The organism is Brevibacterium sediminis (assembly GCF_024895295.1).
GTDB classification, from domain to species: Bacteria; Actinomycetota; Actinomycetes; order Actinomycetales; family Brevibacteriaceae; genus Brevibacterium; species Brevibacterium sediminis.
The window spans coordinates 56,012-113,682 of the sequence record NZ_JAHQRN010000006.1; the positions used below are offsets into that span (position 1 = coordinate 56,012).

The following is a 57,671-nucleotide window of genomic DNA, read 5'->3' on the forward strand; positions in this document are numbered from 1 at the left end:
GATGGTCATGGCGATGATGAGACCGAGCGTGTATGGGAGCAGAAGGGTTCGGGCGTTGGCGGGCGATGACGTCTGCGGAGCTGTAGTCATGTTGGTACTGTACCTACGGTTCACTGCCTGGCACAAGGGTCGATCCCGCACGATCATTCGGGTGGGTTCCACCTGTGTGACAATGGCACTGTGAGGATGAGAGTCAGGCACCGGCGCGCTCTGCGCGGCACTCTCGCCGCAGCGTTCGCGACCTTTGTCGCGCTGACGTCGCACATCCTCGGCGGTGGATCGTTTCCGACTGCGATGGGCGTCATCGTGCCGCTGGCGCTGTCGACCCTCGTCTGCGTTCTCTTGGCCGGGCGCCAAATGTCGCTGCCTCGGCTGACGGTCTCCGTCGGAATCAGCCAGACCCTCTTTCACCTCCTCTTCTCCCTCTTCACTCCGCACGGTTCCGCATCGTCGAACACGATGGCGCGCTCCGACAACGGACTTGCCGCGCTCCTCGGCTCGCACTCTCACCACTCGCCGGCGCATGGAGCCCATCACGCGTCGATGCACTCGACGCCCGGCGGCGCGATGCAAATGGCCCATGACTCCACGGTCATGCCTGCCATGGACGGTTCAGTGGGCGCAGTAGCCCAGATGCATTCGCACTCGTCACCGGGGATGCTGCTGGCCCACTGCGTTGCCGGGATCGTGACGATCGCGATGATCTATTGGGCCGAGCGACTTCCGGTCATGCTCGGCGAGTTCGCCCGCCTCATCATCCGAGCGGTCATCCCGCGCCTCGTCCTCCTGCGGGCGCAGATCGAGAAGCCGCGGTCACTGATCGGCTTCAAACCCGAACTGCCGCGCAGCCTCGGAGTGTGCCGATCCCCGGTGCTGCGGCGAGGGCCACCCCAGCCTGCTTTCTGACACTCATCACATCCGCGCATCGGCTCTCGTGAGCCGGTGCGATCACTGCTGACCCCATCCGGTCGTCGGCCGCGACTGCGTGTCGTGCGCAACCACTGCCGACCGCAACTGCCCGTCGACCGCTTCTGCTCGTCGAGGGCATCGGGCCGACCCGATCCGGCTCAGCGCATCTGAGAGAAAGCATCATCATGACCACACCTTCATCAACCGTGCCCGAAAGTTCGGGTCCGGAACCGACCAGCCACCGTAACCACCCCGACCACCCCGACCGTCCTATTCCGTGGCTCGGTCCGCTTCTGCGCCGTCTCCACTTCTACGCGGGCATCCTCGTCGGCCCGTTCATCCTCATCGCCGCGCTCACCGGGGCGGCCTATGCGATCAGCCCGACGCTCGAGAAGCTGGTCTATGCCGACCAGCTCAGCGTCCCCGCCACCGACGATCCGCTGTCACTGGCGGACCAGATCGACGCCGCGAACACTGTCATCGCAGGCAGCGATTCGACGCTGTCCGCCGTGCGGCCGGCCCCCGAGCCGGGCGATACCACGCGAGTGATGTATTCCGATCCCAGCCTCGGCGAGAGCGAATCCCGGGCGATCTTCGTCGATCCCGCCACCGCTGAGGTGGTCGGAGACCTCACCGTCTACGGAACCTCGGGTGCCCTGCCGCTGCGGACGTGGATCGATCAGATGCACCGGAGCCTCCACCTCGGCGACGTCGGACGGATCTACAGCGAACTCGCCGCCTCATGGCTGGGAATCGTCGCCGCCGCGGGTCTCGTCCTCTGGATCCTCCGCGCTCGCAAAACGAAGAAGCCCGCCGCGATGCTGCGACCGAACCGGAAGCACAAGGGGCTGAGACGCACGTTCTCCTGGCACGCTTCGGTCGGTGTCTGGGCGGCGATCGGCATGCTCTTCCTCTCGGCTACCGGGATCACGTGGTCGCAGTTCGGCGGGGAGAACGTCACGAAGCTGCGCGCCGCGCTGAGCTGGGAAACTCCGGCGGTGTCGACGGAACTCGGCAGCGCGGCCGCCGCGCATGCTGACGGCGGGTCCGGGCACGCTGGTCACGAAGGCCACGCCGGGCACGAGGGCCACTCGGGAACCGGCGCCTCGGCAGGGTCCGATTTCGATCCGGCCGATTTCGACATGATGCTGTCGATGGCGCGCGGAGTCGGCATCGACTCCGAGTCCGTCGAGATCCTGCCGCCCGAGGAAGACGGATCCGCATGGGTGGTGCAGGAGATTCAGCGCAGCTGGCCCACTCAGGTCGACACGGTCGCCTTCGACCCCGAGACGATGAAAGCCGTCGACCGGGTCGACTTCTCCGATTACGGTGTGGCGGCCAAGCTCGCCCGCTGGGGTGTCGACCTGCACATGGGCACACTGTTCGGCTTGGCCAACCAGATCGTGCTCGTTGCACTCGCTATCGCCATCGCGTCGATGGTGATCTGGGGATATGTCATGTGGTGGCAGCGTCGGCCGAAGCGCGGTCCGGCGAGACGGTTCGGGCGCGCACCCGCGCGCGGTGTGCTCAATGGGGCTCCGTGGTGGGGTGTGGCTGCGGTCGGTGCTGCCGCAATCGTGATCGGTGTGTTCCTGCCGCTTGTTGGTATCAGCCTCGTCGGGTTCGTCGTTATCGACGTTCTGCTCGGGCTGAGGGAGTGGCGTCGCCAGCGGCAGTCCATGAGGATCTAACGCTCACAGCACCGGCCGATAAGCGGAGGTACCGCAGCAGGTACATGCCGTCATCACATTAAGTGCAATCCGCCATCACTTCTAGGGCAGGTCATCAGGACGCGAACCGATGACCTGTCCTAGAAGTGATGCGACCGGATGCATTGGCCGGCAAGGACGAAGTCGAGCGGCCTTCGCGATCGGCCGCCCGCCGCTTCACTCAAACGTCACGGAGCTCTTCGCGCGAGTGTCGACTCGCAGCTCAAAAACGTCCGGCCGGGAGTAGTGGCCCACCGGGTCGAAATCGAGGTGCGAACGGGTCTTGGCGCCGAGGTCGATGTCGGCGTAGAGGATCGTCTCCTCGTCATAGACCGGTCCCGCCAGCACCTCGCCGGTGGGTGCGACGATGACGCTGCCGCCGCGGATCGCGGTCTCGCCGTAGGGGAGTTCCTCGTCGAAGGGGTGGTCGTCGGGGAACTCGCTCTTCGTGATGAACTGGCATGCCGAGAGCACGTGAGTGCGGCCCTCCAAGGCGATATGCGTCATCGTCGCCGTCCAGGTCGGACGGTCGTCGACCGTCGGCGCGCAGTAGACGGAGACGCCCTTGGCGTACATCGCCTGGCGCAGCAGTGGCATGTAGTTCTCCCAGCAGATGACGCTGCCCACTCGGCCGAAAGGTGTGTCCATCGTGTCGAGAGTCGACCCGTCTCCGAATCCCCAGATGACACGCTCGGTGCCGGTGGGCATGAGCTTCCGGTGTGCGCCGACGATCCCGAGTTTCGGGTCGATCATCACTGCTGTGCAATAGAGGGTGTTGCCGGACCGTTCGATGATGCCGATGACGACGAAGGCACCGACCTCGCGGGCCGCCTCGGCGAGCTTGGTGATTTCCGGTCCATCGACGGTGACTGCTCCGTCGAAGTACTGTTCGAATTGCGCCCGGCCCTGCCCGGTGCGCATTCCCACGGGAGCACCGAACGTGCTGCCCTTCGGGTAGCCGCCGATGAACGCTTCGGGGAACACGACGAGCCCGGCCCCCTGGCCGGCGGCCTCCCGCAGCCGGGCGATCGCCTTGTCGGTCGACGCTTCGGCATCGAATGGAACGGACCCTGCCTGGACTATTGCCACTGTGTTCATGATGCTCGACCCTCTTTTCTCTGTGGATTCTCCTGCTATCACTCTCGAACGCGAGGTGATTCAGGTCAAACAATCGGGGCGTTCGCCTCGAATGGACGAGCGCCCCGATTGATTCGAGTCATCAGCTCCAGTGCGAAGCAGACCGAGTCCGCATACTGTCGCGGAACTGTCCCGTTGACTTCTCCAACAACTCTCCGGTGCCCCAATCGAGCACGACGCCGTATTGGCGGATGACGTCGTGGACGGTGATCTCACCATCGCGGTAACGGCGGGCCACCTCGGCGGGGTCGGCTTCCAGCCAGGACGCACGTTCGGAGCGGATCCGTTCCCGCTCCGTCGCTGTCGCGGGCTCATCGATCTCGTACTCATCGAGCTCGGCATCGATCTCACGGATGACGACGCCGTAGTCTTTCGCCGCCCGGTCGATGGAGACATAGCCGTCGATGACGTCCTCGAGCACCTCGACAGTCGGCCGATCCAGCGGGTCACCGAAGCCACCGCCTCCGGCGCTTGGTCGTTCGAACGTGTCACCGGGGCTGATGGCTACATTCGAGAACGTGGCACCCAAGTAGCGCGGGTTCTCTGACGAAGGATTGAGCCAGACTCCGTGTGGGATCGACGGCAGTCCGCCATTGATGCCCCACGTCGTCGATCGCCCGCGGTCGCAGCAGTAGCTCATCACCGCACCGGTCGCATCTGTGAGGATGCCGCCTTTATTCACTCCACATCCTCCGCGGAACCTGCCCGGCCCGCCGGAGTCGATGTTGATCGAGTGCTGAGTCGTGATTACCGGGGTCAGGCGCTCCTGTCCCTCGACCGGCTGCACGGCGAGTCCGGTGCCGAATACCGGTGAAGTCGCGGAGGAGCCGTCCTTCGTCGACCGGCCGCCCCATCCGCCTGCCATCCAGTCGTACCACATGAAGTACGGGCTCGACTCGGTCCTGGCATCATGCCCACCGACGAGCAGATACTCGAGGTTGAATGCACACGCCATCGCGCGTTCGGGCATGATGTGGGACCACAGTTCGAAGATCGCGTTCATGACCTTCTCGTACGGGCCCGAACAGAACCCGGTCACTGCATGCGGCCAGCCGGCGTTGACGACGGTTCCCTCTTCGCCGATCTCTGCGGTCACCGCCTGGTAGAACCCGGAGTTGAGCGGAACCTCGGGGAAGAACGTCTTCGTGCCCGCGTAGATCGCAGAGAAGGTCGTCCCGTAGCCGGAGTTGAGGAACGTTGAGACCGCCTCGGCGGATCCCGTGAGGTCGTAGTGGATACCTGTCCCATCGAGCGTGAGCTTCACCCGGATCGGAGCCAGCCCCTCGCCCTTAGCCGGATCGCCGTCGAGGAAGTCGACCGTCTCCCACTCGCCCTTCGGCAGATCGCCGAGGCTGGCGAGCACGGTGCGGCAGACATAGTCCTGCGTCTCCTGCATCGCATCGAGGACCGTGTCCTTCGAATATTTGTCGACGAGGCGGAGCACTTCGCGTTCGCATACAGCAGTGGCCTCGGCTTGGGCGTTGAGATCGCCGAGGGCCTGATCGGGAGCACGCGTATTCGACACGAGCAGCTGAGCTACATCGTGGAGGAACCGGCCCTTGTGCCAGACCCGAAGCGGGGTGATGCGCAGACCCTCACCGAAGTGCTCACTGGCAGAGACATCGAACGAGCCCGGGACGGACCCACCGATATCGGCCCAGTGGCCTTTGTTCTGCGCGAAGCCGATGATCTCGTCATCAGCGAAGATCGGACGAATGAAGCTGACGTCGTTGAAGTGGGTACCGCCTCGATAGGGGTCGTTGATGAGGAAGACGTCACCTGGGTTGATGTCGTCGCCGAACTCCTCCATAACGGCCTTGCACTGGAAATGCAGGGTGCCGACGTGGACGGCGATGTCTGCACTTCCTTGCATGACAGTGTTGCCGTCGCGGTCACAAAGTGCCGACGAGAAGTCGCGTGAATAGATGACGAACGAATAGCAGGTCCGCAGGATCTGTTCGCTCATGAGGTCGACGCTGGTCGCGAAAGCGTTCTTGAGTACTTCGAAAGTCACCGGGTCGAGCGTGGACGTCGACTGCTCCGTTGCTGTGGTCATGGGTCTCTCCTCACAGGCCGTTCTGTGTTGAATTGTTCGCAGCTGACAGCGCAGGCTCTGTTGTCTCTGCCGTCAGTGCGATGCGGATGTTGAACCACTCATCGATCACTGCGGACGAGTTCGGCGGGATGACGGTGGTCGAGTCGATCTGGTTGAGGATCGCCGGTCCGATGAACGCAGCACCCGAGGGCAAGTTCTCCCGCTGGTAGACCGGCGTCGAATGCCACTGTCCGTCGAAGTAGACGTCGCGGACCTCGAGCGGCTCACCGGGATCTTTGCTGCTGACAGGGGTCGGTTTGAAGGTCGGCTTCGGTGTCTTCCCAAGTGCCTTGAGGTGGAGTTGGTAGATCTCGACCGGGGTGTCGTCCTGCCGGAACGCGTACTGTTTCTCGTGTTCCTCGTGGAATAGTTGGACGGCCTCGCGCAGCGCGTTCGGGCCGGAGCCCATCTTCACCTGCAGCGACCGCCACTGGCCGTGGTAACGCATCGAGATGCCACGTTCGAAGACCGAGTCTTCCTCGGCGACTTTCTCATGCCGCAGTCGATCACGACCTTCGAGTTCGAGTTCGCGGAAGTGCTGTTCGACCGTTTCTCCGTCTGCGGAGTCCGCGACGTCGGTGAACATCTGCGACAGATCGTGTTGGATGTCGACGAGGAGGCACCCCAGCGCCGAGGTGACTCCCGGGCTGGGCGGGACGATGACTGTGGGGATGTTGAGTTCGCGAGCGACGTCCGCCCCGTGCAGTGCACCGGCTCCGCCGAAGGCGATGAGTGCGAAGTCCCGGGGGTCGAGCCCGCGACGGATGGACACGAGGCGGACCGCATCTGCCATGTTCGCGTTGGCCACCTGGGCGATGGATTCGGCCGCGGAGTCGACATCGAGGCCGAGCGGATCGGCGATCTTCTCCTTGATCGCTGCCCGTGCGCTCTCCCGGTCCAGCGTCATCTCGCCGTCGGCGAGGTCGGTGCCCAGACGATTGAGGGCGAGGTTCGCATCGGTGTTCGTCGGCTGATCGCCGCCGCGGCGATAGCAGACCGGACCGGGAGCGGCACCGGCCGACTGCGGCCCGTTGCGTAAGGAGCCGGCGATGTCGATGTGGGCCAAAGAGCCGCCGCCGGCGCCGATGGTGAGTACTTCGATGCTCGGGAAGACGATGGGGTGGCCGTATTCGACTTCCCATTCGTTCGTCTCCCGCAGTTCGCCGTCGGCGATGAGTGAGATGTCCGTCGAAGTGCCGCCCATGTCGAGTCCGACGGCATTGGCATGACCGCACTGCTCGGCCACGTGCTGAGCGGCGATCGCGCCGGCGGCGATTCCTGAGGCCGCGAGTCGCACCGGGAACCGCTTGACCATCTCCGAGGTCATCGATCCACCACCCGAATGGAGGAGAAGGAGTTCTCCGGCATAGCCGTCCTCGGTGAGGTTGGAGTCGAGCTGTTCGACGTAGCCGGATACCAACGGACCAAGAACGGCATTGGCGACAGTCGTGTTGAACCGGTTGTGTTCGAAGATCTCCGGCAGCACCTCGGCCGAGGTGGAGATGCTGGCTCCGGGAAGCTCCTCTGAGAGGATCTCGCGCATCCGGATCTCGTTCGCGGCGTTCGCATAGGAGTTGACGAAGCAGACGGCCACGGTGTCGGCACCGCGCTTCTTAAGCAGGCGGCCGAGCTTCCTGGCCTCGTCTTCGTCGAGCTCGGTGACGATGTTGCCCGCGTAGTCGACGCGTTCCGTGACCTCAAAACGGTCACGGCGACGAATATAGGGGCCGGATACATCGGAATAGGCGTCCCACAGATCGTCCTTCGTGCCATCGCGGATCTCAATGACATCGCGGAAACCCTTGGAGGTCACCATCGCTGATTTGGGAAATCTGCGAGTGATGAGCGCGTTGGTGGCAACAGTCGTGCCATGTGAGAAGAGCTCGACCTGGCTGAGGTCGATGTTCGCCCGCTTCACTCCGTTGAGGACAGCTTCCATGGGGTTGTCCGGGGTGGACGGGACTTTCGTCACCCGCATCGTCTGGGTGGATTCGTCGAATACACAGATGTCGGTGAATGTTCCGCCGACGTCAACTGCGACGCGTAGATCTGCCACGGTCATCTCCTTTGATTGTGGTTTCCCTCATAGCCTGGGCTTCGATGATCGGGCCGGTCAATGGAGCAGATGAAGGAAAAGACGGTTAGATTTGTAAGAATCACAAAGCCGTGCCGACGGCGCGGAATGATGCAGCAGGCGAGTGGGAGCAGAGGTGAAATCCGATGGGTTCGAGCCGAGACGCCCTGGCGCGAGAGCGGATCTTCGATGAGCTCTTGAGCGCGATGAATTCTGCAGATCCGCTTGAATCGGCGCTCTCCCGGGTAGCACGGATGAGTCGGGGAGCTGGTCTCGTCATCAACGAACTCGGCGAGGTCGTCAGATCCGTCGGTTCCGCCCCGGTCCACCTCATCGCCCGGTGGACTCAGGAGGAGGTCGTCGGTCCGGCGACACCAGCGGGCTGGGCCGAGTCGACGTCCGGTGCGATCGGCCGCTGGAAGGTGCACGCTCGGACAGTGCGACTACGCAGTCGCGCCCATGTCATCGTCGTCGCCGTCCACGCCGATGACGAAGAGGCCGGTACTGCCGGCAGCGAGCGCAGAAGTGGAACTGGGGAGGGCAGAGCTGGCAGCGGCACGGGCACCACCCACCCTTCCGCTGAGGTGATCCTCGATGTTCTGTCCAAACTTCTGCGCGCCTTCGAGGGATTCGAGTCCTTTTCGATCAGCAATCGACGGGAGGAATCGTCGCGGGTTCTGCGCGACTTGGAGGCCGGTGTCTCTCCCGGTCGCGAACCGGCGCTCTGGCGGGTCCTCGAGACCTTCGGCTTTGCAGCCTACGAGCCGATTCGCGCCCTGCGCCTCCGCATCGACGCCTCCGACTCGGGGCATGGGAAACCGACCCCGAACCCGGGGCGCGGCCTGGTCATCAAGGATTCCGGGCACGTCAGTTCGATGGTCGAACGGACCGCGCTGTGTACAGCAGACTTCGATATCGAGGGTAGCCTCGACGATTTCGGCCTCATCGGAGTCGGGGTCTCCGGACTCTTCACGGCACTCAGTCAGGTGCCGGAGATGCTGCAGACGGCGGACGTGGCGCTTGCCTCGGCGGGGGAGTCGAGGTTCGCTTTCGTCGATCGCATGCGCCCGATCGAATGGGCGGCGGCCCGCATGAGTTCACGATTCGACCGCCGCCTCGTCGCTGCTTTCCTCAACCCGATAATCGCCAAGCCCGAATCTTCCACCACACTGCGCACCTACGTGGAAAGCGGCGGCAACATTTCTGAGGCTGCAGGTCGGCTGCATGTGCACGAGAACACTGTTCGTTACCGAATCGGGCAGATCGAGAAGGTATTGGGCGCACGCCTCACCGATCCACGGACGGCCGCAGAAATCGTCCTCGCACTGCAATGTCTCGATTCCGCCGAACACGCGTAGCCTGAGACCATGCCCCGTCACCTCCTGACCTCGACGCCGCCGAACCCCGACCCTCGCCGAGGGGGTCCCGCCGGTGACGACGTAAACGGCGCCGACACAGCTGCCGCGCCCAAACAGCACCCCAAGGGTCCCGTCCGCGGCCGTGGGGCACTGCTCGCACTCTTCGCCGTCCTCCTCGTCGCCTGGGTCGGCATCTCCGGTGTCGGAGGTCCGTACTTCGGCAAGATCTCCGAGGTCGCCACGAACGACCGCTCATCGTTCCTCCCCGAATCCGCGGAGTCCACTCGCGCCCAGGACCAGATCGAGAAATTCAGCGACCTCGATTACGTTCCCGCCATCGTCGTGCTCGAGAACAGCGACGGAGTCACCGACGACGACCGGTCCAGGCTCGATGAATTGACGAAGACGCTCGAAGACGACGACCTGCTGGCCGCCGACCCCTCACCGGCCATCCCGTCCGATGACGGCGAGGCCCTCCAGCTCATCCTCCCGGTCTCCTCGACGACCACCTCCGACGACGTCGAATCCATCCGAGACGCGGTCGGCAAGGTCTTCCCGACCGCGACTGCCGCCGACATGACACCGGATCAGGCCGCGGAAGCCCCGACCACCTCGGCGGACGTCCACGTCACCGGTCCGGCAGGATTCTCTGCCGACCTCTCCGAAGCCTTCGCCGGCATCGACGGCATCCTCCTGCTCGTCGCGCTCATCGCCGTCTTCGTCATCCTCATCATCGTCTACCGGTCCCCGCTGCTGCCCGTCATCGTCCTGTTCACCTCGGTTGCCGCGCTCGCCGCCTCGATCTTCATCGTCTGGCATCTCGCCGACGCCGGAATCCTCCTGATCAACGGGCAGGTCCAAGGCATTCTCTTCATCCTCGTCGTCGGCGCCACCACGGACTACTCCCTCCTCGTCGTCGCCCGGTTCCGCGACGCGCTTCTCCACGAACCCGACCGAGTCAGAGCCGGATTGAGCGCCCTCAAGGGGGTCCTCGAACCGATCGCGGCCTCCGGCGGAACCGTCATCGCCGGACTCCTCGTCCTCCTGCTCACCGACCTCGCCTCGACCAGGGCGCTCGGACCGGTCGCTGCGATCGGCATCGTCGTGGCGATGTTCGCAGCACTGACCTTCCTGCCCGCCGCGCTGATGATCATCGGCCGTGCCGTGTTCTGGCCCTTCCTTCCGCGCCCCCGGGCCGAGACGGCCAAGCCCAAGCGCGGGATCTGGGCCAGGGTCGCCGAGGCGGTCGCGCGGCATCCGCGCCGCATCTGGGTCACGCTCGTCATCCTCCTCGCCATCCCGCTGCTCGCCCTCCCGCAGTTCAAGGCCGAAGGAGTCCCACAGTCCGACTTCGTGCTCGGCGATTCCGAGGCCCGCGACGGCCAGGACATCCTGGCCGAGCATTTCCCCGGCGGCTCCGGATCCCCAGCACAGATCGTCGTGGCGGAAGACGAACTCAGCGATGCGGCACAGGCGATCGGCCGCCTCGGCGAGGTCGAGTCGATGACCGTCGTCGCCAACGATTCCCCGAGCGGGACGCTGTCCATCGGCACGGACGGAGAGATCGACCCACCGCGCGGAATGCCGAGCGGGGCCGGGCCGGACACGTCCGGTCAGTCGGGCGGGTCCGGTCAGTCGGAGACGCCGGCCCCCACCGAGGTCGACGGCAACGTCCTGTTGGAAGCGACGCTGAAGTCGGTCGCGGATTCGGACGAAGCCGAAACCGCGGTGACCGAGATCCGCAAGGCTGTGCACGATATCGACCCGGATGCCCTTGTCGGCGGGGAATCCGCGGTCGATCTCGACACGAACACCACTGCCGAGGCGGACCGGGCCTTGGCCATCCCGCTCATCCTCGTCGTGGTCACGATCGTGCTCATCCTGCTGCTGAGGTCCCTGCTGGCACCGCTGCTGCTCGTGGCGCTGACCGTCCTGTCCTTCGGCACCGCGCTGGGCGTCTCCGCTCTCGTGTTCAACGACGTCATCGGGTTCTCCGGTGCCGACCCCTCGGTACCGCTCTACGCGTTCGTCTTCCTCGTCGCGCTCGGCATCGACTACAACATCTTCCTCATGTCCAGGGTGCGGGAGGAGTCACTGCATTTGGGAACCCGTGCGGGCGTGCTCAAGGGACTCGTCTCCACGGGCGGGGTGATCACTTCGGCGGGAATCGTGCTGGCCGCGACCTTCGCTGCGCTCGCCGTCATCCCGGTGATGTTCCTCTTCCAGCTTGCCTTCATCGTCACGTTCGGCGTCCTCCTCGACGCGATCCTCGTGCGGTCGCTCGTCGTGCCGGCGCTCGTCCACGACATCGGGCGCAGCGTGTGGTGGCCGTGGCGGAAGAGGATTCCACGGGATTGAAGCGCGGATGTCTCCGGACTGGGCGGGTGGGTTCCGCAGGGCCGGAAAGCGGATGCCCTGGGTCTGAGCGGAGAGGTGGGAGGCAATACGATACCCCCGGCCGGTGATGAAGGGTCGTGGGGAGACCGCTTTCATCCGTGATCGCCGGGGGTTCGTGGGGGATACTCCGGTACTTCGACGAGGGGATCGTCGACGTGGCCCTAAAAGTCAGGGCCAGGTATACCATTGAACTACGATTTTGTTGACGGCGCAACAAATGTGCCGACCGACACGTCAGCTGGCAGTTCGTGAGGGATAGAAGGGCAGATGGAAGAGACGACTCCCGTCAGCAGCATGATCAGGCAGAACGGCCCGATCAAGATCGCGGCCTGGCGGTTGATGATGGAGAAGTATCAGGACTTCATGACGCGGTTCGAACACGAGTTCCGAACCCGTCACGGGCTCAGCGCCAACGAATTCGATGTGCTCATCAACGCGTCGACCTCGGCGCAGGTCAGGCACCGCGACCTGCTGCGCAGTCTGGTGATCAGCCGCAGTGCGCTCAGCCGCCTGCTCGGCAAACTCGAGGGGCGCGGGCTCGTGACCCAGGAGCCCGACCCGGAGGATCACCGCGGTGTGCTCGTCGCCCTCACCGAGGCGGGGCAGAAGCTCTGCGCCGAGGCGGCTGAGACGAACGGTGAGATCATCATCTCCGCCTTCTCCGGTCTCACGGACGCCGAGGCGGAGGAGATCTTCCAGCTCGTGTCCAAGATCTGCCCGGTAGGGTAGGGGAGCGATCCGCAGGGGAGAGGAGACCCCTCCCCGCCCAGTGAGAAGACGGCTAGGCTGTGGCCATGAGCAACGTTGAGACCCGTCCCGAGCAGGTCGTCTGCAAGGCCGGGGGACTGCCCGGGCCAGCTTGTGACCAGCAGGGACGTTCCCCTGTCGAAATCATCACCTCCCGCGACGTGCCGCTGGGCGGGCCCCGCGCCATGACAGTGCGGCGGACCCTGCCGCAGCGCCAGCGCTCCCTCATCGGCCCCTGGTGCTTCGTCGACCACTACGGCCCGGCCGATGTCTCCGTCACCGGCGGAATGGACGTCGCACCCCACCCACACACCGGGCTGCAGACCGTCAGCTGGCTGTTCGAAGGCGCCATCCAGCACATCGACTCCGGCGGCAACTCGGGCCTCGTCCTACCCGGCGAGGTCAACCTCATGACCGCAGGCGCCGGCATCTGCCACTCCGAAGTCTCGACCGACGACACGACGACGCTGCACGGCGTCCAACTGTGGCTGGCCCTGCCCGACGCCGCTCGCCACCAGCCCGAACGCGAATTCGAGCACTTCGAACCCGAGCCGATGTCGCTTGACGGCGGGGAGATGCTCGTCTTCCTCGGCCGCCTCGGCGAAGGTTCGTCGCCCGTGAAAACGCACTCTCCGCTGCTCGGGGCGGAGATCCGCCTCGATCCGGGCGCCACCATCGACCTGCCCGTCGATCCGCGGTTCGAGCACGGCCTCCTCGTCGACTCCGGCGATATCGCACTGGAGAACGTCGATCTGCCGGTCGCGGCGATCGGCTACACGGGCACCGGCGTCGAGGAGCTGCGCATCGCCAACCGCAGCGACGAACCCGGCCGACTCATCCTCATCGGTGGCGAGCCCTTCGGTGAAGAGATCGTCATGTGGTGGAATTTCATCGGCCGCACGCACGAGGAGATCGCCCGGTACCGCGAGGAATGGCAGGCCGAGGGCGATCGCTTCGGCGCCGTCGAGGGATACGTCGGCAAGGGCGGGCCCGGTCAGAACGCCGATGGCATGGGCAGGCTCCCCGCGCCGAGGATGCCCGACGTGACGATCAAAGCGCGGAGGAATCCGCCCCCGCAGGTCCAGAGATAAGGAGCGTCAACCATGTCGAAGACATTCGAAGACAAGACCGGGGCCGAGGTCACGGTCTCGTTGAACGAATCAACACAGGCCTACGAAGTCGCCGTGGCCGACGGGACAGTCGCCGGGAGCGCATTCTTCCTGCCCGGACCCGATGCGGAGACCGAACGCATCTTCTATCACACTGTCGTCGACGAGCAGTTCGGCGGCCGCGGACTGTCGAAGTTCCTCGTCGCCGAGGCGCTCGATGACTCCCGTGTGCGTTGTGTGACCGTCGTGCCCGTCTGCCCGCTCTTCGTCAAGAAGCTGCAGGAGACCGGCGACGACTACATCGCTCAAGGCGGAAAGTTCCGCAATGCGACGGGTGCGGATATCGACATCGTCAAGCGGCAGGCGTGAGTGAGGGCATGAGCAACGCGAGTCGACCATTCATCGACAAGATCCACCCCGAGAACTACAAAGCGCTGGCCCAGGCGGCCGCGAGTTCCCGGAAGGCGTCGCGCGAGGCGGGTCTCGACGATGCGCTCATCGAGCTCGTGAACACGCGGGTCTCGCAGATCAACGGCTGCCGCACCTGCCTGAGCATCCATGCCCCGGCGGCCAGGAAGGCTGGCGTCTCCCAGCTCAAGCTCGATGTGCTGCCGAGTTGGCATGAGGCCGAGATCTTCTCCGATCAGGAGTTCGCGGCGTTGACTCTGGCCGAGTCGTTGACTGTGTTGGACAAAACGGAGGATCGGGATGCGATCGCCGCTGAGGTGGCGCAATTCCTGACGACCGAGCAGATCTCTGCGATCGAATGGTCGACGATCCTCATCAACGCGTTCAACCGCATCTCGATCGCTTCCGATCACCCGGTGTTCGGAGCCCAGCAGGACTGAGCCCACGCGGGCGCACGGAGCAGCGCCGTGCCGCCTCGGCGGTGTCAGTTGATGATCTCTTTGTCATCGTCCTCGCGGATGGCGGCGAGGCGTTCGCGCCACATCTGTAGGTCCTGCTCGCTCAGGCGCTTCCAGTCGGTGACCTCGCGGACGATGCGCAGGGGTTCGGTGCTGCGAAAGGAGCGAGTGGGGTTGCCGGGGAACTTCTTGTCCGTGACGTTCGGGTCGTCGACGTAGTCGCCGAGGGGCTCGACCTCGTAGACGTGCGGTTGTCCGCCGTTGAGGGCGGCCACCTCGGCGGCTAATCCTGCGCCGTCGGGCAGGGCCGTGAAGTAGATGTGGTTCATCGTCACTTCGGGTCGGTAGTTCGAGGCGAAGCCTGCGGTCAGCAGGTCGCCGGGAGCGAGTTCGGCGCGGGTGCCGTGGAAGAAGGGTCCCTCATCGAGTGCGTCAGCCATGGCGTCGAATATACGCTCGAAGACTGCGAATCGGCCTCGGATTCGGCGACTAGAATGGGCCTTGAGCGGTTGACGCGGAGCGTTGCGGAACGGATTGAGGTAGCGGCGTTTCCCGGGTGGTGAGACTTTCGTCCCGGAATGTGACGACCTCGGCCATACTCTCCTGAGCGAACGATGCCCGTGCGAACGATTCCGGCGGCGTCGACGAACCCACGTGAAGGAGCCCACCCCGCCAATGTCCGCCGAAACGACATCGCAGACGAAGAACGCCGCCTCGGCGCCGACATCATGGGCTGGACGTCTCCGCCTCATCGGTCCGGGGATCGTGCTGGCACTGGCCAGCGTCGGAGCTTCGGACATGATCACGACGATGAACTCCGGCGCCGAATACGGTCTGGCGCTCATCTGGGTGTTCACCGTCGGCATCATCCTCAAGTTCGTCCTCTCCGAGGCGGTGTCGCGGCTGCAGATGAGCGGCGACCGGTCCCTGATCTCCCATCTCACTCGATTCGGCGGGCGGACGTTCCCGATCCTCTTCCTCATCGCGGAGCTGCTCGTCGGGCTGTTCTTCGGAGCCGGAGTCGTCGCGGTGACGACGACGATTCTGCAGGCGATCTTCCCGGTCCTGCCGTTCTGGCCGACCGCGATCGTCGTGCTCCTGTCCGCCGCGGTTCTTGTCGGCATCGGCCGCTACGGGATCGTGGAAAAGGCCATGATGTGCTTCGGAATCATCATGTTCTTCGGCATCCTGGCCCTGGCGATCTCGGTGTTCCAAGGTCAGGACGCTCAAGCTGTGGCCGCAGAGACGATCGTGCCGACGTTCCCGAACACTTCGATCATCACGGTGATGTCGCTCATCGGCGGGGTCGGGGGAGCGACCGGCATCCTCGCCTACTCGTTCTGGATCCGCGAGAAGGCGTGGCGGACCCCTGACTGGAAGCCGGTCGTCCGCCTCGACCTGTTCATCAGCTACGGCCTCGTCTTCATCTTCGCCGTGGCGATGAGCGCTGTGGGAGCCTTCATCCTCTACGGGCAGGGCTTCACGATTTCGGACAATGATGCGCTGTTCGCGATCGCCGATGACCTGGTGGGTCGGATCGGTGAGACCGGGCGGTTGGTGTTCCTCATCAGCTTCCTCGCCGTGGTGTACACGAGTGTCCTCGGCGGGTTCTCCGGGATCGCTTACGTCACCGCCGACTGTCTGCGCGTGCTGCGTCGGTACCCGCACCAGGACGAGCCGGCCAATGAGATGTCGGCGAAGTTGATCGAGTTCCGCGGCGTCCTCGTCTACCTTTCGATTGCGACGTTGGTCATCATGAGCCTCGGCCAACCGGTCACCCTCGTGCTCGTCTACGCAGCGATCAGTGCGTTCATCCTGCCGGTGCTTGCCCTGGCGCTGCTCGTCATTCTCAACCGCTCATCCGTTCCGGCTCAGCTGCGCAACACGAAGTGGTCGAACGTGCTGCTGGCCGTGTGCTTGGCCCTGTTCGGGTTCCTCGCTGCCTTGCAGGTCAAGGAGTCGGTGATGGGTTTTATTGGTTGAGGCGTGACGAACGGTAAAGTACCAGGTCAGGGTGGGTGATGTTCGGGCAATCCGACGTTGCCGACGATCGGCTACGCTACTGTTTGCGGAGTCTATACGCTACCGTTTGCGGGATTCATACGCTGCTGTTTCGCGTGTCCTTCACTCCCGTCCGGAACTGATCCACTTCGGGTTGTCGACGATGTTGCGACCGCCTTCGACGAGGGTGCGGATCTCATCAAGTCGCCGCATGTCTTCAGGCTCGAGCCGCAAGTCGAGAGCGCCGAAGTTCTCCAGACTGCGTTCGGGCTTGCGGGAGCCCGGAATCGGAACCGCGCGGACTCCCATCTCTGCTGCACGGTGAAGGAGCCAACCCAACGCCACCTGAGCATTGGTCGCTCCGTGACGGTCGGCCACCTCGGCGACGATGGAGACGATCCGCTGGTTGGCATCCCACGCATCACCCATGCGCGTGGTCCCGCCGCGGACATCGCCTGCCACCTGGTCCTTCGTCAGGGTTCCGGTGAGGAATCCGCGACCCAGCGGGCTGTACGGGACGAACCCGACCCCGAGCTTCGCGCAGGCGGGCACAACGTGGTCTTCAACATCACGCGACCACAGGCTCCATTCGGATTGGACCGCGGTGATCGGGTGGATCGCATGGGCACGACGCAGCTCGTCCGCGGTGACCTCGGACAGTCCGATGTGCGCGACCTTGCCGGCCGTGACCAGCTCGGCCATCGCCCCGACCGTGTCCTCGATGGGAACATCGGGGTCCGGCCGATGCAGATAGTAGAGATCGATCGAATCCACGCCGAGGCGGCGCAGCGAAGCATCGCACGCTGAGTGTGCGTACTCGGGTCGTCCGTCGGTTCGTTTCGTCGATCCGTCGGAGAGCGTTCGCAGCCCGGTGATGCCGAATTTCGTGGCGAGCTGGACATCATCGCGGCGCCTGGCGAGGAACGGAGCGAGCATCTCCTCGTTCGTTCCAGCGGGACCGGTGGTGCCCTCGCGAGGTTCGCCGTAGACGTCGGCAGTGTCGAGCAGAGTGATGCCGGCGTCGACCACCTTGCCAAGTGTGGCGCGTGCATCGTCGTCAGTGGTGCCGCCATAGACGTGGGACAGGGCCATGCAGCCGAAGCCGATGGGGGAGACCTCGAGGTCGCCGAGGCGGCTGGTTGTGGTGGTCATGAGTGGTGTCCTTTCAGAGAATGAGAAGTGTCGTCGGGAGCGCCGCCGTAGACGGCGATCTTGTATTCGGTGGCGGTCAGTGCTCGTTCGAGGTCGCGGATCTGCTCGATGATCCGCTGCCGTTGGTCGCGCATAATCTGCAGGCGTTCAGGTGTGGTCGACTCGCCCTGGTTGACGAGGTCGACATAGCGGGTGAGTTCGGAGATGCCCATGCCCGAGGACCGCATGCGCACGAGGAAATCGAGCCGGTCGACGGCTCTCTGGTCGAAGACGCGGCGACCTGAGGGTGAACGTCCCACGTGGAGCAGCCCTATGCGTTCGTAGTACCGCGCAGTGTGTGCTGTGATGCCGAGTCGGTTGCAGACTTCGCTGATCGATAGGGTCTCGATCGGAATCGATGCACTGTCCGTAGTAGGTGGCATAGCGCCAACGCTAGAGGTTTGAGTGCACTCGAAGTCAAGGGATCGAACTAGGCAAATCCATCAAACATATCGAGAACTGCTGTACCAAGAGGCAGACGGTGGCGCAGAGGTTCTTTCCTCTTCCAACTTGTATTTGAGAGGCTCAAGTAGAACAGTGAGTCCACCAGCGCCGATCACCCACAACATCATGAGGTAGAACATGAATCCTCTGTTGTCACCAAGCTGAGTAAACAGATTCATATGAGGCTTGGGAGACTCATACAACATTGCTATCACTGCGCTTCCAGAAATAAGTTGCCAGTTCGCGACTCGCTTCAAGAGGAGAAGGGAATTGATCTTCATCTCGGGCTTTGGCTGCTCTACCAGCGTGGCTCCGATCGTGATGAACACGGCCGAGAAAGCGGCTGTGGCCCCGGCCATAGGGCTGACCCCGGTGAGCCATAAAGCTGGTCCAGCTACACAGATCAGCGTTGTTGTCAGCCCCCACAACCAATAGCCGAGCCGGGCAGAGCCGACAACGATGAAGAGAGGGTCGGCCCGATGTTTTGCTCGCAAACGGAATATCAGCATATAAACACCAGTGACGATCAATGGGCTTGTGAACACCGATGCGATCTTTGGCATTGCCTCATGCCAACCGACTGAAATCAACGAGTGGGCGAAGACGTACTCGACGAGCAAGTACAGAATTGCGGATACAAGGAGTCCGACGAGAATAAGCGCAAGCCCGGGCCACCACTTTGTAGAGCCGGCTTCGAAAACTTTGCGGCACCAGAGGAACAGTTGCAACATTTTGGTCCGAAGAGTCTTCATCATCGCTTCCTCATCCATAACCGGGTGCTCTTGCGGGCTTGCCATTCGTAGACAAATTCTTTCGTCCGGTACTGACACGGAGCCGGTTCGGTGTCCTAGAACGGCAGATGCTGGTTGATGTCTGTAGTAGGAATAGAAACGGGGCGACGTAAGCGAAACTTCACAAACGCCGCCCCGCAACGGTCGGTCATCACTGCCGAAGTGTCACCCCACGAACGCCGTGGCGAAGAACGGCACGAACGTGACCAGTACGAGTGCCGCCAGCAGCACCAGCGCACTCGGGATCGCGGCTTTCGCCACTCCCATCACGCTCATCCCGGACATGCCCGATGCGACGAACAGGTTGAGGCCGAGCGGCGGTGTGATCATGCCGATCTCGAGGTTCATCACCACGATGATGCCGAAGTGGATCGGGTCGATGCCCAGCTCCATCGCGATCGGCAACAGGATCGGGGCGAGGATGAGGATCGCCGAGGACGTCTCCATCACGCAGCCGACGAACAGCAGCAGGATGTTGACGAGGATGAGGAACTGCCACGGCTGCAGGTCCCATTCGGTGATCGTCGTCGAGATCTGACCAGGGATCCGTTCGCTGGCGAGCACGAAGGTGAAGAGAATGCCGTTGGCGATGATGAACATGACCATCGCCGAGGTCTTCACCGACGCCAGCGTGACCTCCCACAGCTGCGAGATCTTGATCTCGCGGTAGATGAGCAGCGACACGACCAGCGAATAAGCGACGGCCACGGCGGCCGCCTCGGTGGGGGTGAACCATCCGGAGTAGATTCCGCCGAGGACGAGGAACGGCAGCGCAAGGGCGAGAATCGCATCCCGGAACGCCTTCAACTTGTCCTTGTTCGACATCCGGAAGCCGACCCCGGCGTGACCGTAGCCCTTCTTCCAAGCGACGAACACGGCCATGCCCAGCAGCATCACGCCGGCGAGGATGCCCGGCAGGACGCCTGCGAGGAACAGGTCGCCGATGTTCTGCTCGGTGGCGATGCCGAAGACGATGAGCGGAATCGACGGCGGGATGAGGATGCCCAACGACCCCGAGGTGGCGACGAGGCCCGTGGAGAATTCCTTCGGGTACCCGTTCTTGATCATCGCCGGGATCATCAGCGCACCGACCGCGACGACCGTGGCCGGTGAGGACCCGGAGACCGCGGCGAAGAACATGCACGCGAGCACCGTGGTGATCGCCATGCCGCCGCGTAGGTGCCCGACCATGGCCGCGCCGAAATCGGTCAGCCGCCGGGAGATCCCGCCGCGGGACATGATGTTCGCCGCGAGGATGAAGAACGGGATCGCCATGAGCGGGAACGAGTTGAGCGCATTGAACAGCCGTTCCGAGACCTGGGTCATCGGAATGAGCGTGAAGTAGTAGAAATAGACGATGCTCGTCAGGCCCAAAGCGACCGCGATCGGCGCCGAGGTGACGAGCAGTGCGATGAGGACGACGATGAGGACGATGGTGGCTTCGAACATCAACGATCGCCTCCCTTCTCGTCGGTCCCGCCATCGCCGAGGCGGTCGCCCCCGTTGGCTCCCTCCACGCGGTTCGCGCGGTCGCTTCCGTCATCGACGATCGCGAGGTCGTCGACGTCGATGCCGACGGCGGCGGCCTCCTCGGCGAGGACATCCTTGTCGAGCTCTGTCGCAGGAGTGCGCAGGGCGCGGATGGTCATCTCCACCGCCCGAATGAAGAACAGAGTCATGCTCACGGCCAGCGAGAGTTCGACGACCCACAGCGGCAGCTTGAGCGCCGGGGTGATCGTCGTCCGCGAGAACGGTTCGGTGATGAGCGCCCACGACAGGTAGGCGATGAAGCCCGCGTAGACCAGAGTGGCGAGTCCGCCGAGGACGACGAAGAACTTCTTCGCCTTGCCCTTGAGCAGAGCAGGCATGATGTCGACGGCCACATGCTCGTTGTGGCGCAGGGTGACCACCGCGCCGAAGAACGTCGAGAAGATGATGAGGTAGATGACCGCCTCTTCGGACCAGAAGAGAACGTCACCGGTGATATTGCGCAGAAGCACGGCGAAGACCGCCAAGGCGGTGGCCGCGATGAGGCAGCCGCCGGCGAGGACGTTCTCGAGCCGACTGAGGTACTTGTCGATGGTCTTCATCATCAGCCCCTCTTCTCGTTGCGTTCGAGGAGTTCGTCGACGACCTCGGGACCGATGACGTCGCGGTACTTCTCGTATTCGGACGGCACGACCATGTCCTTGAAGGCTTGGCGCTCGTCCTTGCTCGGGATGACGATCTCCGTGCCGCCGGATTCCTCGATGGTCTTCTTCGACTCTTCGTTGACCTTCTGAGCTTCCTTGCGGTTGAATTCGCTGGCCTCATCGGCGGCCTCGTCGACTGCGGTCTGCAGGTCGTCGGGAAGCTCGTCGTACCAACGCTTGTTCACCGTGAGGATGTAGCCGATGTAGCCGTGATCGAGTTCGGTCACGTACTTCTGGACGGTGTGCATGTTCTGCGACTGGATGTTCGAGTAGGTGTTCTCGCCTCCGTCGATGAGACCCTGCTGCAGTCCGCTGTAGACCTCGGCGAACGCAAGCGGAGTCGGAATCCCACCCCAGGTCTCGAACTGGGTGCGCAGCACGTCTGAAGGCTGGATGCGGTACTTCTTGCCCTTCATGTCTTCGGGTTTGAGCGTCTTGTTGTTCGAGTGGATCTGCTTCATGCCCGAATCCCACAGACCGAGGACTTTGAGCCCGTTCTCCTCGAGATCGGGGTTCGCGTAGATGGCCTTGCCGATCTCGGTATCGGGACTGGCGACCTCGGGGATCTCGTCGGGGTCGTCGAAGATGAACGGCAGGTCGAGAACCTGCAGGCTCGGTGCGATCGTCGTGAACTTCGCGCTCGCCGGGGCCAAGACCTGGACGGCATTGGACTGGATGGCCTGCATCTCGTCCTTATCGCCGTAGAGTTCCGAGTTCGGGAACACCTCGACCTCGATGCGGCCGCCGGACTTCTTCTCGACCTGTTCGGCGAAGAAGTCTGCGGCCAGTCCCTTCGGTGTGCCCACCGAGGTGACATGGGCGAAGCGCAGTTCGAATTTCTGTTGGTCTCCGCTGCGTGCGGGATTGCATCCGCTCAGCAACAGGAGGCTTATCGAGAGGCCCGCGATGAGCGGCTTCCACTTCGGTCGTCTCATTGACGTCATCGTCAGCTCCAGTCTGGTTGGCCAGGGGCGATGCCGATCGGGAGTGTGCGGACGGACGAGCCCGCCATTTCGACGGCTGGTCATTGCCGTGCGGAGAGTTCGTGCCGAGTCAGGTTCTCGATCGACCGTTCACGAGCCTAGAGGACTTTTCGCTGATTTCCAATATGATCGGCAAAAGAATGCATTATTTGTTGAACTGAGAGTTCGCGGCCTGCCTCGAGGGCGTCAGTCCGTGTCGAAGTCGAAGGGGTCGGAGACTGCCTGACCGGTCGTCGACTCGGCCAGGCGGAGGAAGCCGTTCGTGATGTGATCGCCGAGGTGGCGCGCCGCCGCGTCCGGATCGACGTCGCGGACAGCGTCGACGATCGACTGATGTTCGGCGTGCACCTGGTCGAGTCTCTCGGGGCTGTCGAGAGTGAGGTCCCACGGGAAGGCTCGCCAGCGTGCAGCGATGTCGTCGCGCAGCGCGGGCATTCCGCAGCGGTCGTAGAAGAAGAAGTGGAACTCCTCGTTGCGGGTGTTGCGTCCCAGCGAATCACCGTCGGCGCTGGCCTCGTCAAGCGCCTCGAGCAGGCGCTCGGCCTGGCGCAGCTCGTGTCTGGAGATCCGCGTGGTCGCACGGGCGATGGCGAAGGTCTCGGTGAGCTTTCGGGTGACGAAGAGGGACTTGAGACGGTCGACGTCGACGCCGGCGACGCGTACACCGCGGTGAGCTTCGGAGGTGACGAGACCCTCGGCTTCGAGGATCCGCAGGGCCTCGCGGACCGGCGTGATGGAGGCATTGAACCAGTCGGCGACCTGATCCTGTCGCAGTCGTTCGCCGCGATCGAGCTCGCGGGAGAGGATCTTTCGGCGCAGGCCGAGGACGATGACGTCCCGTTTGGTCGATGCCGACTCCTGATCCACCCGATGCCTTTCGTTCATGCGTCACCCGCTGTTGGGGTGTCAGTTTCATGTCTCGGTGGTCCCAGTCTACAGGCTCGGGCAACAACTGAGACCGAAGAATGCATTATCTGTGAAGATATGTATGATGTGGATGTCAACGTTTCATACCTCGTCGTGGAGGGCCGATGGCCACTGCTGCACCGACGTCCGTACCGAGCCCCGCGGGCCAGGACGACGCGACCGCCTCGAACTTGCCGCTGTCCGGCATTACTGTCATCAGCTGCGAGCAGGCAGTCGCCGCCCCCTTCGCCTCACGCCAGCTGGCGGACCTCGGAGCCCGGGTCATCAAGATCGAACGCCCAGGCGTCGGCGACTTCGCCCGCGGATACGACACGACGGTCAATGGACTCTCGAGCCATTTCGTGTGGATCAACCGCAACAAGGAGAGCCTGGCGCTCGACCTGAAGAGCCCCGACGGACTTAAGATCCTGCACGAGCTCATTGCCTCGGCGGATGTCTTCATCCAGAATTTCGCCCCCGGCGCGGCAGAGAGACTCGGCCTCGGTGCCGAAGACCTTCGGTCGATCAACCCTCGGCTGATCCACGCCTCGATCTCCGGATACGGAACGGACGGGCCGTACAAAGATGCCAAGGCCTACGATGCACTTGTGCAGGCCGAGGCAGGACTTGTCTCCGTGACCGGAACAGAGGAGTTCCCTGCGAAGACGGGAATCTCGACGGCAGACATCGCCGCGGGAATGTACACGTACTCAGGCATCCTCACCGCTCTGTACAACCGCGAGCGCACGGGTGAAGGCGCCACCCTGTCGACGAGCCTCTTCGACTCCCTCGTCGAATGGATGGGCTACCCCCTCTACTTCACCCGCTACGGCGGCACCCGTCCCACTCGGGCCGGCACCTCCCACGCCGCCATCGCCCCCTACGGCGCGTTCACCTGCGGCGATGGCACTCAGATCATGCTCGCGATCCAGAACGAACGCGAATGGGAACGCTTCGCCATCCAGGTTCTCGACCGTCCCGATATGGTCACCGACGAACGCTTCGACCGTGCCGCTCACCGCTACGCCCACCGACACGAACTCCAAGAGATCATCGAGCGAGCCTTCTCCGCCCTCACCGGCGAAGCCTGCGACGCTCTGCTCGAGCAAGCCGCGGTCGCCCACTCGAGGCAGCGCGATATGAGCGAGATCGCCGACCACCCACAGCTGACCGAACGCCACCGCTGGCACGAGGTCGAGACCCCCGCTGGTCCGATCTCCATGCTCGCACCACCGGTCGAGATGTCCGGGGTGGGCCCACGGATGGATCCGATCCCGGCGGTGGGGCAGAATTCGGAGTCCATCCTCGGCGAGCTGGGGATGGATGCCGAGGCGATCGGCGAACTGCGCCACAACGGGGTGATCTGACGACGATGAATGACGAACCCGCACAACCGACCGACGGCGGGGCCGCCTCGGCGGGGGCCGACGACTTCGCCTACTCACCTCTGCTGCCCACCGAAGGCGAGGGCCCGCGGATGCGCGGGCTCGACATCGGGGGAGTGGAGACGACCACCGTCGAGGTGGGCGGGACGTCGCGCTCGTTCCTCACCGTGGCGCCGGAGACCCTGTCCGACCTCGCCGAGGTCGCCTTCAAGGAGATCTCGCACTACCTGCGCACAGATCATCTGGCCAGCCTGCGCGCGATCATCGACGATCCGGAGGCCAGTGACAACGACGTCTACGTCGCCCTCGACCTGCTGCAGAACGCCGCGGTCTCGGCCGGGGAGATCCTGCCGATGTGTCAGGACACGGGCACGGCCATCGTCTCGGCCAAGCGCGGACCGAACGTACTCACCGACGGCGATGATGCCAGGCATCTGTCGCGCGGAATCGGCCGTGCCTACGAGGAGCTCAACCTTCGGTACTCGCAGTTGGCGCCGACGAGCCTGTTCGAAGAGACGAATACCGGCACCAACCTGCCCGCCCAGATCGAAGTGGGGTTGAGCCCCGCCGACGACTATGAGCTCCTGTTCATGGCCAAAGGCGGAGGCAGTGCGAACAAGTCCTTCCTCTACCAGGAGACGAAGGCCGTGCTAAACGAGTCGGCGATGCTCGACTTCCTCGCCGAGAAGATCTCCACCCTCGGCACCGCAGCCTGCCCGCCTTATCATCTGGCCGTCGTCATCGGCGGGCCGTCGGCCGAATTCACGCTCAAAACCGCGAAACTCGCCAGCGCCCACTACCTCGACGACCTGCCGGAGACCGGAGACGCCGAATTGGGGCACGGATTCAGGGACCGGGAATTCGAGCAGACCGTCTTCGAACTCACCCAGAACCTCGGCTTCGGTGCACAGTTCGGTGGCAAGTACTTCTGCCACGACGTCCGCGTCGTCCGGCTGCCCCGACACAACGGATCCCTGCCGATCGCGATCGCCGTGAGCTGTTCGGCAGACCGGCAGATCATCGCCCGCATCAACGCAGACGGCGTGTTCATCGAAGAACTCGAACACGATCCGGCGAGGTTCCTGCCCGCGATGGGCCGCGTCGAGGAGATCGAATCCGGCAATGTCACCGCCATCGACCTCGACCGACCGATGCCGAGTCTGCAGGAACAGCTGTCCGAACTGTCCGTCGGGTACCGTGTGTCGCTGACGGGAACGGTCGTCGTCGCCCGCGACATCGTCCACGCGGAGCTGCGCGACCGCCTCGACGCCGGTGGGGAACTTCCCGACTATTTCAAGGACCATCCCATCTACTATGCGGGGCCGGCGAAGACACCCGAGGGAATGCCCTCGGGGTCGTTCGGTCCGACCACCTCATCGCGGATGGACACGTATGTGCGGCAGTTCCAAGAGGCCGGCGGATCGATGATCATGCTCGGCAAAGGCAACCGGTCCGCGCAGGTGAAGAGCTCCTGCGCCGAATTCGGCGGCTTCTACCTCGGATCGATCGGCGGCCCTGCCGCCCGGCTGGCTCAGGACTGCATCACCTCGGTCGAGGTCCTCGATATGGAGGAGCTCGGGATGGAGGCAGTGTGGAAGATCCACGTCGAAGACTTCCCTGCGTTCATCATCACCGACGACAAGGGCAATGACTTCTTCGACAGCACCGGCCCACCGACGCTCGGCCTCGGCCGGACCCGCACGGTCCGCGACGGCACCCGACTGGACTGAACTTTCCAAATGACGAACGAACAGAGGATTTCACCATGGCAGTGAGCAATGAAGAGCAGATGATGATCGACCTGGTCGCCGAATTCATCGACGAGCAGGTCAAACCCAGCGTCAACAAGGTCGAACACGCCAACGAATACCCGGAAGCGTGGATCCAGACGATGAAGGATATGGGCATCTACGGGCTCGCCATCGACGAACCGTGGGGGATGGGCAAGGTCTCGACCGAGGCGTATGCGCTCATCACTCAGGAACTCGCCCGCGGGTGGATGTCCCTGGCCGGTGCCATGGGCGGACACACAGTCGTTGCAAAGCTCCTCCAGGAATACGGCACCGACGAGCAGAAGGATAAGTACCTGCCTCGGATGGCTACCGGTGAGCTGCGGGCGACGATGGCGCTGACCGAACCCGGCGGCGGCTCCGACCTTCAGGCCATGCGCACCACAGCAGCGAAGGACGGTGACGACTACGTCATTAACGGGTCGAAGACGTGGATCACGAACGCCCGGAAATCCGACCTCATCGCACTGCTGTGCAAGACCGACCCCGAGGCGGAACCCCGTCACAAAGGCATCTCGATCATCCTCGTGGAGAAGGGGGAGGGCTTCACGGTCTCCCAGGATCTGTCGAAGCTCGGGTACAAGGGCGTTGAGACCTGCGAGCTGTCCTTCGACGGTCTGAGGCAGCCGCAGTCGCAGCTGCTGGGTGAGGCCGAGGGTGTCGGGTTCAAGCAGATGATGAAGGGCCTCGAGATCGGCCGCATCCAGGTAGCCTCCCGGTCGCTCGGCGTCGCGCAGGCTGCGCTCGATGATGCGGTGAAGTATTCGCAGGAGCGCGAGTCGATGGGCAAGCCGATCTGGAAGCATCAGTCGGTGGGCAACAAGCTCGCGACGATGGCGACGAAGCTCGAGGCCGCCCGGCAGCTCGTCCTCCACGCCGCTCGCACCTATGATTCGGGTGCGCGTGTGGACATGGAGGCAGGAATGGCGAAGCTCTATGCCTCGGAGATGGCCGCCGAGGTGGCCCTCGATGCCATCCGCGTCCATGGCGGTTACGGATACTCCACCGAATACGACGTCGAACGCTACTACCGCGATGCGCCGCTGATGATCGTCGGCGAAGGCACGAACGAGATCCAGATGAACGTCATCGCCAAGCAACTCATCGGCCGGAACAAGGCCTGAGGGTCATCGGCGGCACCCACACCTGTCGTACCCAAACGATTCGCCTCTAGCCATCTGACCACGCACTCCACCCGAGGGAAGAACATGACCCACAAACCCCGTCCGCGTCCGGACACTCCGCACATGATGACCGAGGAGCGCCTCGAGATCCAAGCATTGGCCCGCGAGTTCGCTCGCGATGTCGTCCTCCCGATCGCCAATGAGCTCGACCCGGTTGAGGGGCAGTTCCCCGATTCGATGGTCAAACAGATGGCCGAGATGGGGTTCTTCGGCATCCTCATCCCCGAAGAGTACGGCGGCCTGGGGCTCGGTGTGTTCGAGTACTGCCTCGTCGCCGAGGAACTCTCCCGTGCCTGGATGTCCGTGGCCGGGTTGCTCGCTCGCGGCAACGGCATGGGTGGCGGGTTCTCTCCTGGGCAGGAGGCCCGTCTGTTGCCGAAGGTTGCCAGCGGTGAGTACCTCGGGGCCTTCGCCCTGTCTGAGGCTGAGGCTGGGTCGGATGTGGCGAATCTGCGGTGCAAGGCAGAACGCAATGCTGATGGTGATTGGGTCATCAATGGCACGAAGATGTGGTGCACGTATGCCGATCAGGCAGACTACATCATCCTGTTTGCTCGCACCTTGGTGGAGGAGAAGCGGCATCGGGGGATCTCGGTGTTCCTCGTCGAGAAGGAACGCGGCACCTTCCCCGAGGGGATCTCCGGGGCGCCGGCGAAGAAGATCGGGTATCACGGATGGAAGACCTGGGAGCTGTCGTTCGACAACTTCGTTCTGCCTGCTGATTCGCTCCTCGGTGAGGAAGGACGTGGGTTCTACCAGGCGGTGTCCGGCCTCGAGGTCGGGCGTGCGCACACGGCTGCGCGGTCGATCGGGTTGGCGCAGGCGGCGCTCGAGGACTCGGTGAAGTATCTCAAGGAACGCGAACAGTTCGGGCATCCCCTCGCGGATTTCCAGCATCTGCGGTTCAAGGTCGCGGACATGGCTGCCCAGATCGAGGCGTGCCGGCAACTGATGTACCACGTGTGCACGGAGATCGATTCGGGTCGTCGCTGTGACAAGGAAGCGGCGATGGTGAAGTACCTGGCCGGAGAGATGAGCGAGAAGGTCACCTCGGAGGCGCTGCAGATCCACGGTGGTGCCGGGTACACGAAGGACTTCGCCGTCGAGCGCCACTGGAGGGATGCGCGGTTGACGAAGATCTTCGAGGGCTCGTCTGAGATCCAGATGCGCATCATCTCCGACGAACTCTTAGGCCGCTGATTTACTACCCGACGGCGGCTCAGCCACCTGGCGCCAAGTATCTGCGCCGCCGTCGGGTAGTAATTAGTAGGTTATGGGCGCTTTTCACGAACTACCGATTGGAATTTGACTGCGATGAGTGAGACGAACCTTCAGGACTGGGTCGGCCGCAGCGCCACCGCCACCGAGACCGCCGATGGGGAACGCGCCGCACGCCTGGCGACGCTGCTCGGCCACGACGGTGACCCGGCGGCGCCACTGTTCCCGCTCGGGCACTGGCTGCATTTCTCCGAAGACGATGTCCCGATGAGCGAACTCGGAGCCGACGGGCATGCCGCGCTCGGTGGGTTCATGCCCCCGGTGCCCCTGCCCAGGCGGATGTGGGCCGGCAGCGACCTGAGCTTCCACGCCCCGATCCTGCCCGGGCAGACGATCGAGCGGACGACGACGATCGAGTCGATCACGGAGAAGACCGGCAGCACGGGACCGCTGTGCTTCGTGAAGCTGCGCCACGAGATCACCGCAGATGGAACCCTGGCGACGACAGATCGGCACACGATTGTGTACCGGGAAGCCAACTCGGTTCCAGACGGATCGGCCGCACGGCCGCCACGGGAGGACTCGGATGCCCCGGAGGGGTGGGACTGGGTGAGAAGCGTCCGACCCAACGAGGTCATGCTCTTCCGCTACTCGGCGCTGACGTTCAATTCCCACCGCATCCACTATGACCACGCCTATGTCACCGAGGTCGAAGGCTACCCCGGGCTCGTCACCCACGGACCATTGACCGCGACGCTACTTCTCGATGCGTTCATATCCACCCACCCCGAGGCGACCGTGACCGAATACCGATTCACCGCGAAATCCCCGTTGTTTGCTGGTGAACAGATCCACCTCGTCGGGCGAGAGACGGAATCCGGCATCCACGAACTGCAGGCCCTCGTCCCAGGTGGGAAGACGGCCATCGCCGCGACCGTGAGCACGAACAACTGAGGAGAACGACCATGACCGACACCCGCCCCGCACCACTGACCGGCCTCAAGGTCGTTGAGATCTCCGCGTTCGTCGCAGCCCCGTTGGGGTCGATGACGCTCGCGCAGCTCGGCGCCGATGTCATCCGCATCGACCCGATCGGCGGCAACATCGATGCGAACCGGTGGCCGATCAGCGATGACGGCACCTCAATATACTGGGCGTCCCTGAACAAGGGGAAGCGGTCGGTCACGCTCGACCTGAAGTCCGAGAAAGGCCAGAAGATCGCCACCGACCTCATCGCCGAGGCGGGCACGCTCATCACGAATCTGCCCGCTCGTGGGTGGTTGAGCTATGAGAAACTCAAGCAGCGTCGCGAAGATCTCGTCATGCTCCGCCTAGGCGGGTGGCACGACGGTTCCCCGGCAGTCGATTACACGGTGAATGCGGCCAGCGGGTTCCCGATCATCACCGGTGACGACGAGCGCCCGGTGAACAATGCTCTTCCGGCATGGGATGTCGCTGCGGGGCTCTACATAGCCAACGGGATCATGGCTGCCGAGCTGGATCGCCGGTCCTCGGGCAAGGGCCAGGAGATCACCCTGGCGCTCTCCGATGTCATGCTCGCGACCGTCGGCAATCTCGGCTATATCGCGGAGGTGCAGACGACGGGGAAGACCCGTGGTGCCTTGGGCAACGGTTTATACGGGGCGTATGGGCAGTCGTTCGAGTGTTCGGATGGCCGCCAGGTCATGGTTGTCGTCATCTCGAACAAGCACTGGCGCGGCCTGGGCAAGGCGACGGGGCTTGCCGAGAAGCTCGAAATGATCGGGCCACTGCTCGACGTCGACATGACCACCGAGGGCGGCCGGTTCGAAGCACGAGAGGCGATCGATGCAGTGGTGCGCCCGTGGTTTGCCAAGCACAGTTCCGAGGATGCGACGGGGCTACTTGCCGAGGCGGGGGTGCTCGTCGGTGGGTTCCAGACATTTGAGGAACTGGTGAAATCTGATCCGCGGTGTTCGACGGAGAATCCAATGCTCACCGAAATCGATCAACCGGGTGTGGGTCGTGTCTTGGCACCAAGAGTGCCGTTGAAGTTCGGCGGGTCCCCAGCAGCCGGTGCCATGCCTGCACCACAGCTGGGTGGTAATGCGGCCGAGGTACTCGAATCTGAACTTGGTCTCGATGCCGAAGCGAGAAATCGGCTAAGCTTGGACGGAGTGGTCGACCTCGCGAAGTGAGCGGCCAGTGCGCGGGCTTGGACAACATTGACGATGACGTGAAGTTCACTACGGAGTTCGGCAATACCTAGCTCAACCGGGTAACGTCGGCCCTTTGCGATACCCACCTAGATCTTGTCGGACTCGATCAAGCTGGCTGAGCTCGTTGCCCGAGGAATCCGCCGCATCGTCTAGTCTCACGACGGAGCTTCTCAGTGCTTGCGCATGTCGAAACCGGGCTACGCAGATGGGTGCAAGACGTTACCTGGTTAGACTGCGAACCAACCGCCGAGTTTGAAGCCGTTCGACTGAGAAAGACATACCTGATGGCCACAACCTTTCATCCCGAACACCGCAGCGCCTACGCGTCATACATGTTGTTGTGGAATCCCGACTACTTCTTCTGGCCCGAGGACGAACGGTTGGAGACCCTTGCCAGTATCGAAGCAGGCGAACCGTCCGAGGCCCAGTGGTCAATGAGTGCGAACCATCGCCAAGTGCAGGTCGGTGATCGAGTCTATCTGCGCAAGACGGGCCAGGGAGATCGAGGCATCGTCGCTGCCGGGTGGGTCCAAGGAGAGGTCATCATGCAGCCTCATTGGGACGGCTCGGCAAGAGCTGCCACCTACGTCCCAATCTCCTGGGACTCTTTGGTTGACGTTGACAACCCCTTCAACCTTGAACCCATTTCCCAACAGTTTCCCTCCGGCATCTGGAGGGGAATGCAGAGCGGCATGAGGATTCCAGACGATGCCACTCAAGAGCTGGAACGTCAGTGGCAGGGCCACTTCGGTCGGGCGCTTCGACAGGAGCAGAACCGTGATGATGTCGATCATGATTCAGCGTCCCCCATCGAGCGGCGCTATGCAGTATCAGTCATCCGCGCAAGGCGGCATCAAAAGAGTTTCCGAGCGCTGCTGCTTCAGAATCGTGAGCTCAAATGCCAGGTCGACGGTTGTCCGATCTGCGATCTGCGACTCCTCGAAGCTGCTCATATCGTTCCCGACTCCGATGGAGGAGCGTCGTCCTTGGACAATGGTCTGCTGCTGTGCCCGAATCATCACCGAGCTTTAGACGTCGGGCTAATCGACTATGACGGCGATGAGTTCTTCTGGAATGAAGAAGTTGAGCCGTTCTGAATCTCGGCAACCCCTTTTCCACGCTCATATATGGCGGCCTCCGGCGATCTCCAGCACCACCCCCGTGATGTAGGAAGCCATATCCGAAGCGAGGAACGTGACCGCAGACGCGATCTCGCTCGGCTCTCCGGCTCTCCCCAGCGGAGTATCGGCCAACTTCGCCTCGATGAGATCCGGGCGCATTGCAGCCGTCATGGGTGTGTTGATGAAGCCAGGTTGGATGGCGTTCACGCGCACATTTTTGAACCCGACTTCCTTCGCGGCGGCTTTGGTCATTCCGACGATTCCCGCCTTGGCGGCAGAATAGTTCGTCTGACCCAGATTGCCCACTTTTCCGGCGATCGACGAGACGTTGATGATCGACCCGCCCTCGGGCTGATCACGCATGAACCCGGAAGCCGTCCGCAAGCCATTCCAGGTTCCTCGGAGATGCACGGCGATGACTTGGTCAAACTGTTCTTCACTCATCTTGCGCATGGAGGCATCGCGGGTGATTCCGGCATTGTTGACCATGACGTCCAACGACCCGAACCTCTCGACCGCGGTGGCGCACAGGTGCTCCACTTGGTCGAGGTTGACGACATCACATGCCACGCCGATCGCTCGGTCACCGATGTCGAGTGAACTAGCGGCCGCAGCGGCGGCTTCGCCGTCGAGGTCACCGATGACAACATCGGCGCCGGCGTCGGCGAATGCTCGGGCAATGGCATAGCCAAGTCCCTGGGCTCCTCCGGTGACGACCGCGGTGCGGTTTTCGAGCAGTTTCATGTGAACTCCTTCAGTAGTGGGATACGAGGTGACCGGTCAGAAGGGATAAGCGACAGGTGCCAACAACGCCGTGGCAGCCGCGAGTATGAGAACCAGCGGGCCGCCGATCTTGATGTAGTCCATGTAGCGGAAACCAGCGACGAGTGTCTGGGTCATACAGGCCGTGCCGATCGGAGTTCCGCATGCGAGGTTGCATGCCAGGGTGACGGCAATTGCCCAGCTCGTCGGGTCGGCGCCGAAAGAGAGCGCGACCGAGATGACAATTGGAACGAACATCGCTGTCAGGGCCGTATTTGAAGCGAAGTTGGTGAGGACCGCCGCGACGATGATGAAGACGCTGAGCACCAACCAGGGGCTCGACGTCTCACCGAAGGCTCCGACGATGGCATCGGCGATCAGCTGTCCGCCGCCCGAATCTGTCAGACCTTGGCCGAAAGCCTGAGCCGCGGAGAGGATGATCAAGGTGTTCCAGTCCATCTGCCTGATGGCGTCTTTGAACGAGATGCAGCCGGTGACGATCATGAGGATGGCGCCGATGAGCGCGATGACTGCGATATTCCACAGCCCGGAGACGAACCCGATGATGATGGCGACCATGAGGAGCATCGAAAACGGAAGCTTCCAGCGTGCCGGCTTCTCTTCACTCGCGCTGTTCGGATCTTTCTGGTCGGCGAGGAGGTCGGGCGGGGTGAAAGTCAGCACCTTGTTTCCGACGCGATAACCGATTGTGGCCATGTAGAGGACGGTGATCACGATAAGCGGACCGCCGATGCGCGACAGGGTGAAGATGCCCATCGGCTCCGTACCGTCGGTGGTCTCGAGGATTCCCTGGGTGACCAACTGAGCTGTCGACCCGGTCAGCGTGGCGATGCCGCCGATCGCGGCGCCGATTCCAGCACCCATGATGGCCAGTGGCATGCGAATGCGTCCCTGTGACCGATTCGCGATGATAGCAACAAGGGGAATGAAGATCGCGACGACTGCACTGTTGCTGAGGAACGCTGAGAGAATCGCCGAGGCGGCCGTGACGACCGCGATCAGTGCACGTTCATTGCGGTAGAGACCGATCGCTTCGAACTTCGAGGCGACGAAATCCGCGAATCCCGTCTTGAAGAGAGCATTTCCGACAACCATCATTCCGGCACAGAAGAGCGTGACCGTGCTTCCGAAGGGGCTGTAGGCCTCTTCGAGGTCGATGGCTCCGACGATGGCCATGAGCAGTGCGGCGATGATCGCGGTGACGGCGATCGGAATCTTTTCGAGTAGGAACGAGACCATCGCGACGGCGACGATGATGATAGTGAGAATTGGCAGAGCGACCATGGATATCTCCTCTTTGAGTACTGGCCGTTAGTGGCAATTGTGTGGTGACTGGTGAAACGGGACGTTCAGGCGGATTCGAAGACGGCAGCCATTCCTTGGCCTCCGCCGATGCACATCGTCTCGAGGCCCAAGCCCCCGCCTCGGCGATTGAGCTCGTGCAGCATCGTCGTCATGATTCTGACGCCGGTGGCCCCAACAGGGTGACCGAGGGAGATCCCCGAGCCGTTGACGTTGAGGCGGTCCATATCGGCCCAGTCCCAGCCTTTGAGGACGGCGAGGGCTTGCGGGGCGAACGCCTCGTTGAGCTCGACGAGTGAGAAATCATCGAAGGTCAGCCCGGTGCGTTTGAAGAGTTTCTCAATAGCTGGAACCGGTCCGATGCCCATCTGTGCGGGCTCGCAGCCGACGGCAGTCCACGCCGAAAGGTAACCCAGGGGTTCCAAACCGAGTATGTCCAATGCGTCTTCGGCGACGACCAGGCATGCGGCTGCCGCATCGTTCTGCTGACTCGCATTGCCTGCGGTGACGATTCCGCCGTCCATGAGCGGGCGGAGTCGTGCAAGGGAGTCGATGGTGGTGTCGGGTCGGATACCCTCGTCGCGTGTGAATTCGGCAGGATCACCACGGCGTTGGGGAACGGTGACGGGGACCACCTCGGCGTCGAAGGCCCCGGATTCCCATGCTTGAGCGGCACGGCAGTGGCTGCGGGCGGCGAATTCGTCGGCGTCCTCTCGTGTGATCCCGTAGGTTCGTGCGAGGTTCTCTGCGGTCTCGATCATTCCGGAGATATAACCGAATCGGTCTTCGGGCTGTGATCGTTCCCGCCCGCGTTCGAGCCTGTCATGAATGGTGGAGCTGCCTGATCGGCTGCCCCATCGCATGTCGGTTGAGTAGTACTCGATGTTGCTCATCGACTCGACACCACCGGCGATCACTGCGGTGGCGGCTCCTGTCTGCACCATCATCGCTGCGGTAGCGATGGCCTGCAGACCGCTGCCGCAGCGACGATCGAGCTGCATGCCCGCCACATGGATCGGCAGCCCTGCCTGGAGCGCAACCCATCGGCCGACGCACGGGACTTCGCTGTTGGCATAGGACTGAGCGAAGACGACGTCTTCGATCTGATCCATGTCTATTCCGCTGCGAGCAATCACTTCTCTGACAACGGTCGCACCGAGGTCTTCGACAGGCACCGGGCGCAATGACTTGCCGAAGCTGCCGATAGGTGTGCGTGTCGGGGCGACGATGGCTGCACGTTTCATTGCGGTCCTGTCTGTTCGGAGGTGCGGGAGGTCTGAGCGTGTGTGAAGTCGGGCGGTCTGCGTTCGAGAAATGCGGTTGTTCCTTCGACGCACTCCGATGAGCTGAAGGCGAGGCCGCTGGCGGCCAACGAGCGATCGATCATCGCCCGTTTCGAATGGGTTGTACCGTCGTCGATGAGCTGTTTGGCCAGAGCGAGGGCTTGTGGAGGACGACTGTTGAGGTTGTCGGTCAGGACGAGGGCCGCGTTCAATGCGTTGCCGGGGTCGACGACGCGATTGATGAGCCCCCATTCCAATGCAGTCTGAGCGCTGATCGGCTCGGCGAGGAAGATGAGTTCCTTGACCCGTCCCGCGGTGATGCGGTCTAAACTGCGATACGTTCCGCCGCTGCTGGGAAACACGCCGAGGTTCGTCTCCGGAAGTGCGAGTGAGACCTGTTCTTCGGCGACGATGAGGTCACAGCACAACGCCAGCTCCAGACCGCCTCCATAGGTCAGTCCTTGAAGCGCGGCGACGGTGGGCTTCGGAATCGTCGCAAGGGATGCGAAGATCGCATTCTGTCGGCGCAGCTTCCGGTCGACGGCTGCGCCCGGAACCTGCAGATCGGGGAACTCGGTGATGTCGGAACCGGCGCAGAAGGCCCGGGTGCCGTCCCCGGTGACCACGATTGAGCAGATGGAGTCATCGGCAGCGCAATGATCGATGAGTCCGCCGAGGCGTGCGACCATCGGGATGCTCATGACGTTGACCGGAGGGTTGGACAGTGTGAGCACCGCTGTGCGTCCGACCGTGTGGAAGCCGACGAGGTGGGCATTGTCGCTTGTCATGTGGCATTCCTTACTGTGCTTGGGATGACGAGAGCGTCAAGAGCGAAGGCTCCCTGGCCGGGCGGAAGCACCCGCAGGGGATTGATCTCGACGGAGCCGAGTTCGTCGGCATGGGCGTCGGCGAAGGACGAGACCGCAACGATGGCTCTCACCAAGGCGTGACGGTCACCGCCGGGGTGCCCGCGGAAACCGTCGAGCAGATCGGACATGCGAGTTTCGCTGATCATCTCGTGGGCCTGTGTGGTGTCGATCCGGCCGATTCGCATGGCGATGTCGCCATAGAGCTCGGCCTCGGTTCCGCCGAGTCCGACGACGGTCACCGGACCGAAGACGGGATCGTTCGTCGTGCCAATGATGACCTCGATTCCCTCCGGCGCCATGGCGGTGATGAGGACGCCGTCGATGAGGGCGTCGGGGGCCGCCACGGATACGCGATCAACGATGGCGCAACGGGCCGCCTCGGCGGATGCGGCGTCGGCGACATTGAGAACGACGCCGCCGATCTCGGTCTTGTGAGCGATTTCGGCCGAAACGATCTTGATCGCGTAGGGAGCAGGAATGGCCTGAGTGGCCTCAGACAGTTCATCTGAGCTCGTTACCAGGGCAGACGGCAACATGGGCAGACCAGCAGCTTCGAGTCTGAGACGAGACTCGAACTCGGATAGAGCACGATCGCCGAGGCTGTCGCTCGATTCGATCGTATCGACGTCGTGAGTGTGACGCCCCCATGCTTCGACGAAGAAGCTCAGTGCGCTCAGCGCCTTCACCGCCCGTTCCGAGTCGTCGTAAACAAGGAAGCCATCGTCTTCGTAGGCGGTGATGACAGAGGTGCGGGCTTCCATGCAGAGGACCGTCGGCCGGTCGAAGAAGTCTGCCGTGCCAGCTGTGATCGCCTGGCGCACTTGGTCGCCGAAGGCGGGTGTATCGGGGAGCATGGTCAGCGCGGCGACGATGCTGCTGTACCCGCCTTCGGCATACATCACTTCGAGAGTCTGCGTGATGAGCGAGGTGTCGTTGAGCCAATTTGCCGTCGTGTCGCAAGGATTGTTGTCGCTGCCCATGGGATTGATCTGCCGCAGCTTCTCCTGACCTGCTTTAGGCAGTGGCGCGACGTCGAGGTTGTGCCTTTCCGCAGCGTCACAGAGCTGGACGCCGAAGCCGCCCGAGACGGTGACGACTCCGAGGCTGCGTTCGGCAGGGTAGACCCCACGGCTGCAGGCATAGGCGACGTCGATCTGTTCCTGGGTCGTCGTGGCCCGGTAGGCGCCGTATTGGCGAAGAACTGCATCGAAGATCGCGTCTTCGCCTGCCAAGCTGTCCGTGTGGGACTGGGCGGCGCGTGCGCCGATCGCTGATTGGCCGACCTTCATGAACACGATCGGGATGTGGCGCCTGCGGGCATTTTCCAACGCTGAGGTGAACCGTGCTCCGTCGGTAACGCCTTCGGCGTAGGCGAGTATCACGGAGACGTCGTCTTGGCGGGCAAGCCAGTCGATGCATTCGGCAACATCGATGTCGCTTTCGTTGCCAGTCGACATCCAGTAGCTCACACCCAGATTGAGTCGACGGCAAAGGTAGGCCAAGTGGCCGCCGTAGGCTCCGCTCTGGCTGACGATGGCAACGCCGCCGGGTTTCGGCAATCCGCCGTCGAAGGCGCTGGAGAAGGTTCCCATAAAGCCGATCGATGAGTTCATGACTCCGAGGCAGTTCGGTCCGAAGAGTCGGACGCCGCGCTGCGCGGCTACGGCCTCGAGTTCCCGCTGTGCTGCTCGTCCCTTTGCCCCGGTTTCGGCAAATCCTGCTGCGAAGATCACCGCCGTTCCGATACCTGCGTCTGCGCACTCATTGACAGCGTCCAGCAGATGAGCGGCGCCGAGGCAGATCAGCGCGATGTCTGCTGATTCGGGAAGGTCGGTGACTGAAGCAAAGGCCGGCAGACCCTGGACGGTTGAGCGTTTGGGGTTGACTGGGTAGATGCGTCCTTCGAATCCCGCGCTTTTGAGATAGTGCAGAGCTCTGCCGGATATGCGTTCGGTGTTGTTCGACGCACCGATGATGGCGACTGATTGAGGGCGCAGGGCGCGGTCGAGGAAATGTTTAGAACCTGTAGCAGCGGAGGGAGCTGTGGCGGACCGAGTTTGCATAGAGTCTCTTCCTTGAGATGACGGGTTTCTCAACAGAGACAGCTTGATCGAGGATCGTTCTGTGATACAAGAGAATAATCTAGATCAAAAGTACTGATACATCATGTGTATCAAGGAGGGGTCGATGGAGCTGCGCCAGCTCAAGCACTTTCTCGCAGTTGCAGAGACTCTGAACTTCCGCGCTGCGGCGGAGAAACTCAATATGACTCAGCCCCCGCTCTCGGTGTCGATCCGCAAGCTGGAGGAAGAGATCGGCGCTGAGCTGTTGGTGCGTTCGACTCATCAGGTGGAGCTGACTGCAGCCGGTCGAGAGATTCTGCAAGATGTGAGGGAACTGCTCTTCGGTGCTGAAGAGGTCAAGCGCAAAGCTGTTGAGACAGTCGCGGGGTTGTCTGGCGAGTTGAGGCTCGGATTTGTCGGGTCTGCGAAGAATCGCGTCCTGCCGAGGCTGCTGCCTGAGTTCAGAAATCGATTTCCCAACGTTGTGCTCCGAGTCTTCGAAGGTTCCAACGCAGAATTGTCGACAGCGGTCCTTGACCGTCGGTTGGACCTGGCATTGCTACGTCCGCCGCTGGGGGAGCGGTCGGAGCTGCGGGCGCAGAATATCGAAGACGATGAGTTGGTCGTTGCTCTGCCCGCCCAGCACAAACTGGCGCGAATGGCGGAGATTCGCGCAATCGATCTCGGTCGAGAGCCATACATCGGGTACACCTCAGTGGGCTCTCCGGGTCTCGCGGCACAATGTCGTGTCGCATTCGAAGCGGCCGGAATCAATCCTCCGGTCGCTCAACGCGCAATACAGGTGGAGACGGCGTTGTTTCTGGTCGAGACCGGTCTCGGTTTCGCGCTTGTTCCGTCAAGTTTTCGACATCGCCTCAATCCGGGGGTGGTGCTGCTCCCGGTCAAGGACCGAACGAACTGGCCACAGCTGCAGTTGGCTGTCGCCTACGATCCGGCCTTCACCTCAAACATCGCCAAGACGATGATCGCAATGTGTACACGGCTAGTTGAGTAGTGGGAATTGAATGTCTCAAAGTCGGGACAAGCGGGTAGGTGAAGACGTTATCGAGTTCTTGGATCACGATAACCGTGTCGCCGACTGTAGCCACGGATTGGATGACACTCGATAGGCTGGTGCCGTTGTCACAACTAGGGGAGCTCACAAATGCCGAAAAAAGAAATCAATGTTGTCGGTGCCATCATTGTGGACGGACGCAAGATCTTGGCTGCGCAGAGGAGCTCCATCATGTCGCTTCCAGGCATGTGGGAGTTTCCCGGTGGCAAGATCGAAGCCGGTGAGACTCCCCGCGAGGCTCTTGTCAGAGAGCTTCAAGAAGAACTGATGTGTACGGCTGAAATTGGAGAGGAAGTCGCCTCGACCCGATACGAATACGATTTTGGGTTCGTCACACTAACTACGTTTTATTCGAAGCTTGTCGACGGCAGTCCCAAGTTGACTGAGCATTCGGAAATTCGGTGGATAGAAGCGGGCGAACTCGATTCGGTGGAATGGGCTCCAGCTGATATACCTGCTGTTGAAATGGTGGTGCATGATTTCTCAATGATCGAGGAGTAGGCGTGGCAACAGTTCCAGAGCACGTTCAGCGAGATACTGCGTTCGGGTTCCTCGATCGGACTTCCCCCGCTGAAAAGCTCTTCAACCCGATGTTGGTTTCGAACTTCGAGGCCAACACCATGCATAAGACCATCCTCGAGGAACTGAGACGCTCGAAGAACTTCACGTTCTCAGTCGCTTTCGTCAGCTCAGATGCGATCGCATCATTGAAACAACCCCTCGTTGAGTTCCCAGGTCAAGGCCGAATCATCACTTCAACTTACCTAGGGTTTAACTCGCCGGAGTCCTTCCGAGAACTGATGAATCTCAACGATCTCGGAATTGAAGTGTACGTCTACGAAGACGACGCCAGGGGCTTTCATCCCAAAGGTTTCATCTTCGAACAAGAAGCTAGCACTACCGCGATCGTAGGTAGCTCCAACCTCACATCTCGTGCACTCAAACGCAATCACGAATGGAATCTCCGCTTTTCGGCGCTTCCAGACGGCGACATCGTGCACCAGTTGTCCGCTGCAATCGAGACGCAGCTAGATTCATCAACGATGCTCACGGACGACTGGATCCGGAAATACGAGGCAACCTATGTTCCGCCACAGTCCCGCACCGCCTTTGAAGGCTTCCAGATTCCAACGCAGGGCTTCGGTTCACAGATTGTTGCTAACGCCATGCAGGCCGAGGCGCTCGTGGAGATTCAGAAGGTTCGCGATGCCGGCGAAGACAAGGCCCTGGTGGTATCGGCAACCGGAACCGGCAAGACGATTCTCGCCGCGCTAGACGTGAAGGCAGCGAATCCAAGGCGCGTTCTCTTCGTCGTGCATCGGGAACAAATACTCGACCGCGCAATCGAGGAGTTCACCAAAGTCCTCAATCTCCAAGATGGTGAAGTAGGCAAGTACGTAGGGGCGAAAAGAGAGCTTGACCGTCGGATTGTGTTCGCTACAGTGCAATCTTTGGGGTCTATCGACAAACTTCAGCAAATCCCTCGAGACCACTTTGACTACATACTCATTGACGAAGTTCATCGCGCCGGGGCACGGATGCACCAGAACATTATCCAATACTTCAAACCAGACTTCATGCTCGGAATCACTGCTACTCCAGAACGGTCTGACGATTTCAACGTCTACAGTCTGTTCGATTACAACGTGCCCTACGAGATTCGACTTCAAAAGGCGCTCGAGGAGGACATGCTCGCGCCGTTCCACTATTACGGAGTCACCGATTTCGAGAAGGACGGCGAAGTTATCGGTGATACAAGTCAGCTTCGTACCCTTGTTGCTCCCGAGCGAGTAGCCCATCTAATCCAGGCAATAGAACGTTATGGGCACGTGGGGGACCCGGTTCGAGGCCTCATGTTCTGCAGCCGCAAAGATGAGGCTCGCGAACTCTCAATGCTACTCAACCAGAACCAAGTCCATGGCAAACGTCTCCGAACGCGAGCTCTCACCGGTGAAGACTCGGTTGAAACTCGTGAAGGAGTAGTCGCCCAGCTTGAAAACGGAGAGCTCGACTACATCATCACCGTCGATGTGTTTAACGAAGGGATCGATATTCGGACCGTTAATCAAGTGGTCATGCTGCGGCAGACTCAGTCGAGCATCATTTTTACTCAACAGCTAGGCCGCGGCTTGCGAAAAGCTGCTGGCAAGAGTCATCTCATCGTTATCGACTTCATCGGCAACTACACGAATAACTTCCTCGTTCCAATCGCGCTGTTCGGAGACAGCAGTCTGAATAAGGATTCTCTCCGAAAGAAGATGATTGAAGCTCAAGATGTTGGTGCGGTTTCTGGACTCTCAAGCATCAATTTTGATGCAGTTGCAAAGGAACGAATCTTCAAGTCGATCGAGTCCACACGTCTGGATAGCCTGAAGAATCTCAAACAGTCGTTTAGGGACCTGCATACCCGACTCGGTAGGCCACCGATGCTGATGGACTATGCTCGCTTTGATGTTGTTGACCCAGTCGTAATAGCAAGCGCACGTGGCAATTATTGGAAGCTGCTCAACGCGTTCAAAGTCGTCGATGACCAGCCTTCTGATCGAGAAAGTCAGATCCTGTCGATGGTCAGTCAGGAATTTCTGAACGGCAAACGACCTCACGAACTTCTGTTACTCGAACAACTAGTGAGTGCAAGAGCGCCCATGACAGTGAACGACCTTCGCTTGCTCTTTGACCAAAAGGAAACGACCTCAGACCAAGCCACCGTCGACTCCATTGAAAGAATCTTCAACTTTGAATTTTTCACTGAGGGCGATCAGAAGAAGTACGGCGCTCCGATCGCCGATTGGACAGACGGCAGGATCACCCCGACCTCAGAATTTCTGGGATTGCTTGAAAGTTCGTCAAGCTTCGTAACTCATTTGGATGATGCAATCGAGACAGGGCTCTTCTTGTCCCGTCACCGGTACCGCTGGGACCAGCGTTTAGAGGCCGGGAAGAAGTACTCGCGCAAAGACGTTTGCAGATTGCTCAATTGGCAAAGTGATCAAAAAGGGACGATGTACGGGTACAAAGTCGACGTCTTCTCCAACTCGTGTCCAATCTTCGTGACTTATCACAAAAATGACGACGTGTCGGCGAGCACTTCGTATGAAGATTCATTCATCAGCGAGAACACGCTGCGCTGGTTCACACGCAGCAAGAGGACATTGCAGAGCAAGGAAGTCCGGTCCATTGTGAACAATGAAGTCCCATTGTATCTATTTGCCAAGAAGGACGACGCTGAAGGCACAGACTTCTACTACCTAGGCCAGGCCACGTCCTCGGACCCAGTCCAAACGAAGATGCCTGGGGAGAATGGGAAGAGTCTGGACGTTGTCACGATGGACCTCAACTTGGAGTATCCCATTGATGCAGCGCTCTATGACTATTTGACGACAGGTCCGGCAGCCGACTCGACAAGGGATCGTGGATCGGGCGCCCCTTCCGTCGACCTAATCCACGAAGAATCACCGATTCAATACGAATACAACGACGATCAGAAAGACAAGTTGTTCTAGCGATGAGGCTGCCGGGCAGCCGGATTTCTCCAGTGCCGACAGCCAATTCGATAGGTCAATGTCTCTCACGCTAAAGTCGCGAGCCAATGTGAGGACTCGTACTCGTCTGACATAGTGGCTTAGGGTCCGGGCGCTATCAGAGGAGCGGCCCGAGCGAGCATGCCGCTGGATTGTGTCATGAGCCCATCATGGGCCGTATTTTTTGCGAGTGTCTCTACGTTCGGCGGCAAACGCATCGCCGCTGTCGCGAACCATAGTCCCAATCCGTAGAGGCGGCTCTGATGACCGTCGGTCGGGTCGAGGACCTTGACCAGGGTGAATGCCTACGACTCTGAGGACAGTTCCGAAAGGCACTCCGATAGCCAAGACGCTCGCCCATCCTCGGCGGGGTCTGAGCCATGAGATTGGCTTCGGGCAGGCCAGGCGAGAGCGATGTTCAGTGGTCGATTTTGACGTACGTACCCGCCCTACGACCAGTCCAGGTCCCGTTGTCCACCACATGCTCGCCGCCGACGAAGACGTCGTCGATCCCAAGCGGGGGCAGCGTCGGCTGATCGAATGTGGCATTGTCCTTAACGCCTGCAGGATCGAAAAGCACTAAGTCAGCGATATGACCGACCTTGATTCGACCTCTTCGCTCGAGTCCGAAGATTTCAGCTGGCAGCGACGTCATGCGACGAACCGCTTCGGCGAGTGGGATGACGGCCTCATCTTTCACGTAGTGCTCGAGAACGCGAGGGAAGGTGCCATACCCACGCGGATGGGGGTGTCCACCAGTGCCGACGGGGAGACCGTCGGTTCCAATTGTGGTAAACGGGTCGCGTAGGGCAGCCCGCACATCCGGCTCATCCATCGCATGCACGATCATCGTCGCCTTCAGCTCTTCCTCCCGCAGAATCGTGGCCACAGCGACGACCGGATCCGCGTCCATCCGGTGGGCGATTGAAGCCACCGACTCACCTTCGAACCGGTGCGAGGCAGTCGACGCAACGACAACTCTCTCCCATCCGGCTTGACGGCCGTAATTTTCAAACGTCGATTTCGGGTCTGCGATGTGCCTACGGGCTGTATCCACGATTTCTGCGGACTGGAGACGGTCGAATAGCTGAGACGACCCACCGTCATGCATCCAAGGGGGAAGCAAGGCGGAAAGCATAGTGCTCGCAGCCGTATACGGATAGATGTCCTGGGACACTCGTACTCCCTGGGCGCGCTCGGAACTGAGGCCATCGAGCACTCCAGCGAGCTTGCCGGGGCTGTGTCGATCAGCCATTTTGAGATGGGAAATGTGGCATCGCACCCCCGCCGCCTTGGCGATCGAAAGCGTCTCCTGGACACTATCCGCCAGAAAGCGACTCTCGTTGCGCATGTGGCTCGCATAGACGGCGTCGGGAGGAAGGCGTCGAGCAAGACGGAGGATCTCCTCAGCCGAGCTAAAGACGCCCGGCGGGTAGATCAGTCCCGTCGATAGTCCAGCGACGCCCATGTCTAACGCTTCATCAACGAGAGCCTCCATGCGTGTCATCTCGACCCTGTTTGGTGTTCTGTTCTCAGATCCCATGGCCGCAATCCGGATCGTATTGTGTCCGATGAGCGACAAAAAATTTGTGACGAACTCACCGTGTTTCAGCGCTTCAACATACTCTGGAAAGCTCCTCCAGGCAGATTGTCGGGGCGGAAAGATCCGTTCGACTAGAGAGTCGTAATCTGCGAGGTGATCCTGAGTGACCGGTGCCAGACTGAACCCGCAGTTTCCGTTGATCTCGGTCGTGACTCCCTGCAAGATTTTCGAGGTATCGTCCTCTGCAAGCAGGGGTGCGTGATCGGCATGGGCATGTGTATCGATGAATCCCGGACTGAGAAGCCGGCCGTCCGCATCGAGTCGATGGATATCTGATCGAACACCGACACCGCGGGCAGATGTAATAGCTGCGATTAATCCTCCCTCGATGAGGAGGTCCTTCGGTTCGGTCGATATAGTTTCGCCATCGGCGACGAAAGCATTGGAAATCAGAGTACGCATACTCACGCAGCCTTTCTCAGACGCACTTCTCGCGCCATGATCCGTGGCAATATGACCAGGCCCGCCACAGAGACGACGAGTAGCCCAACCATCGTGAGCAGACCAATGTGAGTGCTTCCGGTGGCCTCCTTTACGAATCCCATGAGGGTCGGCGCGACGAACCCGCCGAGGATGCCGATCGTATTGATGAACGCGATTCCGCCCGCGGCGGCGGTGCCACCAAAATGTTGAGCAGGGACCGCCCAGAACACTGTGTAGGCTCCCCAGATTCCGGCGATGGCTAGGATTAGTGCGCTGAATGAGACTAGGAAATTCGAGGCGAAGAACGTAGCAATCATGAGTCCGATGATGCCCAGCGTCGTCGGTACGATACTGTGCCAGGTCCGCTCCTCGAATCGATCGGAACTTCTCGTGAGCAACACCATGACGGGAATAGTTACCAGATATGGGACGGATGAGAGAAGTCCATTGGCGAAGGTGTCTGTGACGCCGTTCTCGAGGAGGATCGTCGGCAACCAAAAGCTAACTGCATAGATTCCGCACATGATTCCGAAGTAAGCAATCGCCATCACATACACAGTGGGGTTCTTGAGTGCGACAAGAAAGCTGCTCGTGTGTTGACTAGATCGGGTAGTCGCGAGGTGGTTGGATACGATCTCTCGTTCGCTCTCGTTGAGCCATGAAGCGTGTTCGGGGCGATCAACCATGAACCTCCAAAACAGTAGCCCGAGAACGACGCACGGCAAGCCCTGGATAAGGAACATCCACTGCCACCCTGCCAACCCTCCGAGGTTGTCCGTCGCGGCGATGATCATGGCCGACCCTGCCGACCCGAGAATGGCCCCGATGGGTCCCGCGAGCATATAGATGCCCATTGCTGAGGCCATCCTCTTCGCGGGATACCAGTATGTGAGGTAGAGGATGATTCCCGGCGCGAACCCTGCTTCGAAGATGCCGAGTAGGATTCTCAGGACGTAGAAGGTCGTCTCATTGGTGACGAAGAGCATGGCCGCCGAGGTGAAACCCCAGAGGACCATGATCCGCGTTATCGTCTTGCGCGCACCAATTCGATTCATGAGCAGATTGCTCGGGATTTCAAGACCCGCGTAAGCGAGGAAGAACAGCCCGGCGCCGACTCCGAAGACGGCTTCGGTCAATCCAGGGATATCTGCTTGCATGTGAAGTTTGGCGTAACCAATATTGACGCGATCAAGGTACGCGAATGTGTAGCAGATCAGGAGGAACGGTAGCAGCCTGCGATTGATCTTCTTGAAGACTGCAGCCTCTTTGCTCGTATTCAGTTCGGTGTCGGCGACATTGCCTGTGAGCGACATGGTTTCTCCTCTCGGCACTGAGAACACACTAGTCCCGGGTCATCAGAATCCTTCCAAACGACTGAAAATGCTGATCTGATGGTGAAATGTGTATGAAATGATCGTTTGATAGGAAAGGGGCGTTTGAATGAGTGGTTGCACCGTGAACGCGCTCGACCTCGACATTACGGATGCGTTGCAGATCGATCCGCGAGTTCCGTGGCCCGTCATAGGAGAGCTCGTTGAGCGAAGCGGAGTCTCAGTCTCACGACGTTGGCGTCGACTGGCCGCTAATGGGCTTGCGTGGACGGGGATAGCTTTGCACCCGGCAGCGTCAAAAGGGGCATTCATCGAGATGAGCTGCTGGTCTGTGAAGTTCGACGAAGTTGTAGACGCTCTCAGCGAGCACCCGGACGTCATCACAGTTGGTTCGATGACCGGTGACTTCAACCTCTACTGCATCGTCATTGGAGTGACTCTTGAAGGAGTTCTCAAGCGAGTGGACCGTGGTGGGATGCCGGAACTGCAGATATGCGATCGAGTAAGGATCAACATCTTCCACCAGATTGCCGGAGGGGTCGATTGGCGCCAAGGGATCATTGACCTCGAAACGTGGCGAAACAAAGGTGGCTCACATTCCGTGGCGTTCAAAGAATTCGAGAAGGCACGGAATTCCACCGGTGAGTCCGCACTTGCACCATCATCCCGAAATCGGGAGTTGTTTCTCGCGCTTAGTGCCGATGCCAGACGGCCTCTGACGGAAATTGCGGGGATGCTAGGGGCGTCGGCGCCGGCCGTAGCGCGAAGGCTTGGGGATCTCATCAACAAGCGACAAGTAGTCTTCCGCTGTGATATCGCACGTCCGATCTTCGACTTTCCCATCGCGATGGTACTTTCGCTGAAAGTGGCGCCGGAACATGCCGAAGAACTCGCTTTCCGCATCGGAGCCTGGGAGGAAACTCGATTCTGCGCCTCCGTTGCGAGTACCGCGAATCTCATCGTCGTCGCTGGTCTGCGAAGCCTAGTTGACGGTGAGGGCTTCATGTTGAAGCTCTCCGGTCTTAAACACCCGGCAGAAGTACTGCACCGGGCAATCAATACGCGTACATTCAAGGTGTATGGTCGGCTACTCGACGAGGATGGGCGTGCTACGCGTCATATTCCGGTTGACCCCTGGCTGACCTCGACCGGTGGTTAAATAAACCCACACGATTGGCTCAGGTGCTGAGTCAACAGTTTTCTTCGGCGTCAGGAGCGTCGGATCCGTCGAAACCACAGCGTAGCGGACAAGCCAGCAGGCCGAGTCGATCACTGTACTCGTCCCATCGCTCGTGCATAGTCTTCTTTGACTAGGTCGAAGTGGGTCCAGGTTTCGACCGACGCAACTTCGCTGAACGCTCGTAGATCTTCCATAGTCGAGAGTACCTCGGAGGATGTTGAACCGACTGCTGTGGCGATGAAATCGTGAGCGCCGTGAGATCGCGCGGCGAACTCAATCGATTTGGATTCGAGTATGAACTTCCGTACTGGCTCGGATGGGCCGGCGAGAGTGATGCCTAGGCCAGTTGCGAAACGGTTGGTCGATAAACCGCCGGATTTGATGGCGGCAATACGAATAACTCCAGCAGAAATAAGTCGATGCACCCGTGAACGAACGGCCGACGGCGATCGATGAACCACCTCAGCGAGTGCCCGAAAGCTGGTCCGGCCGTTGTCCTGCAAAGCAGTGATGAGCTCGAGGTCCACCTGGTCCAATGAAATGTTCTGGCGACGCTGAGCGACGAAGAACCCGCGCAGCACATCGACGTACGTCGTGACTCTTATTTCACGAACCCCGGGAATCGTTCTGACCGCTTCGAGAGTTTCGAGCAGCTCCGCACTCGATCCGTGGCGTGATTCGAAAGCCAGGGGCCGTTCTCCGCTGGTAATCGACACGAACACGGCGTTGGGAAACTGAGCAACTGCCTCGGCGACGGGATGCACCGGCCCGTCGATACGAACCATCGAATGTGTGAGCACGTGATGGCCAGCAACTCCAGGATCGAGGGCCGCGACCACTCGCAGCCCTTCGCGGTCAGTGAGGATCCGCAATCGTTCGGCGATGAGGTGTCGAGAAACTCCGAACGATCGTGCCAGGTCGAGCACACTGACACGGCCGTTGTGCTGAAGCATGCGGATGATCGCAGTGTCGAGGTGAGATTCCTCCGTCTGTACCAATGCTCCTCCAAATAGACGGTAGGTGCGAACCATTGCCGTACATTCTTGCCGAAGAGATCGGTCAAGTCGACAGATCGGCAGTTCCGTTCCGATAGATGCGAATCATTCGTTGTGACTCAGGCGGATAACCGTTCTAACATCGCTTCAAGCCCACCGTCGTCAGAGAAATGACATGCAGTCGCGGCCCATCCGAGCAAAGGAGCTCATGATGACCATCCCAGCACCCACCGCACCCGAACGTTCGCACCGGCGAGCGCTCAAATCGGGATTCGCAGCGGCCGTCGGAACGACAATCGAATGGTACGACTTCTACGTCTACGCCACTGCCGCCGCGATCGTCTTCCCTCAGGTCTTCTTCCCTGAAGTCGACCGCACACTTGGCACGCTTGCCTCCTTCGGCACTTACGCTGTGGCATTCTTCGTCCGGCCGCTCGCAGGAATCATCTTCGGGCACATCGGTGACCGACTCGGTCGCAAACCGGCATTGACCATCACCCTCATGATGATGGGCGTTGCGACGGTCCTCGTGGGTTGTCTTCCCGGTTATGACACATGGGGCATGACCGCAGCGGTGCTTCTCATCGTGCTCCGCATTGTCCAAGGACTGGCTGTCGGCGGAGAATGGGGCGGCGCGAGCCTCATGGCTGTCGAAAGCGCTCCACCGAAGTTCAGAACCTTTTACGGAGGGTTCACTCAACTGGGCAATCCGCTGGGCGCACTTCTCTCATCGGGTGCCTTCTGGGCACTCTCGCTCATGGGCGACGAAGTTCTCTTCAGCTGGGGTTGGCGCGTGCCGTTCCTCATCAGCATCGTCCTCATCGCCGTCGGCGTCTGGGTTCGACTGCGTGTCGAAGAGACTCCAGTCTTCCAGCAGAGCGGCTCCAGTGAGTCGACACCGATCATCCATACACTGCGCTTCAACTGGTATCCCGTGCTCCTGGGATTTGGGATGGTTGCGATCGCTTCTGGTGGCTACTATCTCGCAACCACCTATGTTCAGAGCTATGCCACCAGCGAGGAGATCGGACTCGCCGCCTCGATCATCCTTGGGGCGATGACCCTCGCATCCTTCCTCGAAGCAATCGTCACTCTTCCGTTGGCGTGGCTCGGTGACAAGTGGGGCGGAAAGCGCCTCATGTACCTCGGTGTGGGGTTGTCCTTCATCTGTTCTATCCCGCTCATCCTCGCCATCGAGAACCACACGGTGACTTTGATCTACATCTTCGTTTGCGCAATACGCGTGACGATGAGCGCGACCTGGGCACCTCTGTCAGCACTCCTCACTCAGATGTATCGCCCGCAGGCGCGCTACACCTCGATGTCCTTGGCCTATGGCGTGGGTGCCGCCGTATGGGGTGGACTCTCGCCCATCGTCGCGACCTCGCTCATGGCCGCTACCGGCTCAATATGGTCGGTGATCGGCCTCTTCGGATTCCTCTCTGCTGTGGCGTGGATCGCGACGGCACTGGCTCCGCAGCACAGCGATGAAATCGAACCCGCCCAACCCTGACTTGTCACGCACTTTTCGAGGAGATCCCCGTGAGACACCTGGCCACGTATGATGCCCGCGATTCCACCCCTACCCTCATCACCGCCGGAATGATCCGCACGGTCGATCGCAGTCGACCGACAGCCTCGGCGATGTTGATCGGCCGGGGGCAGGTCCTCGCGGTGGGAACTATCACCGACGCCGAGGCGGTCGCCGCCGACTGCGGACTCGAACCCATCCGAATCGACTTCCCCCGGGCCACGATTGTTCCGGGATTCGTTGATCCGCATGCGCACCCGCTCATGTACGGACAGCTGCACACCTGGATTGATGTTTCCCCAGACGCGGCAACCTCGATCCCCGAGATCATTGAGATTCTGCGTCAGGAATCAGCGAAACTCCCTGCCGGTGTGCCCATACGTGGGTACGGATATGAGCAACGTAACCTCGTCGAACGCCGACATCCGACTCGGCGAGAACTCGACGAGGTCTCCCGTGACCGCGAGGTATACATCATGAACGCCTCGGGCCACGGTGGAGTGGTCAATACATTCACGTTCGAGAAGTTCGGTGTCACCCGGAATACTCCGAATCCTGAGGGAGGCGAGTTCTTCCGCGACTCGGAGGGTGAGCTGACCGGCGAACTCTCAGACGCTGCCTGCAATATTCTCACCGGACTGGACGGAGTGAAGATCGGTCACCACGGACCGAACTTCCACCTCGGGGATGAAGCAGCCGAGCATCAGCGGCAACTCGACATCGTTCAACGCGAATTCCTCAAAGGCGGTGTCACTGCTATCGGGGACGCTCAGGTTTCGAAACGTGAGTTCGCTGCCTATCTCGGAATGGCCGACAGAGGTGGGCTCCAGATGCGAGTGTCGATGTATTTCCTCTCTCACCTTCTTGACGCAGTGCTCGACCTCGGTCTCACCGGACCGTTCGGCAACGCCTTCCTCTCCGCCGCAGGTATCAAGCTTTACGCCGACGGAACACTGGGAGGATGGACCGCCTACTTCCCCGACGGGTACCTCGGCGATCCTTGTCGGACCGGTCAGCTTTATCACTCTCCCGAAGACTATTCCGAGCTGCTGCGCCGGGCCCACGACGCTGGCTTGCAGACAGCCACTCATGCGCAATCGCCGATCGCTATCAAGATGGTTGTCGACGCCATCGAAACCGCCTTGGCTAAACGTCCCGATACGGACGCTCGTCACCGGATCGAACACTGCGGACTCCCTGACCCGGTCGAAGTGAAAAGGATGGCTCAGCTGGGGATCAGGCCGGTCAACCAGACTCAGCACTACTACAACTGGGGCGAAGGCGTCGAACAGGCCATCGGAACACCAGGAGAAAGGTTCAACCCGCTGGGGGAGTTCCGGGATGCGGGCGTGCCGATCACCTTGTCCTCGGATGCCCCGGTGGCCGAACCCAGACCTCTCGAAGCGATCCAGGCGGCGGTCACTCGCATCACCCGCCGAGGGCGCAAGCTCGGCCCGGATTCGTTGCGCATTTCGGTAGAGGAAGCACTACGTGCCCACACACTCGAGGGCGCAATCACTTTGGGCAGGGACAACGAACTTGGGTCCTTAGCCGTCGGTAAACGGGCAGATTTCACAGTGCTCGAGGCGGACCTGCTCGAGGTAGCGGGAGAGGAGATTGCGGCTATACCGGTCCTTGAAACGTGGGTCGATGGAGTCTGCCGGTATAGGGCGGACGACGAAATCGCAGTGGCTCGAAGCGGACTGCCAAGATCCGAATCGACTTTGAGTGGGGAGTGAACAAGTGAGCATCAAAGACACAGCACGGGCGTGGATTGACGAGCACATCGGTGAACTCCTCGACTGGCATACCCATATCTGGGAACTAGCAGAACCAGCCTGGCGAGAATTCGACTCGCAGGCGTGGTACGTGCGACGGCTGCGCGAAGAAGGCTTCGAGGTCGAGGATGGTTCAGGTGGAATGCCGACGGCATTCAGCGCCCGGTGGTCGAATGGCCGCGGGCCGACACTACTTACCTATGCCGAGTACGACGCTGTGCCCGGAAACTCACAGGCGGCAACAACTCACGAGGAGCCTCGAGGCGAGCTCTCCCGATTCGCACCTGGACACACGGATCCACACTCGGCACTGGGCATCTCCACCTTGGCCGGGCTACTCGCAACGAAGCACGCCATGACCACCCACGGCATCACCGGCACACTTCTCTATACCGGCGAACCCGCCGAGAAGATGCACGGCTCGAAGGTCGTCCACGGGTTGCGTGGCTACTACGACGTGGCGGACGCGATCGTGTCCTTCCACCCCTTCTACATGTTGCCACTGTGCAATACGGCTCGCTGGGACACTCAATGCGGGGCGTACTACAGCAAGGTCTACTCATTCCTTTGCGACGAACCTGAGACTTGGCGATTGTCCAGCGCGGACCCCCATTCGCCTATCCCGGCTTCGCATTCGGCGGCGCGTGCCCCGGGCGCCAATCTCGCGTTGACACAGATGCTCACTTCCTCGCGATCGATGCTCGATTCGATGCTGCCGGCCACTGGAGGTTGGAGCTTTACCGATGCCATCCTCACCGATGGTCAGGCGACTGCCGATAATCTTCCTCAACGCGTGGCACGGGTGCAATTCTCCTGGCGGACACCGGACATCGAAATGGCCGAGCACGTCTTAGCTGTTCTTGACAGGAATGCGACTGCTGCCGCAATGATGGCCCATTGCTCGGTCGAGGAACGGTGGGTGGCTCGGAGCCGACCGGGGCGCACGAATCATGTGCTCGCGCAGACCCTGTATGACAACCTCGCCGAGGTGGGGCCACCAGTGTACGGATCCGAGGCGGTGGCGCTCGCCCAAGAAGTGCAGCGGAATCTGGGTGTCGAGGTCAGCGCGAAGCCGTTCCTTCCTGAAACGGAACGGCTCATCGAACCGCAGGAGGCCGAACGACAGTTGCGAGAGCAGATGCCCGCATGGCAACGAAACTGGACAAGCGACGACTACGTTGAAATGAGCCACTACGCGCCGCTGGTCAGGTTCTATGTATCGCGGCCTGCGCTCGCCTCGGCGCCTGGAGCTGGACCGTACCCAGGATGGGTGATGAACGCACTCGGCGGGATGCCCGAGCTCATCGCGCCAACGATACTCACAGCTGGAAAGACGATCACAGGGACGTTCCTCGACTTACTCACTTCGCCGGACGTCTTGGCCCAGGCGAAAGAGGAATTTGAGTTGCGGATCGCGGAAGAGCCGATGCCCGCCCTGCTGCCGGCTGATTTTGAAGCCCCGATCGACCTGCCTTGGCCGGACTACCGTGTAGATCGTGGCAGTGGACGTCGTCGGTGGTGAGAGCGAACATTGTCAGGGACAGCGCAAGTTCATAGTCTCCCAAGCGAACGTAGCGAGCCAATGAGAGGACACGTACTCGTCCGAGACCGCAGCTTCGAGTCCTGGGGCCATCAGCGAATCGACTCGAGTTAGCATGCCCTTGGCCTGTGCCATCAGCTCGTCATTGCCCGACTTCTCCGCAAGTATCTCCAGCCTCGGCGCTAGTCGCATCACCGACGCTGCAACTGAGAGTCCCAAACCGTAGAGGTGGCTCTGTTGGCCGTCGGTCGGGTCGAGGACCTTCACAGGTGTGAGCGCTGGTGACTCGGGAGACAGCTCCGAAAGGAAACTCGGCAGCCATGACGCGAGCTCATCCTCGGTGAGGATCTCAGCCATGAGGTCGGCCTCGCACAAGCCGGGGGAGAGGAAGTCGTGACCGCTGCGCTCCTGAGTGAAGTTCCACGCGACATCCTCGGCGAAGAAGCGACGAGCCGCTCCCGCGATGACGTCGACAACATCATGTCTGTCCGCAGCCCGGGCGCCGAGGAGGATTCGGCGCAGCCCAAACGCGGTATTCGAGTGCACTCCATGCCGTACCGGCGCGGCCACCTTCGGCAGCCACGTCGATGCAAGGTCGAATACCGTATCCGCGAGCACTTGAGTGTTCGCGCCGAACGCGCGCAACTCCGAAACCTTGCTGGCATTGAGCACTCGGTTGAGCTCGACCGTCCAGGCCCAGCCATACGGCCGCTCCCACGAAGGATTCTCACGGAGGAAGGCCGCCTCAGCGAGCATATTTTCCTCGCTCAGATGCGAAGACAGGACCTCGATCGCGCGTTCGCGCCAACCGGCACCCTGGGCCACCTCAGTCTCCAGCAGCGATGCCAGCAGGTAGTGCATGTGCACGCTCGAATGCCAGTCATAGGAGTTCGCGAACGCGGGGTGCTTCTCCACAGCGGGCACGATGTCGGCGAGACTCCGCGCCAGATGGTGGGAGGCGAACGGATATTCGCGGGTGATGTTGCTCAGCGCCACCTCGGCGAAGGGGTGGACGTAGTCGTCAATGTGCGGCATAGATCCTCATCGGCTCGGGGTCTCCACATTACTCGCAATTGAGTCCCGCCAAGCCTGGGGAACCGGTCATCTGAAAATCAGACAGAGAGCATCCACAACGACTATTGGAACTGTCGAAGCGCGCTCATTAGGCTCGAACTGCCTCTTCAGCGCAGATGGTAAGCCGATGATTCGCCTTGCCGATCTGCACAGAATCCCATGCTCGACAGAGCACTCAACATGCCGAGGAAGTCATGTCCAATTCGCAGATCGCCGACTCAGCAGAACCGACAGATTCTGCCGCGATGAGCCCCGCATCCAGACCCGAGCGCAAGCAGCCGATCGGCCTATACACGCTATCCTCCATCGAGATGTGGGAGCGCTTCAGCTTCTACGGCCTTCAGGTCATCCTCGCTTACTACATCTACTACACAGCGGGCGACGGAGGATTGGGGCTTTCGGAAGGTGAAGCCCTCGCCATCACCGGGGCCTTCGGCGGTGCTGTCTACCTGGGACAGCCCATCGGCGCATGGTTCGCCGACCGTCTCGTCCCTGCACGGACCATGGTCATGGCCGGCGGAGTCATCATCATGGCCGGTCATATCACGTTGGCGACCGTACCGGGCCTGGCAGGGCTCATCATCGGACTCGCCCTGATCACAATCGGGACTGGGGCCCTGACTCCCAACGTGTATACGATGGTCGGCCGCCTCTACAAGGAGCACTCGCCACGGCGAGACTCAGGCTACGCAATCTTCTACACCGGCATTCTCGTCGGGGCGCTCGTCGGGCCTCTGGCTACAGGTTTCCTGCAGGCCGAGTTCGGCTTCCACTACGGATTCGGCGCCGCTGCCGTCGGCATGCTCGTCGGCCTCACCACTTACTTCCTCGGCCGCAATACCGTGCCGCAAGAAGCACGCGTGGTTCCCAATCCGATCGCTTCGTCTGGGAAGTGGAAGGCTGCTGGAGTCGGTATCTCACTCCTGATCCTCATCGCTGTCCTGGTGGGTACGGGGGTGCTGACCACCGGCAACCTCAACAACTACGTTCTGGCGACGATCTGCATCGTCAGCATCATGTATTTCCTCGTTATGCTGCGCTCGAAGAAAGTGACCCCCGAGGAACATAAGCGAGTCAAAGCCTTCATCCCACTCTTCATCACAGGAACCATATTCTGGACGATGATCCTTCAGCTCTTCACCACTTTCGCTGTCTACGCCGATACCCGAGTCACGCTGACGATCGGCAGCTACTCCATGCCAGCCGCCTATATCAGCACCTTCGAGGTCATCGCTGGGATCATCGCCGGTCCGCTAATTGCTGCCTACGGGCAGAAGGTCGCAGGTCGTTCGAACCGCGCTGTGCCGAGCACCTGCTCGAAACTCGGCCTCGGCTTCCTCATGATGACGCTGACCTTCGCCCTCTTCGCCGTCTATCCGATGATTTTCGACGGCAGAATTCCGCTCGTCCCCGTCATCATCGGCATGATCGTCATGGGCGTCACCGAGGTGATGTACGCCCCGATCGGATTGTCGGCAGCATCCCAGCTCTCTCCTCAGGCGTTCAATGCCCAGATGATGGCGTTGTGGGGACTGACGACTGCCGCAGGCGCCAGTCTCTCAGGATTCATGGGCCAACTCTACGGAGGTATGAGTGAAGTCGCGTTCTTCTCACTCATGGCTGGAATAAGCCTCGCTACTGGCCTCGTCCTCTACAGTCTGCGACGCCCGTTGCACGCGCTCGGGCTGAAGTGAATCGCTGTATGTCACCAGCATCACCCAGCGCACAAACATACCTGACCGCACCAATCGACAGCGAAAACGAAGGAGCGTCTGTGCCGAGTGCCGATCGCATCTACAGAGGCGGAACCATCTACACGGTTGATTCCGCAAATCCGACCACCGACGCCGTAGCGATTGCCGATGGGCAGATCATCGCCCTCGGCACCGCGGACTGCGACAGCGTGGCTGGCTCCGACACTGAGGTGGTCGACCTGTCGGGTCGGACATTGATACCTGCCTTCCACGACGCGCATGCTCACCCGGTACTCGGCGGCATCAACCTCGTCCACTGCAACCTCGACGATATCCACGGATATCGGGCTTACCTTGAACGCATCGCCGAGTACGTGCACAACCATCCAGAGGACGAATGGGTCATCGGCGCCGGTTGGTACGGCGACGTCTTCGAAGGAGGATTTCCCCACCGGCACGACCTCGATTACGTGATCTCAGACCGACCCGCGGTCTTCGACAGCCACGATGCTCACGGCTGCTGGGTGAACACGCGAGCACTCGAAGCTGCCGGTATTGACCGTGAAACTCCGGACCCCGACGGCGGTCGGATCGTCAGGGATGAATCCGGCGAACCCACTGGTCTGCTCTTTGAGACCGCTGCAGAGCTCGTCAAGAACCTGCTGCCGGCGACCACATCGAGCGACGTGGAGCAGGCGCTGGCCAGTGCCCAGGAGTACTTCCACTCTCTGGGGATCGTCGGATGGCAGGACGCAGGCGTCGGAGTGCTCACGGGATCGCCTATCGACACTTACCCTCCCTATTTGTCTATGGCGGAAGCGAGCGCGTTCAACAGCAAAGTCACCGCCGCGCTCTGGTGGGATCGGGACGTGCCCTACGCCGAGCAGATCGAGACGCTCAAGGAGCGTCGAGACCTGATCCGACGAGTCGAGAGCGACCGTGGCGTTGGCGGTGTTCAGGTCACCGTTGTGAAGATCATGCTCGACGGAGTGTGTGAGAACCTCACTGGAGCCCTCAAGCGCTCCTATCGTGGCCATGATCATGAACACGGGCTGCTCATGTTCACGGCCGACGAACTCAACGAGATTACTCGGGGAGTCGAGCGGCATGGCTTCGACATCCACATCCATGCTGTGGGCGATCAAGCTCTCAAGCTCGCGGTTGACGCGCTGACTCAGGAAGTAGGTCCTGCCACCGGCCGCCGCCATCAGATCGCGCATCTGGACATTGCGGATCCCGAGGATCTCGCCAGAATGGCGTCGAGCGAACTGATCGCCAACGTCCAGCCGCTTTGGGCCCGTCGAGATTCTGTCCTCGTAGAGACCAAACTCCCACTTCTTCACAATGACCAGCAAGCCCATCACTTCATATTCGCAACGATGAGAGACGCCGGCGTCCGGCTTGCGTTCGGGAGTGACTGGCCGGTTTCGAGTCCCGACCCGATCTGGGGAATCCACGTCGCGGTGAACAGAACGGCTCCGCCGGCCGACCCGCATGGGCAGGACGAGGTCGCTCAGAACGAACCGCTGCTGCCGGGCGAGGAGATCACAGTCGAAGAAGCGCTTCGTGCTTATACCTTCGAAGCCGCTCGTGCCAACAGCTATGAGGACGTCTCCGGGAGCATTGAAGTCGGAAAATCGGCGGACTTTGTCATTCTTGACTCCGATCCCTTTGACGTTGATCGACGTCAGCTAGGTGACATCAGAGTCGAGACAACGATCTCGGCAGGAAAAGTGGTGTATCAGCGCGGGCGAGCTCTTTCAGTCGCCATGTGAGTTCAGTACGATCTCAGATGGGCGACGGACCGCGGTCGAAATGACT

General features: G+C 61.3%; 46 protein-coding genes (1 of these 46 cut by a window edge). 25 read left to right on the top strand and 21 right to left on the bottom strand.

Annotated features, from left to right (window positions below):
- A protein-coding gene (locus KTJ89_RS14485) for a hypothetical protein (RefSeq protein WP_181271421.1) crosses the window boundary here: on the bottom strand, nt 1-90 show its start. The gene continues 363 nt to the left of window position 1, outside the view; only the first 90 of its 453 coding nucleotides appear in the window; the start codon lies at nt 88-90; its stop codon lies beyond the left edge, outside the window.
- A gap of 96 nt (nt 91-186) precedes the next feature.
- Between KTJ89_RS14485 and KTJ89_RS14490 the strand changes: the two genes are divergently transcribed.
- Together KTJ89_RS14490 and KTJ89_RS14495 are read left to right on the top strand one after the other, a co-directional pair.
- On the top strand, nt 187-906 hold the full coding sequence (locus KTJ89_RS14490) for a hypothetical protein (protein WP_259358211.1): 720 nt from the start codon (nt 187-189) through the stop codon (nt 904-906).
- A 188-nt stretch (nt 907-1,094) separates the two neighbouring features.
- Entirely contained in the window at nt 1,095-2,600 is a 1,506-nt protein-coding gene (locus KTJ89_RS14495) for a PepSY-associated TM helix domain-containing protein (protein ID WP_259358212.1), read from the top strand.
- Between the two features lie 195 nt (nt 2,601-2,795).
- Here the strand turns inward: KTJ89_RS14495 and KTJ89_RS14500 are convergent, their stop codons facing one another.
- From KTJ89_RS14500 to KTJ89_RS14510, 3 genes are all read right to left on the bottom strand, one after another.
- Nucleotides 2,796-3,716: a carbon-nitrogen hydrolase family protein gene (locus tag KTJ89_RS14500; RefSeq protein ID WP_259358213.1), complete on the bottom strand. Its 921-nt coding sequence runs from the start codon at nt 3,714-3,716 to the stop codon at nt 2,796-2,798.
- A gap of 121 nt (nt 3,717-3,837) precedes the next feature.
- Complete coding sequence (locus tag KTJ89_RS14505; protein WP_259358214.1) at nt 3,838-5,811, bottom strand: hydantoinase B/oxoprolinase family protein; 1,974 nt, start codon at nt 5,809-5,811, stop codon at nt 3,838-3,840.
- A 10-nt stretch (nt 5,812-5,821) separates the two neighbouring features.
- Nucleotides 5,822-7,906, bottom strand: coding sequence for a hydantoinase/oxoprolinase family protein (locus KTJ89_RS14510; protein WP_259358215.1), 2,085 nt, complete (start codon nt 7,904-7,906; stop codon nt 5,822-5,824).
- 164 nt (nt 7,907-8,070) lie between these two features.
- Here KTJ89_RS14510 and KTJ89_RS14515 point away from each other — a divergent pair, with 164 nt between their 5' ends.
- The 6 genes from KTJ89_RS14515 to KTJ89_RS14540 all read left to right on the top strand — a co-directional run bounded on the left by KTJ89_RS14515 (nt 8,071) and on the right by KTJ89_RS14540 (nt 14,383).
- Nucleotides 8,071-9,282, top strand: coding sequence for a PucR family transcriptional regulator (locus tag KTJ89_RS14515; RefSeq protein WP_259358216.1), 1,212 nt, complete (start codon nt 8,071-8,073; stop codon nt 9,280-9,282).
- 9 nt (nt 9,283-9,291) lie between these two features.
- On the top strand, nt 9,292-11,640 hold the full coding sequence (locus KTJ89_RS14520) for an MMPL family transporter (protein WP_259358217.1): 2,349 nt from the start codon (nt 9,292-9,294) through the stop codon (nt 11,638-11,640).
- 306 nt (nt 11,641-11,946) lie between these two features.
- Nucleotides 11,947-12,408, top strand: a complete 462-nt coding sequence (locus tag KTJ89_RS14525; protein WP_139906619.1) for a MarR family winged helix-turn-helix transcriptional regulator — start codon at nt 11,947-11,949, stop codon at nt 12,406-12,408.
- Nucleotides 12,409-12,473: 65 nt separating this feature from the next.
- Complete coding sequence (locus KTJ89_RS14530; protein ID WP_259358218.1) at nt 12,474-13,517, top strand: pirin family protein; 1,044 nt, start codon at nt 12,474-12,476, stop codon at nt 13,515-13,517.
- Nucleotides 13,518-13,529: 12 nt separating this feature from the next.
- Nucleotides 13,530-13,904 (top strand): GNAT family N-acetyltransferase, encoded by a 375-nt coding sequence (locus KTJ89_RS14535; RefSeq protein ID WP_259358219.1) that lies wholly within the window; start codon nt 13,530-13,532, stop codon nt 13,902-13,904.
- Between the two features lie 8 nt (nt 13,905-13,912).
- A complete protein-coding gene (locus KTJ89_RS14540; RefSeq protein WP_259358220.1) occupies nt 13,913-14,383 on the top strand; it encodes a carboxymuconolactone decarboxylase family protein in 471 nt (156 codons plus the stop codon).
- A 44-nt stretch (nt 14,384-14,427) separates the two neighbouring features.
- Here the strand turns inward: KTJ89_RS14540 and arr are convergent, their stop codons facing one another.
- Nucleotides 14,428-14,841, bottom strand: a complete 414-nt coding sequence (gene arr / locus KTJ89_RS14545) for an NAD(+)--rifampin ADP-ribosyltransferase (protein ID WP_259358221.1) — start codon at nt 14,839-14,841, stop codon at nt 14,428-14,430.
- Nucleotides 14,842-15,076: 235 nt separating this feature from the next.
- Between arr and KTJ89_RS14550 the strand changes: the two genes are divergently transcribed.
- Nucleotides 15,077-16,384: an Nramp family divalent metal transporter gene (locus KTJ89_RS14550; RefSeq protein WP_259358222.1), complete on the top strand. Its 1,308-nt coding sequence runs from the start codon at nt 15,077-15,079 to the stop codon at nt 16,382-16,384.
- Between the two features lie 141 nt (nt 16,385-16,525).
- Here KTJ89_RS14550 and KTJ89_RS14555 read toward each other — a convergent pair whose 3' ends face one another.
- The 7 genes from KTJ89_RS14555 to KTJ89_RS14585 form a co-directional block, all read right to left on the bottom strand.
- Nucleotides 16,526-17,554, bottom strand: coding sequence for an aldo/keto reductase (locus tag KTJ89_RS14555; RefSeq protein ID WP_259358223.1), 1,029 nt, complete (start codon nt 17,552-17,554; stop codon nt 16,526-16,528).
- Complete coding sequence (locus KTJ89_RS14560; protein WP_259358224.1) at nt 17,551-17,976, bottom strand: MerR family transcriptional regulator; 426 nt, start codon at nt 17,974-17,976, stop codon at nt 17,551-17,553. Before KTJ89_RS14560 ends, KTJ89_RS14555 begins: the two co-directional genes overlap by 4 nt.
- A 60-nt stretch (nt 17,977-18,036) precedes the next feature.
- Nucleotides 18,037-18,807: a hypothetical protein gene (locus KTJ89_RS14565; protein ID WP_259358225.1), complete on the bottom strand. Its 771-nt coding sequence runs from the start codon at nt 18,805-18,807 to the stop codon at nt 18,037-18,039.
- Nucleotides 18,808-18,993: 186 nt separating this feature from the next.
- Complete coding sequence (locus tag KTJ89_RS14570; protein ID WP_139469512.1) at nt 18,994-20,277, bottom strand: TRAP transporter large permease; 1,284 nt, start codon at nt 20,275-20,277, stop codon at nt 18,994-18,996.
- Nucleotides 20,277-20,921 (bottom strand): TRAP transporter small permease, encoded by a 645-nt coding sequence (locus KTJ89_RS14575; RefSeq protein ID WP_259358226.1) that lies wholly within the window; start codon nt 20,919-20,921, stop codon nt 20,277-20,279. The genes KTJ89_RS14570 and KTJ89_RS14575 overlap by 1 nt, the downstream gene beginning before the upstream one ends.
- Entirely contained in the window at nt 20,921-21,955 is a 1,035-nt protein-coding gene (locus KTJ89_RS14580) for a TRAP transporter substrate-binding protein (RefSeq protein WP_259358227.1), read from the bottom strand. The genes KTJ89_RS14575 and KTJ89_RS14580 overlap by 1 nt, the downstream gene beginning before the upstream one ends.
- Nucleotides 21,956-22,189: 234 nt before the next feature.
- Nucleotides 22,190-22,888 (bottom strand): GntR family transcriptional regulator, encoded by a 699-nt coding sequence (locus KTJ89_RS14585; RefSeq protein ID WP_139469509.1) that lies wholly within the window; start codon nt 22,886-22,888, stop codon nt 22,190-22,192.
- Nucleotides 22,889-23,034: 146 nt separating this feature from the next.
- Here KTJ89_RS14585 and KTJ89_RS14590 point away from each other — a divergent pair, with 146 nt between their 5' ends.
- From KTJ89_RS14590 to KTJ89_RS14620, 7 genes are all read left to right on the top strand, one after another.
- On the top strand, nt 23,035-24,276 hold the full coding sequence (locus KTJ89_RS14590) for a CaiB/BaiF CoA transferase family protein (protein WP_259358228.1): 1,242 nt from the start codon (nt 23,035-23,037) through the stop codon (nt 24,274-24,276).
- 5 nt (nt 24,277-24,281) lie between these two features.
- Nucleotides 24,282-26,024 (top strand): FumA C-terminus/TtdB family hydratase beta subunit, encoded by a 1,743-nt coding sequence (locus KTJ89_RS14595; RefSeq protein WP_374990284.1) that lies wholly within the window; start codon nt 24,282-24,284, stop codon nt 26,022-26,024.
- 35 nt (nt 26,025-26,059) lie between these two features.
- Nucleotides 26,060-27,208, top strand: a complete 1,149-nt coding sequence (locus KTJ89_RS14600) for an acyl-CoA dehydrogenase family protein (RefSeq protein WP_259358229.1) — start codon at nt 26,060-26,062, stop codon at nt 27,206-27,208.
- 84 nt (nt 27,209-27,292) lie between these two features.
- Nucleotides 27,293-28,468: an acyl-CoA dehydrogenase family protein gene (locus tag KTJ89_RS14605; RefSeq protein WP_259358230.1), complete on the top strand. Its 1,176-nt coding sequence runs from the start codon at nt 27,293-27,295 to the stop codon at nt 28,466-28,468.
- 114 nt (nt 28,469-28,582) lie between these two features.
- Nucleotides 28,583-29,440 carry an HTD2 family dehydratase gene (locus tag KTJ89_RS14610; RefSeq protein WP_259358231.1) on the top strand — a complete coding sequence of 286 codons (858 nt, stop codon included), beginning with the start codon at nt 28,583-28,585 and terminating at the stop codon, nt 29,438-29,440.
- Nucleotides 29,441-29,451: 11 nt separating this feature from the next.
- Nucleotides 29,452-30,663 (top strand): CoA transferase, encoded by a 1,212-nt coding sequence (locus tag KTJ89_RS14615; protein ID WP_259358232.1) that lies wholly within the window; start codon nt 29,452-29,454, stop codon nt 30,661-30,663.
- Nucleotides 30,664-30,968: 305 nt separating this feature from the next.
- Nucleotides 30,969-31,781: an HNH endonuclease gene (locus KTJ89_RS14620; RefSeq protein WP_259358233.1), complete on the top strand. Its 813-nt coding sequence runs from the start codon at nt 30,969-30,971 to the stop codon at nt 31,779-31,781.
- A 24-nt stretch (nt 31,782-31,805) separates the two neighbouring features.
- Here the strand turns inward: KTJ89_RS14620 and fabG are convergent, their stop codons facing one another.
- From fabG to KTJ89_RS14645, 5 genes are all read right to left on the bottom strand, one after another.
- Nucleotides 31,806-32,549, bottom strand: coding sequence for a 3-oxoacyl-ACP reductase FabG (gene fabG / locus KTJ89_RS14625; RefSeq protein WP_259358234.1), 744 nt, complete (start codon nt 32,547-32,549; stop codon nt 31,806-31,808).
- Nucleotides 32,550-32,585: 36 nt separating this feature from the next.
- On the bottom strand, nt 32,586-33,872 hold the full coding sequence (locus KTJ89_RS14630; RefSeq protein ID WP_259358235.1) for an SLC13 family permease: 1,287 nt from the start codon (nt 33,870-33,872) through the stop codon (nt 32,586-32,588).
- 65 nt (nt 33,873-33,937) lie between these two features.
- Nucleotides 33,938-35,134: an acetyl-CoA C-acetyltransferase gene (locus tag KTJ89_RS14635; RefSeq protein WP_259358236.1), complete on the bottom strand. Its 1,197-nt coding sequence runs from the start codon at nt 35,132-35,134 to the stop codon at nt 33,938-33,940.
- Nucleotides 35,131-35,961 carry an enoyl-CoA hydratase/isomerase family protein gene (locus KTJ89_RS14640; RefSeq protein WP_259358237.1) on the bottom strand — a complete coding sequence of 277 codons (831 nt, stop codon included), beginning with the start codon at nt 35,959-35,961 and terminating at the stop codon, nt 35,131-35,133. The genes KTJ89_RS14635 and KTJ89_RS14640 overlap by 4 nt, the downstream gene beginning before the upstream one ends.
- Complete coding sequence (locus KTJ89_RS14645; RefSeq protein WP_259358238.1) at nt 35,958-38,105, bottom strand: acetate--CoA ligase family protein; 2,148 nt, start codon at nt 38,103-38,105, stop codon at nt 35,958-35,960. The genes KTJ89_RS14640 and KTJ89_RS14645 overlap by 4 nt, the downstream gene beginning before the upstream one ends.
- A gap of 124 nt (nt 38,106-38,229) precedes the next feature.
- Between KTJ89_RS14645 and KTJ89_RS14650 the strand changes: the two genes are divergently transcribed.
- From KTJ89_RS14650 to KTJ89_RS14660, 3 genes are all read left to right on the top strand, one after another.
- A complete protein-coding gene (locus KTJ89_RS14650; protein ID WP_259358239.1) occupies nt 38,230-39,120 on the top strand; it encodes a LysR family transcriptional regulator in 891 nt (296 codons plus the stop codon).
- Nucleotides 39,121-39,270: 150 nt separating this feature from the next.
- On the top strand, nt 39,271-39,681 hold the full coding sequence (locus KTJ89_RS14655) for a (deoxy)nucleoside triphosphate pyrophosphohydrolase (protein ID WP_259358240.1): 411 nt from the start codon (nt 39,271-39,273) through the stop codon (nt 39,679-39,681).
- A gap of 2 nt (nt 39,682-39,683) precedes the next feature.
- A complete protein-coding gene (locus KTJ89_RS14660) occupies nt 39,684-42,683 on the top strand; it encodes a DEAD/DEAH box helicase (RefSeq protein WP_259358241.1) in 3,000 nt (999 codons plus the stop codon).
- 436 nt (nt 42,684-43,119) lie between these two features.
- Here KTJ89_RS14660 and KTJ89_RS14665 read toward each other — a convergent pair whose 3' ends face one another.
- Nucleotides 43,120-44,706, bottom strand: coding sequence for an N-acyl-D-amino-acid deacylase family protein (locus tag KTJ89_RS14665; RefSeq protein ID WP_259358242.1), 1,587 nt, complete (start codon nt 44,704-44,706; stop codon nt 43,120-43,122).
- Between the two features lie 2 nt (nt 44,707-44,708).
- Complete coding sequence (locus KTJ89_RS14670) at nt 44,709-46,040, bottom strand: MFS transporter (protein WP_259358243.1); 1,332 nt, start codon at nt 46,038-46,040, stop codon at nt 44,709-44,711.
- A 349-nt stretch (nt 46,041-46,389) separates the two neighbouring features.
- Between KTJ89_RS14670 and KTJ89_RS14675 the strand changes: the two genes are divergently transcribed.
- Nucleotides 46,390-47,217 carry an Lrp/AsnC family transcriptional regulator gene (locus tag KTJ89_RS14675; RefSeq protein WP_259358244.1) on the top strand — a complete coding sequence of 276 codons (828 nt, stop codon included), beginning with the start codon at nt 46,390-46,392 and terminating at the stop codon, nt 47,215-47,217.
- A gap of 110 nt (nt 47,218-47,327) precedes the next feature.
- Here the strand turns inward: KTJ89_RS14675 and KTJ89_RS14680 are convergent, their stop codons facing one another.
- The gene (locus KTJ89_RS14680) at nt 47,328-48,269 is read right to left on the bottom strand and encodes an Lrp/AsnC family transcriptional regulator (RefSeq protein WP_259358245.1); all 942 of its coding nucleotides are present in this window, start codon (nt 48,267-48,269) and stop codon (nt 47,328-47,330) included.
- A gap of 175 nt (nt 48,270-48,444) precedes the next feature.
- Here KTJ89_RS14680 and KTJ89_RS14685 point away from each other — a divergent pair, with 175 nt between their 5' ends.
- From KTJ89_RS14685 to KTJ89_RS14695, 3 genes are read left to right on the top strand one after another with little or no spacing between them, the layout of a single operon-like run.
- Nucleotides 48,445-49,746, top strand: a complete 1,302-nt coding sequence (locus tag KTJ89_RS14685; RefSeq protein WP_374990285.1) for an MFS transporter — start codon at nt 48,445-48,447, stop codon at nt 49,744-49,746.
- A gap of 29 nt (nt 49,747-49,775) precedes the next feature.
- Nucleotides 49,776-51,503: an amidohydrolase gene (locus tag KTJ89_RS14690; protein WP_259358247.1), complete on the top strand. Its 1,728-nt coding sequence runs from the start codon at nt 49,776-49,778 to the stop codon at nt 51,501-51,503.
- 4 nt (nt 51,504-51,507) lie between these two features.
- A complete protein-coding gene (locus tag KTJ89_RS14695; RefSeq protein ID WP_259358248.1) occupies nt 51,508-53,064 on the top strand; it encodes a zinc-binding metallopeptidase family protein in 1,557 nt (518 codons plus the stop codon).
- A 12-nt stretch (nt 53,065-53,076) separates the two neighbouring features.
- On the opposite strand, the gene KTJ89_RS14700 is transcribed toward KTJ89_RS14695, so the two are convergent.
- On the bottom strand, nt 53,077-54,117 hold the full coding sequence (locus tag KTJ89_RS14700) for a DUF2891 family protein (RefSeq protein WP_259358249.1): 1,041 nt from the start codon (nt 54,115-54,117) through the stop codon (nt 53,077-53,079).
- 233 nt (nt 54,118-54,350) lie between these two features.
- On the opposite strand from KTJ89_RS14700, the gene KTJ89_RS14705 reads away from it, so the two are divergent.
- On the top strand, nt 54,351-55,850 hold the full coding sequence (locus tag KTJ89_RS14705) for a peptide MFS transporter (protein WP_259358250.1): 1,500 nt from the start codon (nt 54,351-54,353) through the stop codon (nt 55,848-55,850).
- Between the two features lie 209 nt (nt 55,851-56,059).
- Nucleotides 56,060-57,625 carry an amidohydrolase gene (locus KTJ89_RS14710; protein WP_259358251.1) on the top strand — a complete coding sequence of 522 codons (1,566 nt, stop codon included), beginning with the start codon at nt 56,060-56,062 and terminating at the stop codon, nt 57,623-57,625.
- The last annotated feature ends 46 nt before the right edge of the window (nt 57,626-57,671 follow it).

Coding starts and splice junctions, on each gene's coding strand:
- KTJ89_RS14490 (WP_259358211.1), top strand. CDS start 187: ATGAGAGTCAGGCACCGGCGCGCTCTGCGCGGCACTCTCGCCGCAGCG.
- KTJ89_RS14495 (WP_259358212.1), top strand. CDS start 1,095: ATGACCACACCTTCATCAACCGTGCCCGAAAGTTCGGGTCCGGAACCG.
- KTJ89_RS14500 (WP_259358213.1), bottom strand. CDS start 3,716: ATGAACACAGTGGCAATAGTCCAGGCAGGGTCCGTTCCATTCGATGCC.
- KTJ89_RS14505 (WP_259358214.1), bottom strand. CDS start 5,811: ATGACCACAGCAACGGAGCAGTCGACGTCCACGCTCGACCCGGTGACT.
- KTJ89_RS14515 (WP_259358216.1), top strand. CDS start 8,071: ATGGGTTCGAGCCGAGACGCCCTGGCGCGAGAGCGGATCTTCGATGAG.
- KTJ89_RS14520 (WP_259358217.1), top strand. CDS start 9,292: ATGCCCCGTCACCTCCTGACCTCGACGCCGCCGAACCCCGACCCTCGC.
- KTJ89_RS14525 (WP_139906619.1), top strand. CDS start 11,947: ATGGAAGAGACGACTCCCGTCAGCAGCATGATCAGGCAGAACGGCCCG.
- KTJ89_RS14530 (WP_259358218.1), top strand. CDS start 12,474: ATGAGCAACGTTGAGACCCGTCCCGAGCAGGTCGTCTGCAAGGCCGGG.
- KTJ89_RS14535 (WP_259358219.1), top strand. CDS start 13,530: ATGTCGAAGACATTCGAAGACAAGACCGGGGCCGAGGTCACGGTCTCG.
- KTJ89_RS14540 (WP_259358220.1), top strand. CDS start 13,913: ATGAGCAACGCGAGTCGACCATTCATCGACAAGATCCACCCCGAGAAC.
- arr (WP_259358221.1), bottom strand. CDS start 14,841: ATGGCTGACGCACTCGATGAGGGACCCTTCTTCCACGGCACCCGCGCC.
- KTJ89_RS14550 (WP_259358222.1), top strand. CDS start 15,077: ATGTCCGCCGAAACGACATCGCAGACGAAGAACGCCGCCTCGGCGCCG.
- KTJ89_RS14555 (WP_259358223.1), bottom strand. CDS start 17,554: ATGACCACCACAACCAGCCGCCTCGGCGACCTCGAGGTCTCCCCCATC.
- KTJ89_RS14560 (WP_259358224.1), bottom strand. CDS start 17,976: ATGCCACCTACTACGGACAGTGCATCGATTCCGATCGAGACCCTATCG.
- KTJ89_RS14565 (WP_259358225.1), bottom strand. CDS start 18,807: ATGGATGAGGAAGCGATGATGAAGACTCTTCGGACCAAAATGTTGCAA.
- KTJ89_RS14570 (WP_139469512.1), bottom strand. CDS start 20,277: ATGTTCGAAGCCACCATCGTCCTCATCGTCGTCCTCATCGCACTGCTC.
- KTJ89_RS14575 (WP_259358226.1), bottom strand. CDS start 20,921: ATGATGAAGACCATCGACAAGTACCTCAGTCGGCTCGAGAACGTCCTC.
- KTJ89_RS14580 (WP_259358227.1), bottom strand. CDS start 21,955: ATGAGACGACCGAAGTGGAAGCCGCTCATCGCGGGCCTCTCGATAAGC.
- KTJ89_RS14585 (WP_139469509.1), bottom strand. CDS start 22,888: ATGAACGAAAGGCATCGGGTGGATCAGGAGTCGGCATCGACCAAACGG.
- KTJ89_RS14590 (WP_259358228.1), top strand. CDS start 23,035: ATGGCCACTGCTGCACCGACGTCCGTACCGAGCCCCGCGGGCCAGGAC.
- KTJ89_RS14595 (WP_374990284.1), top strand. CDS start 24,282: ATGAATGACGAACCCGCACAACCGACCGACGGCGGGGCCGCCTCGGCG.
- KTJ89_RS14600 (WP_259358229.1), top strand. CDS start 26,060: ATGGCAGTGAGCAATGAAGAGCAGATGATGATCGACCTGGTCGCCGAA.
- KTJ89_RS14605 (WP_259358230.1), top strand. CDS start 27,293: ATGACCCACAAACCCCGTCCGCGTCCGGACACTCCGCACATGATGACC.
- KTJ89_RS14610 (WP_259358231.1), top strand. CDS start 28,583: ATGAGTGAGACGAACCTTCAGGACTGGGTCGGCCGCAGCGCCACCGCC.
- KTJ89_RS14615 (WP_259358232.1), top strand. CDS start 29,452: ATGACCGACACCCGCCCCGCACCACTGACCGGCCTCAAGGTCGTTGAG.
- KTJ89_RS14620 (WP_259358233.1), top strand. CDS start 30,969: ATGGCCACAACCTTTCATCCCGAACACCGCAGCGCCTACGCGTCATAC.
- fabG (WP_259358234.1), bottom strand. CDS start 32,549: ATGAAACTGCTCGAAAACCGCACCGCGGTCGTCACCGGAGGAGCCCAG.
- KTJ89_RS14630 (WP_259358235.1), bottom strand. CDS start 33,872: ATGGTCGCTCTGCCAATTCTCACTATCATCATCGTCGCCGTCGCGATG.
- KTJ89_RS14635 (WP_259358236.1), bottom strand. CDS start 35,134: ATGAAACGTGCAGCCATCGTCGCCCCGACACGCACACCTATCGGCAGC.
- KTJ89_RS14640 (WP_259358237.1), bottom strand. CDS start 35,961: ATGACAAGCGACAATGCCCACCTCGTCGGCTTCCACACGGTCGGACGC.
- KTJ89_RS14645 (WP_259358238.1), bottom strand. CDS start 38,105: ATGCAAACTCGGTCCGCCACAGCTCCCTCCGCTGCTACAGGTTCTAAA.
- KTJ89_RS14650 (WP_259358239.1), top strand. CDS start 38,230: ATGGAGCTGCGCCAGCTCAAGCACTTTCTCGCAGTTGCAGAGACTCTG.
- KTJ89_RS14655 (WP_259358240.1), top strand. CDS start 39,271: ATGCCGAAAAAAGAAATCAATGTTGTCGGTGCCATCATTGTGGACGGA.
- KTJ89_RS14665 (WP_259358242.1), bottom strand. CDS start 44,706: ATGCGTACTCTGATTTCCAATGCTTTCGTCGCCGATGGCGAAACTATA.
- KTJ89_RS14670 (WP_259358243.1), bottom strand. CDS start 46,040: ATGTCGCTCACAGGCAATGTCGCCGACACCGAACTGAATACGAGCAAA.
- KTJ89_RS14680 (WP_259358245.1), bottom strand. CDS start 48,269: ATGGTTCGCACCTACCGTCTATTTGGAGGAGCATTGGTACAGACGGAG.
- KTJ89_RS14685 (WP_374990285.1), top strand. CDS start 48,445: ATGACCATCCCAGCACCCACCGCACCCGAACGTTCGCACCGGCGAGCG.
- KTJ89_RS14700 (WP_259358249.1), bottom strand. CDS start 54,117: ATGCCGCACATTGACGACTACGTCCACCCCTTCGCCGAGGTGGCGCTG.
- KTJ89_RS14705 (WP_259358250.1), top strand. CDS start 54,351: ATGTCCAATTCGCAGATCGCCGACTCAGCAGAACCGACAGATTCTGCC.